Source organism: Aquibaculum sediminis (assembly GCF_040712085.1).
In the GTDB taxonomy this organism is placed as follows: domain Bacteria; phylum Pseudomonadota; class Alphaproteobacteria; order Kiloniellales; family DSM-21159; genus Aquibaculum; species Aquibaculum sediminis.
This window is the reverse complement of the sequence record NZ_JBFCVK010000005.1, coordinates 169,097-224,750: the sequence shown is the minus strand read 5'-3', so window position 1 is coordinate 224,750 and position 55,654 is coordinate 169,097. Positions and strand designations below refer to the sequence as shown.

Annotated in this window: 53 protein-coding genes, 1 tRNA gene and 3 pseudogenes (2 of these 57 cut by a window edge); 22 read left to right on the top strand and 35 right to left on the bottom strand. The window is 62.4% G+C overall.

Features of this window, described 5'->3' with window-relative positions; translation table 11 throughout:
• Positions 1-237: the 3' end of a DNA topoisomerase IV subunit B gene (gene parE, locus ABZ720_RS09955; RefSeq protein WP_366555476.1), read on the top strand. Its footprint begins 1,767 nt before the window's first position; only the last 237 of its 2,004 coding nucleotides appear in the window; its start codon lies beyond the left edge, outside the window; its stop codon occupies positions 235-237.
• A 14-nt stretch (positions 238-251) separates the two neighbouring features.
• Here the strand turns inward: parE and ABZ720_RS09950 are convergent, their stop codons facing one another.
• The 5 genes from ABZ720_RS09950 to ABZ720_RS09930 are packed head-to-tail and all read right to left on the bottom strand — an operon-like array spanning position 252 to position 5,874.
• A complete protein-coding gene (locus ABZ720_RS09950) occupies positions 252-1,238 on the bottom strand; it encodes an MDR family oxidoreductase (RefSeq protein ID WP_366555365.1) in 987 nt (328 codons plus the stop codon).
• A 46-nt stretch (positions 1,239-1,284) separates the two neighbouring features.
• Entirely contained in the window at positions 1,285-1,857 is a 573-nt protein-coding gene (locus ABZ720_RS09945) for a peroxidase-related enzyme (RefSeq protein WP_366555364.1), read from the bottom strand.
• Between the two features lie 36 nt (positions 1,858-1,893).
• Positions 1,894-4,212, bottom strand: coding sequence for a molybdopterin-dependent oxidoreductase (locus tag ABZ720_RS09940; RefSeq protein WP_366555363.1), 2,319 nt, complete (start codon positions 4,210-4,212; stop codon positions 1,894-1,896).
• A gap of 58 nt (positions 4,213-4,270) precedes the next feature.
• Complete coding sequence (locus ABZ720_RS09935) at positions 4,271-5,032, bottom strand: CoA-transferase (protein ID WP_366555362.1); 762 nt, start codon at positions 5,030-5,032, stop codon at positions 4,271-4,273.
• Positions 5,029-5,874, bottom strand: a complete 846-nt coding sequence (locus tag ABZ720_RS09930; RefSeq protein WP_366555361.1) for a CoA transferase subunit A — start codon at positions 5,872-5,874, stop codon at positions 5,029-5,031. The genes ABZ720_RS09935 and ABZ720_RS09930 overlap by 4 nt, the downstream gene beginning before the upstream one ends.
• Positions 5,875-6,154: 280 nt before the next feature.
• Here ABZ720_RS09930 and ABZ720_RS09925 point away from each other — a divergent pair, with 280 nt between their 5' ends.
• From ABZ720_RS09925 to ABZ720_RS09915, 3 genes are all read left to right on the top strand, one after another.
• Positions 6,155-7,045: a peptidylprolyl isomerase gene (locus tag ABZ720_RS09925; RefSeq protein WP_366555360.1), complete on the top strand. Its 891-nt coding sequence runs from the start codon at positions 6,155-6,157 to the stop codon at positions 7,043-7,045.
• Positions 7,046-7,108: 63 nt separating this feature from the next.
• The gene (gene argJ, locus ABZ720_RS09920; protein ID WP_366555359.1) at positions 7,109-8,338 is read left to right on the top strand and encodes a bifunctional glutamate N-acetyltransferase/amino-acid acetyltransferase ArgJ; all 1,230 of its coding nucleotides are present in this window, start codon (positions 7,109-7,111) and stop codon (positions 8,336-8,338) included.
• Positions 8,339-8,439: 101 nt separating this feature from the next.
• Positions 8,440-8,829 carry a (deoxy)nucleoside triphosphate pyrophosphohydrolase gene (locus tag ABZ720_RS09915; protein ID WP_366555475.1) on the top strand — a complete coding sequence of 130 codons (390 nt, stop codon included), beginning with the start codon at positions 8,440-8,442 and terminating at the stop codon, positions 8,827-8,829.
• A 27-nt stretch (positions 8,830-8,856) separates the two neighbouring features.
• Here ABZ720_RS09915 and folD read toward each other — a convergent pair whose 3' ends face one another.
• The 3 genes from folD to ABZ720_RS09900 form a co-directional block, all read right to left on the bottom strand.
• Positions 8,857-9,768: a bifunctional methylenetetrahydrofolate dehydrogenase/methenyltetrahydrofolate cyclohydrolase FolD gene (folD, locus tag ABZ720_RS09910; protein WP_366555358.1), complete on the bottom strand. Its 912-nt coding sequence runs from the start codon at positions 9,766-9,768 to the stop codon at positions 8,857-8,859.
• Positions 9,769-9,886: 118 nt separating this feature from the next.
• On the bottom strand, positions 9,887-10,204 hold the full coding sequence (locus ABZ720_RS09905; RefSeq protein WP_366555357.1) for a DUF167 domain-containing protein: 318 nt from the start codon (positions 10,202-10,204) through the stop codon (positions 9,887-9,889).
• Complete coding sequence (locus tag ABZ720_RS09900; RefSeq protein ID WP_366555356.1) at positions 10,201-10,494, bottom strand: YggT family protein; 294 nt, start codon at positions 10,492-10,494, stop codon at positions 10,201-10,203. Before ABZ720_RS09900 ends, ABZ720_RS09905 begins: the two co-directional genes overlap by 4 nt.
• Before the next feature lie 309 nt (positions 10,495-10,803).
• On the opposite strand from ABZ720_RS09900, the gene ABZ720_RS09895 reads away from it, so the two are divergent.
• Positions 10,804-10,879, top strand: a tRNA-Ala gene (locus tag ABZ720_RS09895).
• A gap of 547 nt (positions 10,880-11,426) precedes the next feature.
• Here ABZ720_RS09895 and ABZ720_RS09890 read toward each other — a convergent pair.
• The 5 genes and pseudogenes from ABZ720_RS09890 to ABZ720_RS09870 all read right to left on the bottom strand — a co-directional run.
• Positions 11,427-12,416: pseudogene (locus tag ABZ720_RS09890) on the bottom strand (recombinase family protein); the annotation flags it as partial.
• Positions 12,417-12,439: 23 nt separating this feature from the next.
• Positions 12,440-12,766, bottom strand: coding sequence for a hypothetical protein (locus tag ABZ720_RS09885; RefSeq protein WP_366555355.1), 327 nt, complete (start codon positions 12,764-12,766; stop codon positions 12,440-12,442).
• A 170-nt stretch (positions 12,767-12,936) separates the two neighbouring features.
• Complete coding sequence (locus ABZ720_RS09880; RefSeq protein ID WP_366555354.1) at positions 12,937-13,065, bottom strand: hypothetical protein; 129 nt, start codon at positions 13,063-13,065, stop codon at positions 12,937-12,939.
• Positions 13,066-13,155: 90 nt separating this feature from the next.
• The gene (locus ABZ720_RS09875; protein ID WP_366555353.1) at positions 13,156-13,584 is read right to left on the bottom strand and encodes a hypothetical protein; all 429 of its coding nucleotides are present in this window, start codon (positions 13,582-13,584) and stop codon (positions 13,156-13,158) included.
• Between the two features lie 8 nt (positions 13,585-13,592).
• Positions 13,593-14,285, bottom strand: a complete 693-nt coding sequence (locus tag ABZ720_RS09870; protein WP_366555352.1) for a hypothetical protein — start codon at positions 14,283-14,285, stop codon at positions 13,593-13,595.
• A gap of 105 nt (positions 14,286-14,390) precedes the next feature.
• Here ABZ720_RS09870 and ABZ720_RS09865 point away from each other — a divergent pair, with 105 nt between their 5' ends.
• Together ABZ720_RS09865 and ABZ720_RS09860 are read left to right on the top strand one after the other, a co-directional pair.
• Positions 14,391-15,275 carry a hypothetical protein gene (locus tag ABZ720_RS09865; protein WP_366555351.1) on the top strand — a complete coding sequence of 295 codons (885 nt, stop codon included), beginning with the start codon at positions 14,391-14,393 and terminating at the stop codon, positions 15,273-15,275.
• Positions 15,265-15,681 (top strand): ankyrin repeat domain-containing protein, encoded by a 417-nt coding sequence (locus ABZ720_RS09860; protein ID WP_366555350.1) that lies wholly within the window; start codon positions 15,265-15,267, stop codon positions 15,679-15,681. The genes ABZ720_RS09865 and ABZ720_RS09860 overlap by 11 nt, the downstream gene beginning before the upstream one ends.
• Here the strand turns inward: ABZ720_RS09860 and ABZ720_RS09855 are convergent.
• Positions 15,668-17,218, bottom strand: a complete 1,551-nt coding sequence (locus tag ABZ720_RS09855; RefSeq protein WP_366555349.1) for a type IV secretory system conjugative DNA transfer family protein — start codon at positions 17,216-17,218, stop codon at positions 15,668-15,670. The genes ABZ720_RS09860 and ABZ720_RS09855 overlap by 14 nt on opposite strands.
• Before the next feature lie 135 nt (positions 17,219-17,353).
• On the opposite strand from ABZ720_RS09855, the gene ABZ720_RS09850 reads away from it, so the two are divergent.
• Positions 17,354-17,794: an ankyrin repeat domain-containing protein gene (locus ABZ720_RS09850; RefSeq protein ID WP_366555348.1), complete on the top strand. Its 441-nt coding sequence runs from the start codon at positions 17,354-17,356 to the stop codon at positions 17,792-17,794.
• Between the two features lie 465 nt (positions 17,795-18,259).
• On the opposite strand, the gene ABZ720_RS09845 is transcribed toward ABZ720_RS09850, so the two are convergent.
• The 6 genes from ABZ720_RS09845 to ABZ720_RS09820 are packed head-to-tail and all read right to left on the bottom strand — an operon-like array spanning position 18,260 to position 29,538.
• On the bottom strand, positions 18,260-20,437 hold the full coding sequence (locus tag ABZ720_RS09845; protein ID WP_366555347.1) for a hypothetical protein: 2,178 nt from the start codon (positions 20,435-20,437) through the stop codon (positions 18,260-18,262).
• 23 nt (positions 20,438-20,460) lie between these two features.
• On the bottom strand, positions 20,461-23,448 hold the full coding sequence (locus ABZ720_RS09840) for a type III restriction-modification system endonuclease (protein ID WP_366555346.1): 2,988 nt from the start codon (positions 23,446-23,448) through the stop codon (positions 20,461-20,463).
• A 15-nt stretch (positions 23,449-23,463) separates the two neighbouring features.
• Positions 23,464-25,356 carry a site-specific DNA-methyltransferase gene (locus ABZ720_RS09835; RefSeq protein ID WP_366555345.1) on the bottom strand — a complete coding sequence of 631 codons (1,893 nt, stop codon included), beginning with the start codon at positions 25,354-25,356 and terminating at the stop codon, positions 23,464-23,466.
• Positions 25,357-25,367: 11 nt separating this feature from the next.
• Entirely contained in the window at positions 25,368-26,150 is a 783-nt protein-coding gene (locus ABZ720_RS09830) for a DUF4391 domain-containing protein (protein WP_366555344.1), read from the bottom strand.
• Positions 26,147-29,365 carry a helicase-related protein gene (locus tag ABZ720_RS09825; RefSeq protein WP_366555343.1) on the bottom strand — a complete coding sequence of 1,073 codons (3,219 nt, stop codon included), beginning with the start codon at positions 29,363-29,365 and terminating at the stop codon, positions 26,147-26,149. Before ABZ720_RS09825 ends, ABZ720_RS09830 begins: the two co-directional genes overlap by 4 nt.
• Positions 29,365-29,538 (bottom strand): helix-turn-helix domain-containing protein, encoded by a 174-nt coding sequence (locus ABZ720_RS09820; protein WP_366555342.1) that lies wholly within the window; start codon positions 29,536-29,538, stop codon positions 29,365-29,367. Before ABZ720_RS09820 ends, ABZ720_RS09825 begins: the two co-directional genes overlap by 1 nt.
• 424 nt (positions 29,539-29,962) lie before the next feature.
• Here ABZ720_RS09820 and ABZ720_RS09815 point away from each other — a divergent pair, with 424 nt between their 5' ends.
• The 4 genes from ABZ720_RS09815 (at position 29,963) to ABZ720_RS09800 (ending at position 32,430) form a co-directional block, all read left to right on the top strand.
• Positions 29,963-30,865, top strand: coding sequence for an ArdC family protein (locus ABZ720_RS09815; protein WP_366555341.1), 903 nt, complete (start codon positions 29,963-29,965; stop codon positions 30,863-30,865).
• A 32-nt stretch (positions 30,866-30,897) separates the two neighbouring features.
• Complete coding sequence (locus ABZ720_RS09810) at positions 30,898-31,158, top strand: hypothetical protein (protein ID WP_366555340.1); 261 nt, start codon at positions 30,898-30,900, stop codon at positions 31,156-31,158.
• Positions 31,159-31,354: 196 nt separating this feature from the next.
• Positions 31,355-31,819, top strand: coding sequence for a mobile mystery protein A (locus tag ABZ720_RS09805; RefSeq protein WP_366555339.1), 465 nt, complete (start codon positions 31,355-31,357; stop codon positions 31,817-31,819).
• Positions 31,816-32,430, top strand: a complete 615-nt coding sequence (locus ABZ720_RS09800; protein WP_366555338.1) for a mobile mystery protein B — start codon at positions 31,816-31,818, stop codon at positions 32,428-32,430. Before ABZ720_RS09805 ends, ABZ720_RS09800 begins: the two co-directional genes overlap by 4 nt.
• Here ABZ720_RS09800 and ABZ720_RS09795 read toward each other — a convergent pair.
• Complete coding sequence (locus ABZ720_RS09795) at positions 32,427-32,624, bottom strand: hypothetical protein (protein ID WP_366555337.1); 198 nt, start codon at positions 32,622-32,624, stop codon at positions 32,427-32,429. The genes ABZ720_RS09800 and ABZ720_RS09795 overlap by 4 nt on opposite strands.
• A 465-nt stretch (positions 32,625-33,089) precedes the next feature.
• Between ABZ720_RS09795 and ABZ720_RS09790 the strand changes: the two genes are divergently transcribed.
• Complete coding sequence (locus ABZ720_RS09790; RefSeq protein WP_366555336.1) at positions 33,090-33,320, top strand: hypothetical protein; 231 nt, start codon at positions 33,090-33,092, stop codon at positions 33,318-33,320.
• A 162-nt stretch (positions 33,321-33,482) separates the two neighbouring features.
• Positions 33,483-33,821, top strand: coding sequence for a low molecular weight protein tyrosine phosphatase family protein (locus ABZ720_RS09785; RefSeq protein WP_366555335.1), 339 nt, complete (start codon positions 33,483-33,485; stop codon positions 33,819-33,821).
• Between the two features lie 22 nt (positions 33,822-33,843).
• Here the strand turns inward: ABZ720_RS09785 and ABZ720_RS09780 are convergent, their stop codons facing one another.
• Positions 33,844-34,386: a recombinase family protein gene (locus tag ABZ720_RS09780; RefSeq protein ID WP_366555474.1), complete on the bottom strand. Its 543-nt coding sequence runs from the start codon at positions 34,384-34,386 to the stop codon at positions 33,844-33,846.
• 192 nt (positions 34,387-34,578) lie between these two features.
• Here ABZ720_RS09780 and ABZ720_RS09775 point away from each other — a divergent pair, with 192 nt between their 5' ends.
• From ABZ720_RS09775 to ABZ720_RS09765, 3 genes are all read left to right on the top strand, one after another.
• The gene (locus ABZ720_RS09775) at positions 34,579-34,902 is read left to right on the top strand and encodes a hypothetical protein (RefSeq protein ID WP_366555334.1); all 324 of its coding nucleotides are present in this window, start codon (positions 34,579-34,581) and stop codon (positions 34,900-34,902) included.
• A 7-nt stretch (positions 34,903-34,909) separates the two neighbouring features.
• Positions 34,910-35,659, top strand: coding sequence for an Lcl C-terminal domain-containing protein (locus ABZ720_RS09770; RefSeq protein ID WP_366555333.1), 750 nt, complete (start codon positions 34,910-34,912; stop codon positions 35,657-35,659).
• Positions 35,660-35,781: 122 nt separating this feature from the next.
• Positions 35,782-36,507: an Lcl C-terminal domain-containing protein gene (locus tag ABZ720_RS09765; protein ID WP_366555332.1), complete on the top strand. Its 726-nt coding sequence runs from the start codon at positions 35,782-35,784 to the stop codon at positions 36,505-36,507.
• Between the two features lie 75 nt (positions 36,508-36,582).
• Here the strand turns inward: ABZ720_RS09765 and ABZ720_RS09760 are convergent, their stop codons facing one another.
• From ABZ720_RS09760 to ABZ720_RS09720, 9 genes and pseudogenes are all read right to left on the bottom strand, one after another.
• Complete coding sequence (locus ABZ720_RS09760) at positions 36,583-36,954, bottom strand: hypothetical protein (RefSeq protein ID WP_366555331.1); 372 nt, start codon at positions 36,952-36,954, stop codon at positions 36,583-36,585.
• Between the two features lie 22 nt (positions 36,955-36,976).
• Positions 36,977-38,284, bottom strand: coding sequence for a relaxase/mobilization nuclease domain-containing protein (locus ABZ720_RS09755; protein WP_366555330.1), 1,308 nt, complete (start codon positions 38,282-38,284; stop codon positions 36,977-36,979).
• A complete protein-coding gene (gene mobC / locus ABZ720_RS09750) occupies positions 38,281-38,793 on the bottom strand; it encodes a plasmid mobilization relaxosome protein MobC (protein WP_366555329.1) in 513 nt (170 codons plus the stop codon). Before mobC ends, ABZ720_RS09755 begins: the two co-directional genes overlap by 4 nt.
• A 589-nt stretch (positions 38,794-39,382) precedes the next feature.
• Positions 39,383-39,508, bottom strand: coding sequence for a hypothetical protein (locus ABZ720_RS09745; RefSeq protein WP_366555473.1), 126 nt, complete (start codon positions 39,506-39,508; stop codon positions 39,383-39,385).
• 158 nt (positions 39,509-39,666) lie between these two features.
• Positions 39,667-39,855: pseudogene (locus tag ABZ720_RS09740) on the bottom strand (IS5/IS1182 family transposase); the annotation flags it as partial.
• Entirely contained in the window at positions 39,831-40,409 is a 579-nt protein-coding gene (locus ABZ720_RS09735; RefSeq protein ID WP_366555328.1) for an IS5 family transposase, read from the bottom strand. The gene ABZ720_RS09735 and the pseudogene ABZ720_RS09740, both read right to left, overlap by 25 nt.
• Before the next feature lie 153 nt (positions 40,410-40,562).
• On the bottom strand, positions 40,563-43,853 hold the full coding sequence (locus ABZ720_RS09730; RefSeq protein WP_366555327.1) for a DEAD/DEAH box helicase: 3,291 nt from the start codon (positions 43,851-43,853) through the stop codon (positions 40,563-40,565).
• On the bottom strand, positions 43,846-44,589 hold the full coding sequence (locus tag ABZ720_RS09725) for a hypothetical protein (protein ID WP_366555326.1): 744 nt from the start codon (positions 44,587-44,589) through the stop codon (positions 43,846-43,848). Before ABZ720_RS09725 ends, ABZ720_RS09730 begins: the two co-directional genes overlap by 8 nt.
• Positions 44,590-44,883: 294 nt before the next feature.
• A pseudogene (locus ABZ720_RS09720) lies at positions 44,884-45,558 on the bottom strand (integrase core domain-containing protein).
• Positions 45,559-45,561: 3 nt separating this feature from the next.
• Here ABZ720_RS09720 and ABZ720_RS09715 point away from each other — a divergent pair.
• Complete coding sequence (locus ABZ720_RS09715) at positions 45,562-45,876, top strand: zincin-like metallopeptidase domain-containing protein (protein ID WP_366555325.1); 315 nt, start codon at positions 45,562-45,564, stop codon at positions 45,874-45,876.
• Here ABZ720_RS09715 and ABZ720_RS09710 read toward each other — a convergent pair.
• A complete protein-coding gene (locus tag ABZ720_RS09710; protein ID WP_366555324.1) occupies positions 45,783-47,627 on the bottom strand; it encodes an aminopeptidase P family protein in 1,845 nt (614 codons plus the stop codon). The genes ABZ720_RS09715 and ABZ720_RS09710 overlap by 94 nt on opposite strands.
• Positions 47,628-47,856: 229 nt before the next feature.
• Here ABZ720_RS09710 and ABZ720_RS09705 point away from each other — a divergent pair, with 229 nt between their 5' ends.
• The 3 genes from ABZ720_RS09705 to rarD (ABZ720_RS09695) all read left to right on the top strand — a co-directional run bounded on the left by ABZ720_RS09705 (position 47,857) and on the right by rarD (ABZ720_RS09695) (position 50,533).
• Positions 47,857-48,510: an RSP_7527 family protein gene (locus ABZ720_RS09705; RefSeq protein WP_366555323.1), complete on the top strand. Its 654-nt coding sequence runs from the start codon at positions 47,857-47,859 to the stop codon at positions 48,508-48,510.
• Between the two features lie 206 nt (positions 48,511-48,716).
• The gene (gene rarD / locus ABZ720_RS09700) at positions 48,717-49,613 is read left to right on the top strand and encodes an EamA family transporter RarD (protein WP_366555322.1); all 897 of its coding nucleotides are present in this window, start codon (positions 48,717-48,719) and stop codon (positions 49,611-49,613) included.
• A complete protein-coding gene (rarD, locus tag ABZ720_RS09695) occupies positions 49,610-50,533 on the top strand; it encodes an EamA family transporter RarD (RefSeq protein WP_366555321.1) in 924 nt (307 codons plus the stop codon). The genes rarD (ABZ720_RS09700) and rarD (ABZ720_RS09695) overlap by 4 nt, the downstream gene beginning before the upstream one ends.
• A gap of 17 nt (positions 50,534-50,550) precedes the next feature.
• On the opposite strand, the gene pyk is transcribed toward rarD (ABZ720_RS09695), so the two are convergent.
• The 3 genes from pyk to ABZ720_RS09680 are packed head-to-tail and all read right to left on the bottom strand — an operon-like array spanning position 50,551 to position 54,568.
• Positions 50,551-51,966: a pyruvate kinase gene (gene pyk / locus ABZ720_RS09690; RefSeq protein ID WP_366555320.1), complete on the bottom strand. Its 1,416-nt coding sequence runs from the start codon at positions 51,964-51,966 to the stop codon at positions 50,551-50,553.
• 29 nt (positions 51,967-51,995) lie between these two features.
• Positions 51,996-53,288 carry a glycerate kinase type-2 family protein gene (locus tag ABZ720_RS09685; protein ID WP_366555319.1) on the bottom strand — a complete coding sequence of 431 codons (1,293 nt, stop codon included), beginning with the start codon at positions 53,286-53,288 and terminating at the stop codon, positions 51,996-51,998.
• Entirely contained in the window at positions 53,285-54,568 is a 1,284-nt protein-coding gene (locus tag ABZ720_RS09680) for an MFS transporter (RefSeq protein ID WP_366555318.1), read from the bottom strand. Before ABZ720_RS09680 ends, ABZ720_RS09685 begins: the two co-directional genes overlap by 4 nt.
• A 243-nt stretch (positions 54,569-54,811) precedes the next feature.
• Between ABZ720_RS09680 and ABZ720_RS09675 the strand changes: the two genes are divergently transcribed.
• Positions 54,812-55,654 carry the 5' portion of an NAD(P)/FAD-dependent oxidoreductase gene (locus tag ABZ720_RS09675; protein WP_366555317.1) on the top strand. Its footprint extends 441 nt past the window's final position, so 843 of the gene's 1,284 nt are visible here — the first part of the coding sequence; its start codon is at positions 54,812-54,814; its stop codon lies off the right edge, out of view.

Genomic DNA, 55,654 nt, shown 5'->3' with positions numbered 1-55,654 from the left:
TTCAAGGGCCTGGGGGAGATGCCACCGGGCCAACTCAAGGAAACCACCATGGATCCCGACAAGCGCACGCTGCTGCGCGTGGTGATCCAGGAGGCCACCGATCTGGACGAGGACGGCACGGAACGCCGCCTGGCCGAGGAGCGGGTGGAGCAGCTCATGGGCCGCAAGGCCGAACTGCGCTTCGCCTTCATCCAGGAGCACGCCCGCTTCGTAACGGCCGATAGCCTGGACGTTTAGGCAGCGTTGCTCGCTTAACCGATCTCGATAACCACGCGGCCGCGGACTTGGCCGGCCAGGATCTCGTCGGCCAGCTCGGGCAGCCGTGACAGCGGCTCGACCCGGGTCATGCTGTCCAGGGCCTTGGGATCAAGGCTTTCGGCCAGCAGGCCCCAGGCCTCCTCGCGCCGGGCCGGCGGCGCCATCACCGAGTCGACGCCGATGAGAGCGACACTGCGCAGGATGTGCGGGAGCACGGTGGCCGGCAGGTCCGGGCCGCCGGCCAGACCGCAGGCCGCCACCGCGCTGCCGTAGCAGGTCTGGGCCAGCGCGTTGGCCAAGGTCGTCGAGCCCACCGTGTCCACGGCGCCGCCCCAGCGCTCCTTCTGCAGCGGCTTGCCCTTCTCCGATAGCTCCTCGCGAGCCACGAAGGCACTGGCGCCCAGCGCCGTCAGGTAGTCGTGAGTTTCGGGCCGTCCGGTGGCGGCGGTCACCTGATGGTCGCGGGCGGACAGCAGGGCGATGGCAACGGAGCCGACGCCGCCGGCCGCACCGGTCACCAGCACCTCGCGCCCGGCCGGCAAACCCCACTTCTCCAGGGCGTGGACGCAGAGCGCCGCCGTGTAGCCCGCGGTGCCGATGGCCATGGCCTGCTCCAGGCTGAAGGCCTTGGGCAGCCGGGTGAGCCACTGCGGTTTCAGGCGCTGATAGCGGCTGTAGCCGCCCCATTCGCTTTCTGAGAGACCCCAGCCGTTGACCAGCACTTTGTCCCCGGGCTGCCAGTCGGGTGAACGGGACTCGATCACGGTGCCGGCAAGGTCGATGCCGGCCACCATGGGCAGGCGCCGGGCGATGCGTCCCTTGCCGCTGACCGCCAGGCCGTCCTTGTAGTTCAGCGTCGAGTAGGCGACCTCCACCAGCACCTCATGGTCCGGCAGGTCGTCGAGACCCAGCTCGGCAAAGCGCGCCTTGGGCTTGCCCTCGACCTCTTCGATCAGCAGTGCTTGGAAGCGTTCGGCCATGGTGTTCTGCCCCTCGTGCTGTGGGTATCGCTGTGCGCTTGTGCTGTCAGCCGCGGCCCAGCGTGTAGAACTCGTCGTTCGGACGCATGCCCATCACGTTCGCCAGGCGGTTGGACAGGGCGAAGAAGGCGGAGATGGCGGCGATGTCCCAGATGTCGTCGTCGGTGAAACCGTGCTCCTGCAGCGCGGCGAAATCCGCGTCCTCCACGCTCTCGGCCTGCTTCGAGACCTTGAGCGCGAAGTCGAGCATGGCGCGCTGGCGCGGCGCGATGTCCGCCTTGCGATAGTTGATCGCCACCTGGTCGGCGATCAGCGGGTTCTTCATGCGGATGCGCAGGATCGCGCCGTGGGCGATGACGCAGTACTGGCACTGGTTGGCCGCGCTGGTCGCCACCACGATCATTTCCCGCTCGGCCTTGCTGAGGTTGCCCGGCCGCTCCATCAGGGCGTCATGATAGGCGAAGAAGGCGCGGAACTCATCCGGCCGGTACGCCAGCGCCAGAAAGACATTGGGCACGAAGCCCGACTTCTCCTGCACCGCCAGGATGCGCTCGGCGATGTCCTGGGGCAGGTCGGCCATGCGGGGAACCGGGAAGCGGCTGATTGCCATGTCGCTCATTGTCGTGCCGTCCTTTTCTGGCTCACTAGCAATGACCTAAACCCGCACACCGGCCTGGCGCAAGCTGCGGTCATAATAGTCGGTGGGGTCCGGTGCCGGGCCGTCATAGGCCTCGATCTGCACCATGCAGGTGTGGGCCGCGCAGCCCTGGCCGAAGCTGGAGGTCGGCACGTCGGGGGTGAGGACGTTGGGGTTGCCGGAAAGCTCCAGGCTGCGATCCTGAGAATAGGTGAGCCAGGAGCCGGTGGGCAGCACGACCACGCCGGGCGCCATCGCATCGCTCAGGCTGGCGGTGGCGAGGCAGCTGCCGCGCTCGTTCCAGACGCGCACCGTCGCGCCGTCGGCGATGGCGAGCTTCTCGGCATCGGCCGGGTTGAGGCGTAGCTGCTCGCGGCCGTTGCGCTTTTCTGCCAGGCTGGTCGGTCCCTGGTGCAGCTGGCTGTGCAGGCGCCCCGTGGGCTGGTTGGACAGCAGGTGGAAGCCCGCGCGTTTGCCGTCGAGCCACTCCTGCGGCGGCAGCCAGGCCGGATGCGCCAGGCAATCCTCGTAACAGCGTTCCGCCAGAAGCTGGCTGCCCAGCACGATGCGCCCGCTTTCCGTGGTGAGGGGGCTGGCGTCCGGGTCGGCGCGGAAGGCCTCCAGATAGGTGTGATTCTCCTTCGTGGGCACCGGCACGTAGCCCGCTTCCCAGAAGCCCTCGAAGTCCGGCATCGCGTGGCCGAAACGCTCCTGGCTGTTGTGCCGGACCTTCTCGTACATGTGGCGCAACCAGCCCATCTCGTCGCGGCCTTCGGTGAAGTCCTCCAGCACGCCCAGCTCCTTGGCCAGGCCGCAGAAGATGTCGAAATCGTTGCGGGCCTCGCCCAGAGGCTCCACCGCCTTCTGCATGGCGACGATCAGGTCGCAGCGGCGGTTGCCGGCGATGTCGTTGCGCTCCAGCGAGGTGGTGGCCGGCAGGACGATGTCGGCGCGCAGCGCCGTTGCCGTCCAGCAGGGATCTTGCACCACGATGGTCTCCGGCCGCGCCCAGGCCCGTTCCAGGCGGTTCAGGTCCTGGTGGTGATGGTAGGGATTGCCGCCGGCCCAGTAGACCATGCGGGTCTCCGGGTAGCGGTAGCTTTTGCCCTCGTAGTCGAACGCCCCACCGGGGTTGAGCAATAGGTCAGTGATCCGCGCCACGGGAATGAAGGCCCGGTTCGGCTTGGTCAGCTGCGGCAGCGAGGGGGAGCGGGACAGCGGAATGGCGGCGCCCATGCCGCCCAGCGAGCCGTAGCCGTATCCCACGCCGCCGCCGGGAAGGCCGATCTGGCCGATCACGGAGGCCAGACCCAGCGCCGCCCAGTAGGGCTGCTCGCCATGCTGGGCGCGCTGCAGGCTCCAGCTCACGGTGATCATGCTGCGCGTGGCGGGCAGCCGCGCCGCCAGGTCGCGGATCGCCTGGGCATCCAGGCCGGTGAGCGAAGCGGCCCACTCGGCGGTCTTTTCCACGCCGTCGCTGTGGCCGGCGAGGTAGTCGAGGAAGAGGTCGGTGCCGCTGGTATAGCGCTCCAGGAAGGCCAGGTCGTGGTTGCCGGCACGGCGGATTTCCTGCGCCAGGGCGAGCATCAGGGCGGTGTCGCTGTTGGGGCGGATCGGCCACCACTCGGCGCCGACCCACTCCGGCAGGTCGTCCTTCACCGGCGAAATGTGGATCACCCGCACGCCGCGCTCGGCGATGCGCTTCAGGTTCTCTTCCAGAGTGTGGGCGCCGATGCCGCCGGCCTCGTTCTGCGCGGTCCGGGGCGCCAGCGCGCCGAAGACGAGCAGTGTCTGCGTGTGTTCGGCGATGGCGTCAAAGGTCGAGGCCTTGCCAACGCAGGCCTCGTCGTTGCCCAGCGTATGCCGCAGGATCGCGGGGCCGGCGGCGATGCTGTAGGTGTCCACATGGCCGGTGTAGCCGCCCACCAGATTGAGCATGCGCTTCAACTGCGATGGCGCATGGTGAAAGCGCCCGCAGCTCGTCCAGCCGTAGGAGCCGGCGAAGATGGCGTCGTTGCCGTGGTCCTGGCGCACGCGGTCGATCTCCGAGGCCACGAGCCGAAAGGCCTCCTCCCAGGACAGCGGCACGAAACGCTCCTGCCCGCGGCCGCTGCCGTCGGTGGGACGGCCGGCGCGTTTGGCCTCGAGCCAGCTCTCCCGCGCCATGGGCTGGGCGATACGCCGCGCCCGATCGACCCAGTCGGTGATCGAGCCGATGATGGGGGAGGGGGCCGGATCCTCGGGGATCGGCTCGGTGCCGACGATCCTGCCGTCCTGGACCAGGACGCGATAGGCGCCCCAGTGGCTGGCGTGTTGTACGGCTTTAACGTCACTCATCGCACATGCTTCCTCTGATCGGCTGCAAGGCCGATACGGTTCATTTCTGTTCTTGCCGTCAGGCGCCGCCAGTCGTGGCGACCTCTGCGGCCAGTTCGGCAGCGAAGCCGGGGTAGGTCTCCGCAAGTTCATCCAGCACGCGTCCGCGCAGCAGGGCGAGTGTCTCGGGTGGGGGCGCTTGCGTTAGCGGCGGCTGTGGATCGTGCGCGAAGCTGAAGCCGGTTGCCGCGCGGATCTCTTCCAGGCTGTGGCCCGGATGCACCGAGCGCAGCGTGAAGCCGGGGCGGCTGGCCTGGAAATCGAACAGCCCCAGGCCGGTCAGCAACGCGCTGGGTCCGCCGGGTCGGTAGACCCCCTCGGGCGAGGCGCCGGGGGCGGAAATGAAGTCCACCTTCTCCACGAAGATGCGCGGGCTATGCTCCTCACGGAAGAGGATAACGCGCGGCACCACGAAATAGAGGTAGGAGGAGCCGAAGGACCCCGGCCAGCGCACCTTGCCGCTGGGATAGTCGCCCACGCCCACGAGATTGACGTTGCCCAGGCCGTCGATCTGCCCACCGCTCAGGAAGAAGGCGTCGATCCGCCCCTGGCCGGCGCAGTCGAAGAGCTCGACCGAGCCGTTGGTGAAGAAGTTGTGCGCCACCGAGCCGAGAATGGACAGGCGCACCGGCGGCGCTGCCTCCTCCTGGGCGAGCGCGCGGCGCAGCATGGCGCCGGCGGCCGGGATCGGCGAGGCCGCACCGACGGCCACATGCCGGACGCCGCGCAGCAACTCGGCGATGGTGGCGATCATGATCTCGCGCTTGCTGGCGGCGGTCATGGCGCGCCGTCCCTCGTGCCCCTGGCTTCCGCCTGAGCCTCTTCCAGCCAGGCCGCGAAGCCTTCGGGTGAGCGCGCCGTGGCGGCATAGCGCTTGAGCGCCGGCAGGTCGCCGCCGTAGACACCCCAGAGGCCGTAGGGCTTGGCCCCCTGCGGCGCCTCGATCACCTGGTCCACATAGAGCGCGGGCAGGGTGCCGGCGGCGGTTTCTTCCGAGGCGAAGAGGTCGTCCACCAGCCGCTCCACCGTGACCAGGGAGCGCCGGGCGGCATAGGCCATGGAGGCCAGCTCGCGCCGCCGCCCGATCCAGACATTGCCCTGCCGGTCACCCAGGGGGCAGTGAAAGAGGGCGAGGTCCGGGCAGATGGCCGGGATGAGCACCACCGGGTCCGACGCGTCGGAAAAGGGATTGTCGATCACGCGCCAGTCGCTTCGCTGGGCCAGCACGTCGGTGCCGATCAGGCCGCGCATCGCCGTGAAGGGGGCGCCGCGCTGGGCTGCCTGCAGGCCGGCATGGATGGCCGGGCAGGTGGCGTCGCGGATCGCGATGCTGCTCTCTCGCACCGCCCGGTTGAAGCAGGGCGCGCCGCCGGCTTCGCCCAGCGTCATGGCGCTGGTCTCGATCGATCGCACCCGGCCGGCGCCGATCAGGATGTCCGCCTGCAAGCCGCCGGTCGGCACGCAGACCAGGTCGAGGTCCTTGGCCCCACTTGCCAGCAGCGGCCAGGTCAGCGCCATGGAGACTCCGGCATAGTCCACCGGCAGGGCCAGGCTCATGCCGGACTGGAAGAACTCGGCCGCTTGGGCCAGTTGGTCGCGTGTGGACGGGGGTGGCCGGGACAAGGGGTGTCGTGTTCCTGATCGCATGGGGCTGGAGCCTGCATCGCGGGCCCAGCCTGGGAGCCGGGGAACGCTAGGACCGGCTCCAGGGGCTGTCAACGCACCGCCCGACGCAAGGCCGCGGTACTCTCGCGTCCAAGGGCCGGATCGAGCCCTGGGCTGCTCTCCGCTACGCAGGCGCAACTTGTACTTTGCGCAGTCTTCTGCATAGTGCGAAGCCCGGAAAGTGAGGTCGTCGATCGGCCGGCACTCGACACAGAATTTCCCCGAAAGGGAGTCCTTCATGCGCTTTGAGCTACTGTCATCCGTCCGTCCCCTCTGTCACGCCGTCGTGCTGGCGACCGGTCTGGCCATCGGCTTTGCCGGTGCTGCCGCCGCGCAGCAGGAAGGCATGGGGGAAGACCCCGTGGTCGCCACGGTCAACGGCAGCGAAATCCGCTACTCCGACGTGATCCGCTCGGCCCAGGACCTGCCGGCGCAGTATCAGCAGAACCTGATGCAGGTCTTCCCGGCGCTGGTTCAGCGCCTGGTGGACATGCGCCTGATGGAGCAGCAGGGCCGGGAAGACGGCCTGGAAGAGAACGAGCGGGTGCAGGCCCGCGTGGCCCAGGCGGAGAGCGAGGCCATCAGCCAGATCTGGCTGCAGCAGCGGCTGGAATCGGCCATGACCGAGGAAGCCCTCGACGAGGCCTACGACGCCTGGGTGGCGGAGAACCCGCCGCAGGACGAGGTCAAGGCACGCCACATCCTGGTCGAGGAGGAGCAGGCAGCCCGTGACTTGATCGCGCAGCTTGAAGAGGGCGCTGACTTTGCCGAGCTGGCCGAGGAGCACTCCACCGATCCCAGCGCCGAGGGGCGTGGCGGCGATCTTGGCTACTTCACCCGTGATCGCATGGTCGGGCCCTTCGCCGAAGCTGCCTTCGACATGGAGCCGGGCAGCCACAGCGCGGAGCCGGTGGAAACGCAGTTCGGCTGGCACGTCATCATGGTCGAAGACCGCCGCGAAGCCGAGCAGCCCTCACGCGACGAGGTGCGTGGCGAGTTGCAGGAAATGATTGCAACGGCGGCCATCGAGGAGGTCCGTGCGCAGCTGCGTGAGGGTGCCGAAATCGAGATTCAGGACTTCAGCGGCGGCGCTGCGCAGCCGGAAGCCGTGCAGCCGGAAGCCGAATAATCTGGGTTTCAACCCGGCGAGGCCCTGCGGGCCGGCAGCGAGACTGTAAGGATCCCTTTAGCGATGCTTTCGAAATCTCCTCTGGCGCCGGAGGCCTTTCCGGTCCTCCCGGCCATTCCCGGTGTCGAGCTGGCAACCGCCGCCACCGGCGTCCGCTACCGCGGGCGCGATGACGTCCTGCTGATGCGTTTTGCCGAGGGCACCGCGGTCGCCGGCGTGCTCACCCGCTCCCTGACCGCCGGGGCGCCGGTGGTCTGGTGCCGGGAGGCCCTGGCCGGGGGGCGGGCGCGGGCCGTCCTGGTCAACGCCGGCAACGCCAATGCCTTCACCGGCAGCAAGGGCATGGAGTCGGTGCGGCGCACGGTGAAGGCCAGTGCCGCGCAGATCGGCTGCTGGGAAAGCGAAGTCTTCATCGCCTCGACCGGCGTCATCGGCGAGGTGCTGCCCGACGAGAAGATCACCGCGCACCTGGGCGATCTGGCCCAGCGCCTGGCGCCCGAGGGCTGGGAAGCGGCGGCGCGGGCGATCATGACCACCGACACCTTCCACAAGGGCGCCAGCCGCAAGGCCCGCATCGACGGTGTCGAGGTCACGCTGAACGGCATCGCCAAGGGCTCCGGCATGATCGCGCCGGACATGGCCACCATGCTGGCCTTCGTCGCCACCGATGCTGCGCTGCCACAGGCGGTGCTACAGCCCCTGCTGGCCCGGGCCAACGACCGCTCCTTCAACTCGATCACCGTGGACGGCGACACCTCCACCAGCGACACGCTGCTGCTGGCCGCGACCGGCGCCGCGGGCAACGCGGCGATCGAGGATGCAGCCGACCCGCGGCTGCGGGATTTCTATAAGGCGCTGGAATCGCTGCTGATCGATCTGGCGCAGCAGGTGGTGCGCGACGGCGAGGGCGCCCAGAAGTTCGTCACCATCGAGGTCAAGGGCGCCGCCAGCGCGCGCGCGGCGCGGCGCATCGGCCTGTCGATCGCCAACTCCCCCTTGGTCAAGACCGCGATCGCCGGCGAGGACGCCAACTGGGGCCGCGTGGTCATGGCCGTGGGCAAGGCCGGCGAGAAGGCCGACCGCGATCGCCTTTCGGTGGCCATCGGCGGCGTGACCATCGCCGAAAAGGGGCAACCGGTCGAAGGCTATGACGAGGCCCCGGTGGCCGAGCACATGCGCGGCCGCGACATCCTGATCCAGGTCGACATCGGCATCGGCCGCGGCAAGGCCCGGGTCTGGACCTGCGATCTGACCCACGGCTACATCGACATCAACGCCGACTATCGGAGCTGAGCGTGGCCGGGCAAGTGGGTCCGCAAGACGTGGCCGAGCCCGAGGCGCCCCAGGGCTGCTGGGAGGCCGGTGCCCGAGCCGCGGCCGACGGCAAGCCGCTCCTGCTGGTGGCGGCGGCGGCCCTGGTGGACGCCGACGGCCGGGTGCTGATCGCCCGCCGCCCGGAAGGCAAGCCGCTCGCCGGCCTGTGGGAGTTTCCCGGCGGCAAGGTGGCCCCCGGCGAGACGCCTGAGCAGGCCCTGGTGCGCGAACTGCATGAAGAACTGGGGCTGGACACTCGGACGAGCTGCCTGGCGCCCATCGCCTTTGCCAGCCACGCCTATGAGGACTTCCACCTCCTGATGCCGCTTTTTGCCTGCCGTGTCTGGCAGGGCAATCCCACGGCCCGGGAGGGGCAGGAGCTCGCCTGGGTCAAGCCGGTGCGGCTTGCCGACTACCCCATGCCCCCGGCCGACGAGCCTCTGGTGGCGCTGCTGCGCGACCTACTTTAAGGCAGCGGCGCGGACTCCCCTCCGCGCTCACAGCTCCGGCGCGGGCAGTCCCTTGGCGCGGCAGGCGGCGGTCAGCGTGTTCGCCAGCAGGCAGGCGATGGTCATGGGGCCCACGCCGCCGGGCACCGGGGTGATGGCGCCGGCCACCTTGACGGCCTCGTCGAAGGCCACGTCGCCCACCAGGCGGTTCTTGCCGTCCTCGCCCTCGATGCGGTTGATGCCCACGTCGATCACCGTTGCCCCCGGCGCGATCCAGTCGCCGCGCACCATTTCCGGCCGGCCGACGGCGGCCACGAGAATGTCGGCCCGGCGGCACTCCGCGGGCAGGTCCTTGGTGCGGCTGTGGGCAATGGTGACGGTGCAGTTGGCGCCCAGGAGAAGCTGCGCCATGGGCTTGCCGACGATGTTGGAGCGGCCCAGCACCACGGCGTGCTTGCCGGAGAGGTCGCCCAGACGGTCCTTCAGCAGCATCAGGCAGCCCAGCGGCGTGCAGGGCACCAGGGCATCCTGACCGGTGGCCAGGCGGCCGGCGTTGATGACGTGGAAGCCGTCCACGTCCTTGGCCGGGTCGATGGTGTCCAGCACCGCGGCCGAATCGATCTGCTTGGGCAGGGGAAGCTGCACCAGGATGCCGTGGACGCTCGGGTCCTCGTTGAGCTGCTTCACCAGGGCCAGCAGCTCCTCCTGGCCGGTGGTGTCGGGCAGGCGGTGCTCGAAGGAGGCCATGCCGGCCTCCTTGGTCTGCTTGGCCTTGTTGCGCACGTAGACATGGCTTGCCGGATCTTCGCCCACCAGCACCACGGCCAGCCCCGGCGTCAGGCCGTGAGCGGCGTTCAGCTTCGCCACCGCGGCGCCGACCCGCGCCCGCAGTCCGGCCGCAAAGGCCTTGCCGTCGATAATCTTCTCGGCGATCTTCTCGGCCTGTGCGCTGTCACTCATGCCTGCATCCTCTGTGCTTTGTGTCGGGTCGGCTGCGACCCTGCCTGTTGCTCGCCATCATGCAGCGGGAGACAAATGCGGCCTGCCGGAAAGCGTCGACTTTGCTCCCGCATCCGACTCACCCAGTCGACGGGTAGCGTTCCGCCAGCATCTCTTGCACCTCGGCCCCGGCATCGCGCAGCAGCAGGGTCTTGTTGCGCGCCTTGTGCCCGGCGATGAGCTCCAGGTCGCTCTTGCGCAGCTTCCATTCCTTGGCGAGCAGGGCGATCAGCGCGCTGTTGGCCTTGCCGCTTTCCGGTGCGGCCGTGACCTTCACCTTCAGAACCGCGCGGCCATCGGCGAGGCGCTCAACCCCCTCGATGCCGGCGGTTCGTGCGCCGGGCTGCAGCCGGACCGAGAGGCGCAGGCCCTCGGGTGCCTGCTGCCAGGCGGTCATCGCAGCATGGCGGGCGCCACGTCGTAGAGCAGCAGGTTGCGCAGGAAGATCAGCAGCAGGATCAGGATCATCGGCGAGATGTCGATGCCGCCGAGGTTGGGCATGATGCGGCGAATCGGCCGCAGCGCCGGCTCGGTGATCCGGTTGAGGAAATCCCCGACCAGATAGACGAGGCGGTTGCTCGTGTTCACCACATTGAAGGCCACCAGCCAACTGAGCACCGCCCAGATGATCAGCAGCCAGATGTAGATGTTGATCACGGTGTCGATCAGGTAGAAGAGAGCAACCATCGGGCTTCGGCTCCATGGCAGGGACGATGCGGGGGCAGGGACGATACGGCGCACAACCTAAAGACCCGCCCGCCGCCCCGCAAGCCGGGCGAGTGCGCCGGGGCCGAAGCCCTGGATGCGGCCGATCGCGGTGCAGAGGAAATCAGCGATCCTGGAGGCGCTTTCAAGCACACGGCACCCACCCTTCGCGCGGCCGCTGGCGTATCGCGAAACGCCCCGGCAACGCGCTTGACAAGCGCTGCCCGCCCGAACACTATCCGCCCGCTTCGCAAGGGCGCCTTCGGGCACCGGGCGAGCCTACCCAAGGTTGGGGCCGTAGCTCAGTTGGGAGAGCGCAGCAATCGCACTGCTGAGGTCAGGGGTTCGACTCCCCTCGGCTCCACCATCTCGCTTTTAGGGTTGTACAAATCTGCTAACACCTTGAAAGGAAAGGTGGTTTTCGCGGTTCGATAACCATTTTCCCGTGAGTATCGCAGAGGCTCTTCAAAGGCCAGTCTGAGGACTGCTTTCTTGAGAGTAAGACTGCCTTTTTCGTAAAGATTCCAAGGGTTTGTCAAAAACCGCAATGCCGGTTCGATAAACTCCTCTCGCCTGTCCTTTGGTGGCACGATTGCCGCCGCCTTTTCGCTCAGGCGAAACTTCTCGTTCTCCAGCTTGGTGATACGCGCTTCGTAAGCGTTGATCACGGACGGGCTGGACGCATCAACGATCCTGTCGAGCAGCGACTCGATCTGTTTCTCCGTGTCGGCGATCTTCGCGGCAAGCGATTCCTTCTCCCGCTCCGCTTCTGACAAGCGCAGGTTCCAGGCATCGCGGAACATGGCCTTGGCGAGCTTGAGCATCTGCCCTGTCGGTTGCAGCCTGCGCAGGATATCCGCAAAACCTTCTTCGATCTGCGCGCGCGGAACAGACTTGCGGTTGCTGTCACAGCCGCGCGTGTCGCACAGATAATACGGATAGAGCTTGTTGCGACCCTTGGACCAGCAAGCCGTCATCGGCTCGCCACAGTCATCACAGAGCACGAAACCGCGCAGCGGGAAGTCCTCGCTGATATCCTTGCGTGCCGGTGCTTTCGCCTGGCCTTTCATGCGCTCCTGGATGCGCTCGAACGTTTCGAAGCTGATCAGCGGTTCGTGATGCCCTTTGCGCAAGGAAACGTTCCACTTCGGAGCCTCGACATAACCGGCGTAGGTCACGCGGTTCAAAATATCATCGATCTTTTGCCACCGGATTTCGCCATTCTCCTTGGGAAAATCGCACTTCGATTCCAGATAGCGTTTCACTTCGCTCTGGGTTTGAAGATGGCCCGACGCGTAGCCTTCGAGCGCGTCGGCGAGGATCGAGGCCACAGGCTCATCCCTGACCAGAAGCTTGCCGTGAACGCGATCCGTAGCATAACGATAGCCAATCGGCGCGGCGAACACCCAATAGCCTTTTTCGACGCGGGCCTTCATCTTCTGGATGACCTGGCGGCGGTTTTGTTCGCGCTCCAGTTCGCCCTGCGCGGCAAAGATCGTTTCGACGAATTTGCCTTCCGGTGATTCATCGAGCTTGAAATTCAGGCATTCAATCCGCGCGCGGCGGGATTCGAACTCACGCCGCAGCTTGATATGAAACTCCGTATCGCGCGCGAAGCGTTTGAGATCGTCGAAAACAACAACATATTGCCGGTCCGGCTGCGCATCCAGAAAGCTGAGCAGAGCGACCATGCCGGGGCGGTTGATAAAATCACCGCCGCCCGAAGCATCATCGGGGAACACGGCTTCGACCTTATAGCCGCGCGCCTCTGCATACTGGCGGCAGCGAAACTCCTGGCTGTCCAGCCCGCCACCTTCGGTCTTCTGCCGCGTGCTGGACACCCGGCAATAGATTATTGCCGGTGTGCCGGACGCTGGCTCTATCTGTTGTTGTGCATCGTTCATTTGATCCTCGTCTTGCGCTTGTCTTACGGTTCGCGCGGTTGCATTTGTTCTTGCTTTGATCCTATACGATCTTGCCCGCCATGGGTAGAATATTCGGAATTTTCGTCATTCTGTCCGCAGATTTCCGGCCCCGCCTCTTGCAGGGGGTGAACGCCAAAGCCAAGTTCGACGAAGTTCCAGATGATGCTCCAGACCGCTTCCAGAAATTCCTGCTTCTCCGCATCCGACATGCCGGAACCGGCGAGATATTCCTCGTAGCGCGCAACATCGACGGCGAGGGTTGGCTTGGCCGAGGTTTCGAAGGGCGCAGTGATTGAAGGCGGCCTTTCGAAATGTTTGTCGTCTTTCATCACCTTTTCCTTTCCCAAAACGCGAATACAGGCATATTCTTTTAGTATACAACATTTAGTTGTATTACGTAAAAATTGCGCCTGATAACGCCGATAACTCAAAGTGTTATAGTTGATTGCAATTTTGGGCTGGTAACGCGGGCCGGTCCTAAAACCGGCCCGCACGACACTCACTTCTTGCCGCTCTTGTAGCCCGCGTTGTAGCTGTTGGCGGCCTGATGGTTCATGCCGCTGGTGTTCTTCGGGCCGTTGCCCTTCTGGGCGTCGTTCTGGCCCTGCTGATGCTGATGGTTGGACATTTTCGGTTCCTTTTGCAGTTGCGTTACCCCTTGCGGGTATTCTGAATATGGTCTGCGGCTCCGGTGCCGTGCCTCGCGGATTCCTCGCCGTCACCGGCCCCGATCATTGCCGCGTTGACGTGTCGAGCGGCTGAATGCCTTCACCACCGAGGGCGCGGCATTGTCGCGGGCTTCTTCACGCCCGTTGGACCAGTCCAGCAGGCGGTCCTTCAGCCGTTGAACGTCTTTCAGCCGGTCATCGAATTCCTGCTTGATCAGGCGGCGGCGTTCCGCGAATTCGTGCTCCTTCTGCCGGTATTCCCGGAGAACAGAGCGCGGGCGGGTGAAGCCGTAGTCGAACGGCTTGTGGTTCTTCCGGTCGAAGCCGAGTTTGCGGCGTTCCGCATCCCATTCCAGATCGTGCTTGAACAGGGCCAGAGCACGCTCTTCCTCGATTACATCGCGGTAGTCTTTCAATCCGTTCAGCGCGGCCTGCATGCCCTTGCTGACCTTTGAAAAGTCCTGTGTCGGTTTCGTCATTGCTAACCTCATTCGGGAAGTTGGCCAGGCACGGCGGCGACGGCCTGCTCGCGCAGGGCAAGTTCACGCCGTTCGATCTGGCGGTCCATTTGGTGGAGTGCGCGGTTTCCGCGTCCGGCGAAGGCGTGCGCGTCCTTGCCGCGCGCCGTGCTGGCGACATCGACGCGTTCACCGCCGACGACGAGAACGAGATGCGCGGCATCCTGGAAATAGGTTGTCCGCCGCCGCGCCCGCCGCTTCATCTGATCGCGGCGCGCCTCGAACTCCAGACGCCGCTTCTCGGCGTGCGCCCGTTCGTGCTGGTCGATCACCGCGAAGCCCTGCACATCCGCGCGGGCGAAGCGGCGCGTCCGGAAGAGATGCGTGATCCGGATTTCATCCGCCATCACGTCGATGGACAGATGAGGCCGCGCCATGTGCCGGAAGCCGAATTTGAGCGGCAGGTAGGCCAGCAGCGCCGCAAGCGGCTGTTCGAAAGCGGGCTGCGGCATGTCCGCGACCGCTATCATGTTCTGGACAACCAGCCAGGCGGTCCCCGCGATAGCGGCAACATCGGCAACCCTGTTGCTGGCCGGTGTTTTGAAGTGACCTTCGATACGGATGCCGTGCGTTGCACTGCGATGGTCGGTCAGGTACACGGCCCTTGGCCGTCCCTTGAAGGCTTTGACCTTCGATTCCTTGATTCCACGTAGAAAGTCCATTTAACCTGTTCTCCAGATTGTGCGGCGATGCCGCGTTTCTGGAGAAAATTTAGCTGTGCTGCGGCGGCGGGTGCCTCGCGGATTCCTCGCGGAGGGACAGCCCGAATGAACAGAAGCATTGATCCGGAGCCGGACTACACGCACTGGCAGGTCTTGCTGCTACGCGACGCCCTCGAAGCCTACCGGCGCTTTACCGCCGATCACGAAACCGGCAAGCGCCCTCTGAGCTGGAACGCGCTACGGGAGAAAGTGTGGGCTTATACCGACGTTGATTTCGGTAAAGACGATCTCCGGCAATTCGTCGAAGGCAAGAAGCAGGGACACGGCAATTTCCGCGTGCCGCAACTGCACAGACTGCATGCGGTGTTCCGCTTCCTGACCGACGAGCATATTGCGATGCTGACACCCGACGAATTCGACAATGCCGAATTGGTTGGTGTGCAAGCGCCGCTTCACCTGTCGCGCTACCTGGTCTCGCTGTCCGAACCGGTCCCGATAGAATTTCCGCGCGCACTCGTCGGGCAGTACGAATCCATTGGCTGCACAGATGACAGGGTGCTTCAAAAGCATCTCCAGATTCTGTTTGAAGGCCCAGGCTTTGCCTCGGTAAGCGAAACCCACGAGGTCTATAATGTCGTACTGCCGTCCATCACACCCGACAGCAGGCGGCTACGCCGGATGATTTCAAGGCGCGCGAGTCCCGATGCCAGGATCAGACATGGCGGGTGGGCGATCATGACGCCGGAAGACAATATGCTGGTCTTCGTGAAGAACATCGACACCCGTGAAAACCACTACTGGAAATTCGCGGTTGAACATCCGGTCTGGGAAGAAGGGATCGTGAGTGACCTGTTGCTGAACAGGTTCGACTGGCCCTTGTTTCTGGATGAGGAAGCTACAACGGGTGAAGCGGTGAGCCTTTCGGCACAGCAGGCGGCCACCGATACCTGGCATTTCACAAGACGCGGGACGGCGGACAATGGCGAATAACCCGCGCCGATACCGGTCGCGCGCCGCGCCGCACGAAGAGGCCGCTGTTGACGAGGCAACGCTGGCCGAATTCTTCCTTGCCGCGCGGTACGGCGATTACAGAAAGATCAAGACCCTGCTCGATAGCGGCGTGCCGCCCACGCTGGCCGAACCGAGCACGGGATTCACATTGCTGCACTATATCGCGGCCAGAGGAATCGGTGCGCCGGTGCATGGTCTGCTGCGCCGGTACGACTTCGATTTTCTCTTGCGGGACCATCTGGGCCGCCTGCCGTCGGAGTTGGCGGCCACGGTCGCCGAGGATTTCACCCTGGCCGGTCGTCTGCGCAGCCGTGAACTCGAACAGGCTGACAGCCAGGGCATCACACTGACCTATCGTCCGCGCCCGCCTGCTACGGAGAGCTGAACTTGCCCGCGAACGCCCCGTAAACGGGGCTGGCCCGGTCGTAATATTCGACCCGTTGCAGGATCATCGGCTGGAAACCGGACCAGATGACGAGCTGGCGCTTGAGCCGGTCGCTGCGCGCGAAATACCGCGCAATCTCTTCCGGCGCGAGCAGGTCGAACATCTGCACCGATGCCTGCCGCCCCGAAATCCCTTCGGCGCGCTGCTTTGTTCCGATTTCCGCTTCCGTCGCGACTTCCACCGGCGCTTTGCCGAGCTTGCGCGCGACATACTCGGTCGTGGTCACGTCGTTGACGCCGAAGACCTGGAAAATTCCCGCATTCGCCGTGAAGCTTTCCCACCGCTCCTTATATAGAGCGCGGCCCTGGCCCCAATCCTGCACGATCACCCAGAGCTTGAGGCCAAATCCCGCAACCTGCGCAACGGCATCTTCGAGCGCCCGCATCCGGCCAAGCGCGGCGAATTCGTCGAGGATCATGAGCGCGGGCGGTGCGCCGGGCCGCGCGGGTGTGCGCTCGACCGCATCGAGAATCTGGTAGATGAACATGCGCAGCCAGCGCGCACAGCTTGCCAGCCGCCCCGCTGGCAGGCACAGGAAAATGCTCAGCCCGCCGTCGCGGGTCTTGAGTTCGGACAGGTCCAGATCATGACCGGCCAGCACGCGGTGCATGGCCTTATAGTCCAGAAACTTCGTATGGCGGCGCACGGTCGAGAGGACGCTGGAGCGTTCGTTGTCGCCCTTGTCGTAGAAATCCCGCGCCGCGCCTTCGATGGCCAGCGCCACCGGATCGAATTCGTCATCCGCCTTGAGCCGTCCGGCATTCTCCAGCATGGCGTATTCGACCTTGCATATGCCTTCCAGCGCGGGGTCGAGCGCGGCGCGCGGATCGGCGAGCAGCGCATCCCGAATGAGCGTGCGCACCGTGATCAGGTTCCGCACGCCGGAGAATTCCCGCGCGGTGACGACATGCAGAATCAGCCCTTCGATGAAATTCCGCGCGCTTTCGTCCCAATGCGGCTCTTTCTGGTCGGGGCTGGCGATCACGAGCGCATCGGCGATCAACCCCGCATCCTCGATGATCGTGTCCGAGTCCGGATCGAGCACCGAGAGCGGATTGTAGCTGACGCGGTACTTCGCAACGTCTGGCGCGCACCGCTCAAACGGATCGAGGATGCCGACCTTCTGCCCCAGCCGCGCCCGTTGCGCCGCCGTGATGCTGGCCAGTTCCGCTTTCGGGTCGGTACACATGACCGAGCCGCGATAGCAGAGCAGGTTGGCGATGATCGCCACCGACTTGCCGCCGCGCGATCCGGCCACCGTCATAAGGTGCCGGTCGTCGGCAATGCCGATCAGCCTCTCGCCGACCGCGCCGACCAGTATCTTGCCGCCCGGATTTTCCGGATCATAGGCGAGCGCGCGGCTTTTCAGGACGGCATCCGTACTCGCCCACAGGGCTTGCGGTGCCGCCTGATACCGTTGCGCGAGGCCCATCACCCCGCGCGGCAGATCGTTCTGTAGTGCGTCCTGGTCCGGCATGGCTCATCCTGCGTTGAACAATGCCGCAAAGATACGCCCGCCCGCACGGGCCGCCCCTCGCGCTTTCCTCGCGCGCGTAAAGTTTGACGGCGGAAATATAAATCATGTATAAGTTTTGATTTTTGGAGAATTATTATGAATTTTTGGAGCAGTATCATAAATATAGATAAGGAAAATATTGCGGAACGTAGGCTTATTGCGGAATACAGACGTGATAAGGAATGGAAGCCGCTCCGCGATTATTTCTCAGCAGTCAAAACCGGTGATGCGGAAGCGGCAGAAAAACTGTTGGAGGCCGGTGTCTCGATTAACGCCGTTGAACCCACATCAACCCTTACCGCACTGCACTATGCAGCGGCCAGACAAGCTGATGCCGTGACGGAAATGTTGCTGGCCAGAGGCGGGATTGACCACCTGAAACGCGACGGATTCGGACGGCTGGCCTCGGAGCATGCGGGACGGTTCGGTGAAAATCCCGAACTTGCCGACCGGTTGCGAACACTGGAGGCGGCACAGGCGCAAGAGCAAGGCATCACGCTGACCTACCGCCCACGTCCGGCAGGATCGACGCTTTAGCAGGTAGTGCTGGAAAACCGGTTACCGCTGTAGTACAAAACCGCGCCTGTACTACACGCCTGCGAACCATCAGTATTACGGCGAAAACGGACCCGTTAGAGCCGTCGCAAGATGTGTGTTGTACTACAACACCATCTTGGCAAAGGGGGCCGCTGCGCGCCCCCTGTTGCATACCCCCGCGCCGTGGCCCTCCACCCGCATCGAGCAGGTTACAGGCCAGAAGACCGTATCGCCGGTCAATCACTCGCAGGGCTTGGAGACGTGCCTCTCCACCTGCACCGAACCATGCACGAACGTCTGGCCGTCCGATCACCAATCAGGGGAGCGTTCCTGCTACCCCCGATACCCCCATGACCATTTCATGGAGACGCCTTCATCGAGACCATGGAAGGGAGCTTTCGCGCTACCCTTGCCCTGGACCCATCCCATCGACCAAAGGGCGTGCCGCGCCCCTCGGAGCCCCGATCAAGCACCCCCGCAAGCCTTGATGTCCTCGAACAAGGACTTCAGATGATGCCCCGACATGTCGAGGATCGGTTCGAACATGAACGAGTTCATATGGATGTTTTCCGGCGTCATCAGGGCAACTCGCTTGACAGCCCGCAGGATCTTCGCATCACATTGGCCCGATTTCTCGTACTTACGGATCAGCTTGCCTGTCTGGCTTGTCTGGATCGAGCCAACATAATCCGGATCATTGATCTCGCCGATTAGAACCTGCTCTGCCACGAGCCGAATGCCAACAGATAGCGCGATCTTCTGTTCCAGCATCAGGTTGTCATCGTCCAGGTCGCAAATCTCGGCGCAAGCGGTCATCACAAGGTCGAACACACTGCCGTTTATGCCGCTGAAATCCGAAAATGACCCTTCTGCGAGCACCGACTGATACACCTCATGAAGGTCCTTTACGGTCAGCGTCTGCGTCTGGTCTTTGATGTGCAACAACGAGGTCAGGGTGCCGAAAGCAGCCTCGTTTCCGACATACTCGGCGAGATTTCGTACAAACGGTATGGACGCTACGAGAATGACAGAATTTTCAAGATTGTTCTTCCAGCCTTCAAACGGATTATCGCTGATGCTGTCCGGTATCAACTGGAGCGCGCCATTCAGCCGGTTGCACAAAAGCTTGTTCTCACCGTAGATGCCGAGGCGCCCCCTCACTGTACGGTAGAAATCATAATTGTGGGTGAGAATAACGAGGTGGAAGCCTTGCTCGGCTCTCATGTCGTTCAGATATTCAATAATCGCGTACTTGTTCTTATAATCAAAAGAATCCGCGATATCGTCGAGAACAACCAATGTTTCGATACCATCCTTACGTCGCGCCTCGACCTCGAAAATTATATTCAGGATATAGAGAGCGCGCCTCTCTCCGTTGCTCAGCCCTTTGTCGAGAACAGCTCTGTCCGTCTTTCGGGCCTGTCCGCCGTCGCGGTCTTCCATGTAGAATGCAATCTGCGGGGCGGACACATTCAGGACGGCATCGCCCTTGTTCTCTACATGTACGGTGAACGGGACAGAGAAGCGATCATTGAAGAGACTAATCACGGATTCCCATCGTGTCTGCTCTTTCTCGGCCTCGCCGATGATCGCCTTGATCTTCTCCTTGCTGGAATCGTATTCCTGTATCAGGTCGAAGTACTCGCTGCTGTTCTCGACGAGATAGGAAATCCAGACCCTCTGCTTGAACGCGTCAATGTCGGACAGTTCCGCAACCACAAACGGATTCTCGATTAGGTAGTCCCGAAAGCTCCTAAGTTCGGCGGTCGTCAGCGTGCTATCGACCTTCTGGAACATCTCGGCCAGTTTGGGATCGGTCAGGATTTTCTGCTTCTCCGCCTCGATCGCCTCGATCAGTTCCTCGTCGGTCGTTATCTCGCTTCGCTCGCCTTCGTGATTGAGATTCACCGTATGTCCGCCCTCGAACCAACCGTTGGCTTTCAGGTTTTTCGCAATCGTCTCGGCGTTACTGTGGTTGAATACGCCCTTCTTGAAATACAGGGAGTTGTCGAGAATCTTTTCGTAGATCGTCGTATAATCGTCGATAAGTGCCTTGATGTCCGATTTCTGCAGAAACTCCAGAACCTTGTCGCTGAACAATATCTTGTATTTGAGGCCGGAGAACTGCGAATGGGCACCTTCTGTCACTTCGCGCTCCAGCCGCGCTAGAGCGACGAGAACATCCTCTCTCCGCACCTTGAACGCACCGGCAATAGCGAGGTCGATATCCTTAGTCAGGCCCGACGGCTTTCGCAGCGCCTTAAACAGCTTCTCCTTTTTCTCGGCGATAGAACCGAAAATCTCATCGTAGCGGGCCTTTAGCTCTTCGCTTGCTAGCAGTGTCGATATTCGCGAAGATTGATACTTCTCGTCTATCGAGTCGATGACGAATATGGACTCACGCTCCAGTGCGCCGCTGGATTCATCACAGACCGTAAATTCGCTTTCCCGCTCTGGAAAGAAAATATCTTCGGGTTTGCTGTTCTCCGCATACTTGCGCATCGACTTCGCCAGCGATGTCTTCATTACACCGTTCGGCGCATAAATGAGTACTGGCATATTATTATTCGAGAAATCAAACGTATGCTTGAGCGCGTCGATGCCATAGCAGTTCGTTAGATCGATTGTGACTTGTTCTACCATGTATATTTCACTCCTCGCCGCACTCAGTCATGTTTAAGCATCTCCTCGACGGAAGTCGATTTGATGTAGCGGGCAGGGTTGTCGCCTATGGCGAGCACGGCAAAGTGTCGCTCGCCGCACTTGATCTTCGCCCCTTCTTTGTGGCGCAAATCATCCCACCAACCACTGCCTTTCGTCTCTACGACGAAGTACAGCTTTTCTTGCCCGTCGTCCTCAACCAGCACCGCCCAATCGGGGTTATACGTTCCCAGCGGAGTCGGCACCTTGAACCACGGTGGGAGCTTGGCGTAGACCTTTACCGCCTCATTGGCTTCCAAGTCTTCGGCGAACCGCTTTTCGACGCCCGCCGAATCGTACACGACATGCCGATACACTGATTTCTGGGTTTCCAGAGTGTTCTTCAGATAGCCTGTCAGTTCTTCTTGCTCAAACAGCTCTTGGGCGTAGAAATGATCATCGCCGATGCGCTGATAGCGAATGCCGTCCACCAGCGCGAGGCGCTTGGTGCGATTGATGGCTTCTTCGGCGATGTCGATGAATTCCTGCGGGTTCTTCTTGAAATCGTGCAGGCGGCGACTGTTCGTCAGGATTTCGACCAAGCTCTTGCGCGTTAGATGTGTTTTATCCTGAAGGTCAGTCAGCAAATCGGGCAATTCGATATCACTCTCACTAATTGACGTGAAAACGGACGTATCACCCTCGTTTATCTGAACCCCACCTTTGCCGATGGCGATATCTGCCTTTCGGAAGCGAGCGCGTGTTTTGGTGATCGGCGGGGCGTCCCGAATAGCAGTTGCGCAATCCTCGATGAGCTTCGGATTGTCAAAGTCCACGCGGTAGGTGGTCTTATGCTTTATCCTATCCCAAAGCTGCTTGAATTCCTCGCTTTCCAGAACCGCTTCACGGGTGCGGATTGTCACGCGCTCATCGGCATTCTTGATATCCAGCTTACCCGCGAGCTTGCGCAGGATGTCTTTGATTTCCGCCTCTTGCCCCGCAAATTCGTCGGGCAGCGTCAGCGTGTCTTCCTTCAAAGCTGTGCGCAGCGCATCCAGCACCTTGCCGCGACTATCCAGGAAGCCTTCGTCCTTGAGGAAGTCCCATACCGCCTCTGACTTATCCACACCGAGCGGCGCAGTCGTCCCATCGTCGGCGGTCACAGCAATATTGGCGAACTGGTGTTTCTCCACCACGCCGAAGCGGATGCCCGTATCGTCTTCGATTTCCTTTTGAAGGTTTTCGGCGAATTGCTCGTAGCTCTCCGTCGCAATGACGGTCAGCGTGTTCACATCGAAGCCGCGCAGGCGATTACCTTCTTGATTGACGCAAAGGCGCAGACCCCGACCGAGGGTTTGCCGCCGCTCACGCTCCGAGCCCATGTCGCGCAGGGTGCAAATCTGAAAGACGTTCGGGTTGTCCCAGCCTTCTTTCAGCGCCGAGTGGGAGAAGATGAATTTGAGCTTCGAGTCAAAGCTCAGCAGCTTCTCCTTGTCCTTCATAATCAGGTTGTAAGCGCGTTCAGCGTTGTCGCGGTTCGTCTGGTTGTTCTCTGCCGTCTCCGTCCAGCCGCCTTTCTTGTCGATGGAGAAGTAGCCGTTATGAACTTCATCCGCCTGGATATTGAGATCGACCTTCTCGAAGAGCGTCTGGTACGCCTCGCTCATGGCGAGTTTGCGGTACTCTTCCTCGAACATCAGGGCATACTTGCCCTTCACGATGTTTCCGTCCTCATCGTACTGGCGGTAGAATTCCACGCTGTCGATGAAGAACAGGCTCAGCACCTTCACGTCGCGTTTTTGCGCGGCGAAGCGCATTTCCTTGTCCAGATGCTCCTTGATCGTGCGGCGTATCATCAGGCGCTTGAGATCGTCAGGATTGACCCCGCCGACTTCCTCGCCAGGATGAAGCGTGACTTCGCCGCCTGGCATACTCAGCTCGACGGACTCATTGTCCTTGCCGCAGTTGATCGTGCCGATGCGGAAGTTCTCGTAGATCGGACGGCCTGTCTCTTGCTCCAGATCGTCGCCGTCTTCGACGGTCAAGATGTCCCGCCGCACATTGCCCCCGCGCAGGAAGTCAGCCTCGATCTTCGCGGTGATGGAGCCCCCTCGGTTGTGCGTGGAGAGCAGCTTGACGTAGGGCTTGTTATGACCACCCTCGACTTCGAGCGAGGCGACCTCGATCTGCTTCACCAGCTCCCGCTCATAAGCATCCACGGCATCTAGACGGTAGACCATGTGGTGTTTCTCCACATGGGTCGCCGAGTATCGCAGTGTACAGAGCGGGTTCATGTCGTTCAGGGCTTCTTTGCCTTTGCCCTTCAAACCGCCGTCCACGCTCTGCGGTTCGTCCACAATGATGATCGGGTGGGTTGCACGAACAAGATCGATGGGTTTTTCGCCGCCCGTCTTCTCGCTGTCCTTATAAAGGTTGTTCACATCCTTCTTGTTGATCGCCCCGACCGTAGCGACCATGATCTGAATGTTCGGGCTCGTCGCGAAATTCCGCACCTGACCAAGTTTGTTGGAGTCGTACAGGAAATACTCGTAGCCCTTGGCGATAGGGTAGAGGTTTTCGAAGTGCTCGCGGGTGATCTGGAGCGTCTTGTAAACACCTTCCTTGATCGCGACGGACGGCACGACAATCACGAATTTAGTGAAGCCGTAGCGTTTGTTCAGCTCGAAGATGGTGCGGACATAGACGTATGTCTTCCCCGTGCCGGTCTCCATCTCGACTGTGAAGTCGCCGCTCGTCAGCGATTCCGAAGGGCGCAGACCGTTGCGAAGCTGGATAGTGCGCAGGTTCTCCAAGATTTCATCGTCCAGCAACTCCAGACGGTTGCCGATCCCCAGCTCGCTCTCGGTGATCCCGAACGAGCCTTGCCCCGTATCATCAGGGCGATAGGTGACGGTAAATTCCGTGCGGTTGATGTCCTGGCCTTGGAACAAGTCCACGACCGAGCCAATGGCCGCGTGCTGATAGTCCAAATCGTCTTCAAAATGCAGTTTCATGTGCGCCCTCCGATTCTACAAGCTGCGCACATGAGCAACGCCATTCTGCTCCAGAATGGCGGTCATGTTCGTCTTGGCGATGTCATCGGCAAAGGCGCTATCGCGGAAGACAACTTGCGTGTCCGAGGCGGGGTCAAGCTCCTTGTGCCATTCCGTGATACCTTGCGCCAAAGGCTCGATCTCGTCCTTCTCGATCTTGTCGTCGAGACAAGCGAACAGCACGCCGAAGCCGATGCTATAGACCGCCTTCCCCGCAATCTCCTTTTCCTCAATCGGCACGGTCAAATCGACGCCGCGCTTGAGCAGAAGCTCATAAAGCACATCCTGCTCGCTCCGCCCTTCGACCAGATGCTCGGCATGATCGAGCAGGCTCTTTTCGAGATCGGCAGTATCGGGGTTCCATGCGCGGATATTGCTACTGTCCAGCTTGAAGACCTTGAAGCCAAAATCTCCTTCGTAACCGGGGCTGTCCTGTAGAATGTCATCGGCAGCAGCTCGCAAGCGAGCTTTTGTGACTTCTGCAATATTGGAGAATTTTTCATTCTTCTCAATAGGTTCAGGAAGCTGAACAAGAATGAAGCGCCGGTTCCCACCATCATCTTTGTTTAGCTGCATTACTGAGTGTGCTGTCGTTCCACTGCCTGCGAAGAAATCAAGCACAATGGCATCCTTGTCGTCTGCCGTGGCGGCTAATATGCTATCGTAAACGGCCCAAAGACTTTTCGGGAATGTAAATGGAGAGCCAGGAACAAGGTCGTTCACGACACCTGTGCCATAGTCATTGGCATCGTATCGCGGGTCACTCCATATGGTCTTATACAGTCCAAAATCTTTGCCCAGTTCGATCTCGTAACCATATCTTCTCTTCTTGGCACGAAGAAGATGCTTAATCGCTTCCACCGATTGCTTTGCATATCGCCACTTGCGCTCAACACCGGATCGGTCAATCGGGTAAACGTAGGCTGTATCACCGTCCCATTCGGTCTGATCGGGATGAAACTCGTCAGGGCATACATCACCGAACCCGACAATCTGATCGTTCTGAACAATGATTGGGTAAAAGCAATTTTTAGCATCTGACCGTTCAGATTCGGTTCCCCAGTTTCGGAACTGCGACCAGTCAATATCTGTGTCCTCAATCTTAGTGTTGGCGATTGCTTTGGTTCCGCTGGGGTATACGAAGAAAGCGTACTCATGCACGTAGGAGAAATTCTTTCCCTGAACTCCCCTAGGATTGTGGACTATCGGTACGCAAACGTGGTCGTATGAACCTTCTTCAAATATTTCTCTTAAAATGACTCCCAACGTGCTTTGTTCGTTATCATCAATGGTAACTACTAGTATCCCATCTGGACTTAGCAATCTCCGAGCCAGCTTGAGGCGAGGATAGATCATTGAAAGCCAGTTCGTATGAAATCGACCGCTGCCGTCCGGGTTGCTAGTAAGCTTTGTCCCCCCTTCTTTCTGACCCGTAACTTCCAAATAAGCACGAACTCCATCTTGAAAGTCGTTCGGATAGATCAAATTCCGGCCCGTGTTATACGGCGGGTCGATGTAGATCATCTTGACCTTGTTGCCGTAGCTTCGCGTCAGCAATTTCAAGACTTCGAGATTATCGCCCTCAATGAAGAGGTTCTGGGTCGTGTCCCAATCAATGCTTTCCTCCGGGCAGGGACGCAGCGTGCCTGTGGACGGCGTGAGGGCGATCTGGCGGGCCTTCTTTTTGCCGTGCCATGTGAGGCCGTATTTCTCGTCGCCGTCCGCAACAGTGTCGCCGAGAAGTTGGCGCAGCGTATCGAAATCGATCCCGTCCTCGGTGAAGGCATCGGGCAGGATATTTTTCAGCGCCTCGATGTTTTCGTCGATGATGTTCAGGCTCTCACCGTCTTCTTTTTTCAGTGCGTCCATAGCTCGCCCCCTCAGAGTTTGTTGCGCGCCGCCTCGATGCGGTCACTCAGTTGCTTGATCCTGGTGTTCAGGCTGACCTGAGTCCCAAGGTTCTTCTCTTTCTTCAGTTTGTTGCGGAGTTCGCTCCGCTCCTGGTGAAACTTCTCGATCTGACGCAGCGCCTCCAGGCGCTCCGTCTTGCCCTTGGGTGTTTTGTCCGCTTCGGCTTGCAGCGCATAGCGTCCCGTGTGGACGGCGCAGTTCAGGGCGATGATCCGTGCGACCGCATCCTGATAGAAGTCGTAGAGGTTGCGGTAGCTGAATTTCGTGACGCGGAAATCGTTCAGGAAGGCAGTTTGCGCGGCATCAGGTGCGGTCAGGTCGATCCAGCCCGTATCATAGCTGCCCTCTGCAACGATCTTGTTCGCGTCGGCACGGTTAATCCGTTTGTCGGTGGCGGTGATCGCCAGCCGCGAACCGCAAACGAAGACGATCAGCAGGGGATAGGGGATTGCCTTCTGGATGACCGCAGCGATGCGGAGGTGACGTTCGGCGGCGGTGAGAACCACCTGCAAAATGGCGATCTCCAGATACTCAAGCGTGTCGTTTTCGTGCTTGGGGATGTTGATCGTCGAGGGTTTGATCGTGTAGCGCCATTCAATCCCGTCGATATCTTCGACAAAGGCTTTCTTGTCAGCTGCGCCGAGCTGGCCATGCTGGTAAAACTGCTTTTTGAACAGGCGTTTGCTGAGGACGCAGGCGTCCGGTAGGGACAAGTTGTCATAGAATTGGTCAAGGTTGCGAATATCAGTCATGGCGCATTCACCACCATGAAGCTGACAACCTCGAAATCCTCCATGCCCTGAAAGCTGTCCTTGGTAAGGTTCGTGCCGCCGCGCGAGAAGAGACTTTCCACGCCTTTTTCCTCGGACTTGCCGACCACGCTCGCGACGGCAGCTTCGAGCAAGGCGCGGTAGTGGCCCATGTCACGCCCGCTCTTCGTCTTCGCGTTCATGCGGGCGACGGCCTCCGTGTCCACGGAACGCTTGCCGTGGCCGTGCTTTTTCAGGACATCGAGGACTTTCTTCGACTGCGTGAAGGTCAGGCTGACCTGGCCGTCATCGCTGACATAGGTGAGATAGTAAGGCGCAAGCGCGTAGCCGTCATCGTTGCTGACGGGCTTGCCGACATTTCTTAGGCAGAAAACCACGCCCGAAGGCAGGCCATCCAGCCTGAGCGCGTGATCGAGCGTCGCGGCGGCGAACAAGCCCGTGGGGGCGCTTTCCAGCTCATGCAGGTGTTCCTTCATGAAGGCCGACAAATCCATGCGGAAGTCGTTGAGCGTCAGGTCGGTGATCGACACACCGCCCGACATATCCTCCAGATCGACGACAGTCTTCTGGAGCTGTTCAAGCTGCTTACGCCGATATTCCAGATCGTTCATCTGACCTGCACTGTCCTGCTCAATGACGTTCTCTTCGCCCGTCGCAGAGATATCGAGCAGCACCATGCGCCCGCTGACCCGAGCCTCCAGGTTGATGTACTCGTCCAGCTCCATGTTTGGCCAGAAGTTCACAAGCTGAATCACGGCGTTTTTCGAGCCAAGGCGGTCGATGCGCCCAAATCGCTGGATGATGCGAACAGGATTCCAGTGGATGTCGTAGTTGATAAGGTAATCGCAATCCTGAAGGTTTTGCCCCTCAGAGATGCAGTCGGTCGCGATGAGCAAGTCGATCTCGTCGGTCGCGCCTTCGTCGATTTTTGCCCGCTCCTTCGAAACAGGGGAGAAGGCGGCTAGCAGGTTATCGAAGTTGCTGCTCTGGCCGGGCATGTTTGTCTTGTTTGTCCCGCTGCCCGTGATCTGTGCGGCGTTGATGCCTAGCGTGTCCTTGGCCCATCCCGCGATATTCTCGTAGAGATAGTTCGCCGTATCGGTGAAAGCCGTGAAGACGATGATCTTGCGGTTGCCCGCGTTGATCGGATTGTTGCATTTCTCGGCGATCAAGTCCCGCAATCGGTGGAGCTTGGCGTCGCGGCTTGCCTCGATCTTGCGAGCTTCGTCCAGCAACTCTGCAAGCTTGGTGCGGTCGTCCTGCAAATCCTGCCGCCAGCGATGCTCATCCATATCCTTGATGAGCACCTTCACCTTGCGCCCGATCAGATAGGCATCGAATTCAGGGGCATCGGTTTCGACATCCTCGATTCCGATCTCTTCGATATCCTCGGAGCTATGGCTTTCCAGCTTTTCGAGCAGGCTTTCTACCTCTCCGAGCAGCTTTTCCAGTGTCAGGGCGAAGGAGTTGATCGAGCTTTCCATGCGCTTGAGAAGGTTCACGCGCATCAGGTGGATAAGACTCTCTTCACGGTCGATCTGCCGGAACACCGACTGACCGCCTTTTACCTTCACGTCGTATTTGCGGCTGTATTCCTCGCGCTTGTCTGTCCGCACATATTTCAGCGGCGAGTAGGCGCTCAGGTTCAACTTGCGGATTGTCCGGTTGATTTCACGCAGAGGCGGAAACTGCCCCAACGTGTCGATATCCGCCTTGATGTTGACCGGCTGGAGCCGTTCGGGAAATGAGCCGATCTCCGTCACATCGTAATATTTCTCGATATGCTTGCGCGACCGTGCAATCGTCAAAAGGTCGAGCAACTTGAAATAATCGAAGTTCATACCGTCGAGAAGGGCTTCGACCGTTCTTTCGTCCTCGCCCTGGCGCAGCCAGTTATTGAAGCGCGTCTGCGCCTTGCGCAACGTCTCTTCGATGCTGCCGATGCCCTGTTCACTGTAGGCACTGTCTATGCCTTCCGTGATAAAGGCGACCTGGTTCTTCAGGTCGTTCATGCGGTTGTTCACGGGGGTCGCTGAAAGCATCAGCACCTTGGTCTTCACGCCCGAACGAATGATCTCATCCATCAGCCGCGAGTAGCGCGTCAGCCCTTCCTTGGCGGAGCTTGCGTTCCGGAAATTGTGGGACTCGTCGATGACGACCAGATCATAATTTCCCCAATTCAGCGTTTCGAGATTGATCTCGCCTGATCGGCCTTGGAGGCGGGTCAGGTCGGTGTGATTTAAAACATCATAATTGAAGCGATCCGTCGCTAGCAGATTGCGCTTGTCGTTTACCGTGAAGACCGTCCAGTTATCCCGAAGTTTCTTAGGGCAGAGAACCAGAACGCGGTCATTGCGCAGCTCGTAGTATTTGATGACGGCGAGGGCCTCGAACGTCTTACCCAAGCCCACGCTATCTGCGATTATGCAGCCATTATATTTTTCAAGTTTGTCGATAGCACCCAGAACGCCGTCTTGCTGGAACTTGTAGAGCTTGTTCCATACTGTCGTGTCCTTGAATCCCGTCTTCGATTTGATGATGTTTTCCTCATCAATATCTTCCAGGAAATCTTTGAAGATATTATAGAGCGTCAGGAAATAAATGAATTCGGGCGTTTGGTCGGCGACGAGCTTTTCAAGCCTTTCGAGTAGGATGGACTTTGCATCTTCGACCGCAGACGGGTCGTTCCAGATCGTCTCGAACCACTCCAGCATCGCCTCGGTACTCGGCGCGTCCTTGGCGCACATATTCATGTGGAAGCGATTGGACTCAGAGTAGCCGAAGCCCGTAGACGTAAAGGTGGAACTGCCCTGAATGCCGATGGCATCACCGTCCTTGCCCTGGGCGAACAGAAGATTCTGCCCAAAGGCACGGGGGTTTTTCGCAATTTTAATGTCGGCCTTTTCCGACAGCCATTTCGCGCATTCTTTCGCTATGCGGCTCTGGTCGAGGCGGTTCCGAAAGCGCAGCTCGAACTCGTCGCCCGCCAACGCGGCTGCATTTCCGTCTGACAAATCGTTCGCGGGCTCTTGAGCCAGGATGAGACGAAATGCGTCGAGTCCCTTCAACTCGTTCTTCAGGGATTCAAAGCCGTAGATCGAGAACAGGCCCGAAATCACAGACAGCCGTGACCCCGTGTTTAAATGCTCACGCAGGGCGTCTCCGACTTTGCCGTTCTTTTTGTTGTCCAGCAGCATTATTTGTGCGTCTCGCTGTCTTTCATTTGCTCTTCAATCCAGGCATCAATCTCCTGCTTCCTAAATCGCCACGCACCCCCGACCTTGAAGCCAGGAATTTTCCCTTCCGCTGTGAGGCGGTAGGCGGTCTTTTCCGTGATCTTCAGATAGGCCGAAACGTCCTTGATCGTCATTATGTCCGTATCCATGTCCGCCTCGGAACAATCAGCACTAATCGGGAAAATACGGGAAAAATAGGAATATCTCAACCCTTTAGTACGCTATCGGCGCACCCTGCGGGCCGGGCTGTCGTGAACCGAGCCTGCGCCGTTGGCTTGTCTCGGCCATCCGGCTTCCATCCCTTGCGCATTATCGGCCAGCCCTGACGGGCTGACACCTTCTTTGCTTTGGGGCCTGCGGCCCCGTCCTCCGTCAAGACCAAGCCCTCCGCATGTGCTGCGGGCGCAGCCAGCGGTTTCCCCGTCCTTCCGCACCTGCGGCTTGTGCAGGACGGGTGATCCCCCTCCGCTGTCTGCGGTCCTGACGGTCTCCCCCCGCTCATTGGCGCGGGCCTAGTCCGGTTGCATGTGCAACCGGCTTTATAAGGAGGAAAAGCCAATGAAAACCGATATCTATCAAAAAGTGACCGACAAGATTATTGCCGATCTGGAGCAAGGCGAACTGACATGGCTCAAGCCATGGAGCGCCGGCAACATGGACGGGCGGATCGTCAAGCCGCTGCGCCACAACGGCATGCCCTATAGCGGGATCAACGTCCTGATGCTTTGGGGCGCGGCGATGGAGGGCGGCTATCTTTCGCCGTTCTGGATGACCTTCAAACAGGCCAAGGAATTCGGGGCGCATGTCCGCAAGGGCGAGCGCGGCAATCTGGTCGTTTACGCCAACACGATCACCAAGACCGAAGAGACCGAGGACGGCAGCGAGGAAGAGCGGCAAATCCCGTTCATGAAGGGCTACAGCGTTTTCAACGTCGAGCAGATCGAAGGGCTGCCGGAACACTTCTATGCCAAGCCGGAGCCGGTCATTGATCCGGCGCAGCGGATCGACCATGCCGAGGAATTCTTTGCCGCCACGGGCGCGGATATCCGCCATGGCGGGAACAGCGCCCATTACAGCGGCGGGACGGACCATGTGCAGATGCCGGTGTTCGAGAGCTTCCGCAGTCCTGAAGCCTACTATGCCACGCTGGCGCATGAGCTGACCCACTGGACGAAGCACGAAAAGCGGCTGGACCGGAGTTTCGGGCGCAAACGGTGGGGCGATGAAGGCTATGCCCGCGAAGAGCTGGTCGCCGAACTTGGCGCGGCGTTCCTTTGCGCCGATCTGGCCCTGACGCCGGAACCTGGCACCGATCATGCCGCCTATATTCAGAGCTGGCTAAAGGTTCTGCGCGACGACAAGCGGGCGATATTCAGCGCCGCCGCCCATGCGCAGCGCGCGGCGGATTACCTGCACAAATTCCAGAAGCAACCCGAACAGCAGGAAGGAGTCGCCGCGTAAGCGGCGGCTTCGCCCGCAAGGAGGGCTGAGCGATGGAAAAGCACATCATCATATGGCGCGGCATTGAAATCGAGATCACTTTCACGCCGGACAAATTCGGCATCACCGAGCACCTTGAGTTAAGGACGCAGACGGGCGCGCGCCTTCCTGTCACGGAGACAGGTTATCGCTCATGCTTTCTTGTCCCCGGTAGCGTGGCCGAATATGGCGGTGCCGCCGTTTTCGCCACAGCATGGCTCGATCATGAAGCCGAACAAACCGGCTGGCGGGGCGCGCAACTATCGCTGTTTTAAGGGGCGGAAGATTTTCGCGGCTGGCCGCTGGGCCAGCCGCGTTCTGCCTATCTTCTGATAGGCATACAAGGTATAAACGCCTATCAATAGATGGGCGTTTTACTGGTGTTTGCACATCAATACATTGACATCATGAAGCATTTCGCCTATCATATAATATGCAAGCAGGGCTTCCATGCCCATGAGGTGATAGGCAATGAGCGTCAAGGACACAGCAAGAAAGCAATATGTGCGGATCATGGATCGCGCTGCGCAGCAGCTTGATTCCATCCAAAAACCATCCGAAGGATGGCTTGCCACGCTGCGCAAGGCGCTTGGCATGTCCGGCGCGGAAGTCGCCGCCCGCATGGATGTTAGCCGCAACGCCGTCTATCAGGCCGAGCGCAACGAGCGCGACGGCGCGATCACGATCAACCAGATGCAAAAACTTGCCGAAGCCATGGGCGGGCGCTTTGTTTATGCCATTGTCCCCGAAGGCAGTGTCGATGACGTGATCCGCGCGCAGGCACGGCGCAAGGCCGAAGCCCGTATACGCCGCGCGAGCGCCCACATGGCCCTTGAAAAGCAATCCCTGCCGAGCGCGGAGACCAAGCGGCGGATCGAGGAACTGGCCGACGAGCTTGTGCGCGACGTGCCGCCCGACTTCTGGGAGGTCAAATGACCTTCGAGGAACCCGAAGGCGCAACGCCGCTCGATCCCGACGAGAAGCAGGGGCTTAAATTCCCGCATATCACAACGCGCGGTGAACTCGACGAGCTGGAGCAGGCCAATATCGAGCAGGGTCTTGCCTGGGTATCGCGGCGGCGCAGTGGTGATATCTTCGACGACGCCTTTATCCGCACGCTGCACAAGCGGCTCTTCGGCGATGTATGGAGCTGGGCGGGCGAATACCGCCTCACCGAGAAAAATATCGGCATCGACCCGTTCCAGATCGGGGCGCAGCTACGCATGTTACTCGGCGATGCGCGCTACTGGGCGGAGAACGGTGTTTTTCCGCCCCTCGAAGCCGCCGCGCGCTTTCATCACCGCATGGTGCAGATACACCCGTTCCCGAACGGCAATGGCCGTCATGCCCGTATCGCCGCCGATATCCTGCTCGAAGAAGTTTACGATCATCCGCCTGTCGCATGGGCCAGCGGGTTTGACCTGCAAGCCGACAACGAGCGCCGCAATGCCTATATCGCCGCCCTGCGCGCCGCTGACGGCGGGGAATTCGGCCCGTTGCTGGAATTCGTCGGCGCGACCGGGGCCGCGCCAGACGGGACCGGCTAAGGCTTGATACCGCTTGCCGGTGCGGCGGCAAGCCCCATGGTGCGCTCGATATTTTCGAGCGTCGCCAGGATGGCGCGGCGCTCCGGCGTATGCGGCGCGGTTTCGGACAGCAGGATCGTGAAGAGCTGGTGCAGCTCGCCAAGCTCCTGATCCGTCAAACCTTGCAGTTCGTGGATGGTGATTAACGTGGTCATGGGCTTTCTCCTTTCCCGTTTCGAGACCCGACCAATTCAGGTCTTCGCGGGATCGGGAGGCGCAGGAAGCGGCCTATCGGACACCTTCGGGCGCAACGCAGTGGAGCAGGCACAGATCAAGCCCTTGATCGCCTTGTCCGTTTACACGGCCCTTTCTGCCATCACTGATTTCCGGAAGAGCTGCACGGTCGGGGCGCAGCGGGAAAGAGACGCGCGGTGACGCGGTGAGCGCCGGTCACGCGATGCACGGGCGACGGATCAACCCTTGGCGTGGTGCCGCCTCGTTCTGAAACGCCTGACTTCCTGACCGCACGCGGTCCGCCGTCAATATCCTGCCCGCACCACCCCTGCCGCCTGCGGCCCGAAGCCTTGGCGCAGGACCGTGTGGGATATGACGCCGGACCTTCTCCGTCCGGTCTTGCGGAATGGCGTAACGAGCCAACCCCAAACCAAAGGAGAACCATCATGGCCCGCACAAACACGAAACCGAACGCCCCGCAGTATAACGCGCCGGACTTCCTCGCCTGGCACGTCATCGACAAGGGCGAGAAATCGTTCTGGAACAAGGTCGGGGCCGCGTGGCGGCACAAGGACGACAAGGGCTACACGCTCCAGCTCGAAGTCGTCCCCATCAATGGCCGCATCGTCCTGCGCCAGCCGCCGGAAGACCCCGCCGACCGGCAGGCCGGTGCCTGAAACGGCGAGGGGCGCGCTTAGCGCCCCCGCCATCACCCGCCGCCTGCGACATATACTCATGCCGTATCGTATCGCGTGGCTGCGCCCGGATTGACATCGGACGCAGCACGAGGTTTGCCGGTTGGCACTGCACAGGCGCGGTGGACCTGCTACAGTGCCGCCATGCGTATCCTGTTCGTCTGCACCGTCAATAGGCTCAGAAGTCCGACCGCCGAAGATGTGTTCCGGGACCGGCCCGGCATTGAAGTGATATCGGCAGGGACGGATTCAGACTCACAGCGCCCGCTGACGAAGGCGCTGGTGGCCTCCGCCGACATGATCTTTGCGATGGAAAGCCATCACCGTGAACGCATCCGCAAGAAGTTCAAACAGCGCCCGCCGGACAACCGGATCATCACGCTGAATATCCCGGACGAATACGAGCGCGGCGATCCGGAATTGGTCACACTGCTGAAAGAAAAGATCGAGCCGCGCTTGCGGTATTTTACAGGTGACGAATAGTCAAAGGCGTGTGCGCCCGGTTTCACCCCGCCAGCGCCCGCCGCAGCGTCAGGCTGCTGACGCCGAAATCGGGGGCCATGTCATCGAAGCTGCGCCCCTGCGCGCGCAGCTTGCGCGCTTTCTCGACCTGCTCCGGCAAGAGCTTCGGCGGGCGTCCCAGCCGCACGCCGCGCGCGCGGGCGGCATTCATGCCCGCCTTCGTGCGGTCGCGGATCAACTCCCGCTCGAATTCCGCCAGCGCGCCGAGCATGTGCAGGTAGAACCGCCCGGCGGCGCTTGTGGTGTCAATCTGCTCTTGCAGCGAGTGAAAGCCGATCCCGCGATCCTGCAACTTTCCCATCAGTTCGATCAGATATTTGAGCGAGCGCCCCAGCCGGTCTAGCCGCCAGACGACCAGCACCTCGCCGGGCTTGAGCCCGCGCATAGCCCGCCGCAAGCCGGGACGGCTGACAACATTGCCGGAGATTCCGCGATCCTCGTAGATGATCTCGCACCCGGCGGCATGCAGCGCCGCACGCTGCATGTCGAGGTTCTGTTCGTCTGTCGAGACGCGGGCATAGCCTATCCTGCGGGGGCCGATGACGGATATCCTCTGGTTTTCTTCGGGAAGGGACGGAATTCGGAAAGGTTCCATTATGAAATAATACCATATCAAAAATTACAAACATGTTAAAGTCGATTAGATTATTGTTTTTCACCAACTTTTCTAACCCTACATTATCGCTATTCCCCATGATCAAAAACCAAGGTTTTTATCATGTGGAAATGTAATAAAGGTATTGTCCGAAGATTATTTATATTTGTAGCATTGTTTTTTGTCTCTGGTACCACTTCCGCCCAGAACGCGAATACACAAGACCCCGAACCGACGCGGATTGTGGCCGATTCCGAGGCCGATGAAATCCGGTTCTATGTCGATGATGCCCTTGCCGCCGTTCTGAAAGAGGACGGGCTACATGTCCGCGAAAGCATCGGCCTTGGCAGCACCGTGACTGTTTACGGGACAGAGCATTTTGATGACGTGACAGGCAACGCGGACACTGCGCCGGACACCGAAAAGGATGGTGCCGATGCGGAGTAGGTTGCTATTGATCGCTGTTCTTGCAATCGCCCTGCCGGTCTTCACCGCGCAGGCGCAAGAACCGGAGCCGTGCGATAGCTGCGCCGGATATCCCGCAGGTGCTTACATGCGCTCTGGCGGACCCGAACTGAGCGGCGAAACATACCGCCTGTCTTGTGAGAGCGGACTCTGGGAGGACTTGGAGATAAGCGACCCCTGCGCATCTTGTAACCCTGATCCCTGCGAATGTGGAACGCCCTCTCCGGGCGATACGTGCGGTGACGGCTCGATTTATGCGGGCGACACGCCGGACGGCGGCGACCCGATGTACACGACGGACGCGGATGCGCCTTCGACCCACACCTGGAATGACGGCACGACTAATTACCAAGATACGGCGATGGAGAATTGTACGGACGATACGCCCGGCGCGGCATCATCCTGTCAAACCGGTGAAGCGAATACGGCTTTCCTGATCGGGGCGACAGGCGAACCCGATTATCCCTTCGCGGCGGCAGAACATTGTGACGGGCTATCGGCGCACGGTCATGACGACTGGTATCTTCCGGCGCAGGACGAACTGAACGTACTCTACACCAACAAGAATGCGGGCGATCTGGACGGCACGTTTGACGAAAGCGGTTCGTTGCCCGCCGGGTACTACTGGTCTTCCTCGGAGTACAATTACAGCTATGCGCGGTACCAGAGATTCAGTGACGGCGGCCAGAGCGGCTTCAATAAGACCAATGGGCTTGCCGTCCGCTGCGTCCGGAGATGAATTATTTGGTTATTTAATTATTTAAAGACCCCGCGAAGCGGGGTCTAAAATTCTCAGATTTTATTCTGGCGCATTGTGAACATGCGCCGTTTTAGACAAGGAAGGAATTATAAGGTTATTACATGCGTTTGATTGTTTTTGTTTTTATTTTCATCATTACGGGGATTGGCCCCGCTGCGGCGCAGAATTGCATTGGGCCGGACAGCGATATCGGCAATGCAATCTTCAATACGAATTATGACGTCATCCAGGGCTGCACCGCCGTCCATGGCTGGACGACGGCCTTTCACGAACCCGGCTGTCCTGACGGCAGCGGTTGCCATCCTTGCACCGGTGGCTCACCGCCATCGCTCGGCCAGACCTGCGATGACGGTACGATTTATGCGGGCGACACGCCCGACGGCGACGACCCGATGTACACGACGGATGCCGATCAAAGCAGCGGTGCATTCTGGGGAGCCTACGGCTTCGAAACAGAATCAACGTCCAGCGTGACCGGCGCAGCGAATACCGCAAATGTGTACGCCCATGTGCGGGCGGGCGACGGCGATTATAACCCCGATGACGGCTATACGCCCAACGCGTTTGTTTTGTGCGAAGAACTGAGCGCGCACGGGCATGATGACTGGTACCTGCCCGCGCGGGACGAGCTTGATGTCCTCTATACGAACAAGAATGCGGGCGACCTGGACGGCACTTTCAATGAAAGCGGTTCGTTTCCCGCAGGGTATTATTGGTCTTCCTCGGAGGACATAAACTACGGTGCGTGCTACCAGAGATTCAGCGATGGCAACCAGTTCAACGTCATGAAGGGTAATAAAATTGCCGTCCGCTGTGTCCGGAAGTAGGGCGCTCTTCTTGCCGCTACAGCCCGCGCCCGCCGCGCAGTGGCGGCTTGCCGGTGACACGGCAGGGCGAAGAGCCTATTTCACGCCGGGTTTCACGTCCGCATTCAGCGTGGCCAATGCGACATTCATCCTTATGGTTACTTCATCTTCGAGATAGCGCCGCATGGCACTGTTCAGGTGACGCTGGAGCGCCGGAACGTCCTTGCCGTCTTCCTCGGCATATTGCCACAGGCGCAGCGAGGCGGGCATTTCTTCCTTTTCCAGGATCGCCAGGAACCGCGCCAGATACACGATTTCTTTCGGCAGGCTCAGCACAACCCGCTGCATACCGTCGTCTTCGGCATGAGCGTTCCGGATGCTGTCATGCCTTTTCAGAACGCGCTTGATTTCGTTTCTGATGGACTCCCGATATTCCGGGACCGTCAGCACATGCTCTTCATCACGCATTTCGTATTCCTTTCTGCTTTCGTCATGGTTTCGGGGAACGCGGCTGCGTTCTGGATCGGTCACGATTGCGCTGGCGGCGGCGGCCCGTTTCGCGGGACGGCGATGCGTCCTGTTCCCGCTCCTGCATGGCCGCGTAGCGCGCCACGTCCGCGCGGAGCTGCAACAGCTCTTCCTGTTCCTGCTGGCGGCGCTCACCGATTTCGCGCTGGAGCGCGCGGCGTTCGTCGCGCTGTTCGAGGATCACGGCGTCGCGTTTGGCCTGATCGCGCAGATGGGCCTGCCAGGCTTCACGCTCGTTCTGCCGCCTGATCTGCGCATATTGCCCCGTGATGCGGTGCCAGATGCCTTTCATGCCTTTCGGCAGGCGTGCCGCGCGGGCGTTGGTTTCGGCGACGCGGCGCTTTTCCAGCCCGTCAGCCAGCTCCTTGCGTTCGGCGCGGTGCCGCGCGGCCATTTCCGTCCGGCGAAACTCCAGGCTGGCGGCATACTTGCGGGCGTCCGCCTCGAATTCTTTGACAAAGCGGGACATCGCGCCGGTCATGCGCTCCGCGATGCGAGCCTTCGCCTGATCGACGGACGGCAGCGCAGCCGGATCGCCGAGCCGTGCCTTCACATCCTTGGTGCGGACACCGCACCATTTCGAAATGCTGTAAACTTCACCGCGATAATCGACGGCGACAAAGCCGCGCCGGTCCCCACGGGCGAGCCGGAAGCCACGTTCATGCAGGGCGTTTTGCAGGGCCGCCTGCGAGTCCGAGGTTTCCCAGCACGTCTTGAACAGCGATTTCAGTTCGCGCGGATCGAGCTTCGCCCGTCTGGCCTGTTGCCATTCGGGAAGCGTGAAGCGCAGCGGATCGCGGCAGGTCCGGTCCCGCAGGCCGTCCGGCAGTTCCCAGCCATGCTCCAGGAACAGCTCTTTCGAAACATCGCGCAGCTTGGTCTTGTAATGCGCCATGTTGAGCGCGGTCATCGAGTCCGTATCGACCCGCGACCAGACGCAATGGGCGTGCCGCCGCCCGTCCTTCTCGTGAAACACGATAGCGCGCGGCTGACCTTCAAGGCCGAGCTTGCGCTCGATGCCGGAGATCGCGGTTTCGAAATCGGCGATCTTCGGATTCGCGTGTTCCGGCGGATTGAGGCTCATCGAGAACAAATGGTTCTTGCAGCGTGTGCCTTTGGCGATGGCATCGGCCTCGATAAAGGCGTCCAGCAGGTCGTCGCTCGCAAAGCCGCGCACGTCATGCAGCTCGACATGATCGTTGTCGCGGAGCGCGAGCAGGTAACGCGCCAGTTGCGGCGCGTCCCCGCGTTCTGACGCCTTGAGGATCACGGTTTCAGCTCCGGTCCGGAACCGGACCCCGCGCCGGACGTATTGAGGCCAAGCGCGATCAGCAGGTCGCGCCGCATGGCCCCCACATCAGCGCAAGCCTGTCGGATCGCCTCTTCGGTTTCCGGCGTGACCGGCAGCGAGCCGGTGTTCACGGCCCTGGCCATCTGGTTCAGGTTGTTCGAAAGCCGCGACTGGCCGAGCGCGCCGAGAACGCGCCCCAGCGCGGCATGGTCTTTGACCGGATGCTTGCCGCGTGTCCGGCGCGGCATTTCCTTGCCGTGGAACAGGCGCTGGCGGATATAGGCACCGACCGGCACACCGGCGGCTTCCTTCTCCAGTTGCGCGCGCTCTTCAAAGCTCAGCCGCAGTGAAAACGGCACCGGAAAGGTCGGTTCCCGCTTTTCAGGCTCCGGCTGCGGTTCCTGCTTTGGGCGTGGTGTTGGTTCCGGCGTGGGCTGTTCATGCTCAACGCCGGTTAAATTGTTGAAATCATTCGTTGGATTCGTCATCTTCGCACCTCCGACCGTCAAGGTCGAGTTGTGCGAGATGGCGCGCCCAGTCCTCCAGCGCCTCAATCAGGTGGTTCGAGGTTTCTCCCGTTAGGCCCACCAATTCCCTAAAAATTTGGGCTCTTCCCCATTATCGGGGGATGAGCATTCATCAGACCCGATTGATAACGCCGTTCCAGCCGCAGAGGGCACGGACCGTCATACGGTAATTCTGGAAATTCCTGGCTCTTCCCCATAATGCCGCGTTCTGGATTATGCCGCGCGGACAGCGCAATACCCTGATCCGTCAGGGCTGTCCACGCGAAGGCGGCATAGTCAGATGCCAGAGCCGCCATTCGTGGACCGCGCCGCGAAGGCCCGCAGAGAGCCCTGTTCAGCCGATGCTAGAGCGAGGACGAATGGCCGGTTTCGCGTGGTTGAGGCGTACCGGATAGCTCTAGCAGGCTGCTGAAAAAATTGCCGGAGAGAGATCCGACGCTCGGTTTCCATGCTCAAGCGGTGTTGCGCGGGCTTTGTTCGTGCGTTCGGAGCGCCTGTTTTCGGCTTTTGAGCGCCCAATCCAATGGTTTGTGAGCGTTTCTGCACAGACTCATCCTGTTGCCAACAGTTTTGGCAGCCGAACCAGGTTGTAGGCGGCAGCCGTCAGGGTGAAGGACCAGCCGACACGATGAAGGCCGCGGTGGCGAGTCTTGGTGAGGTATCCGGTCGTCTTGATCCAGCCAAAGCCCTCTTCAATGCGTTTGCGCAGGCGCTGCTGCTGGCATAGCCGGGTTGGCGGGTGATGCGCCTGTCAATCGCGGTCGCACGCGGCCGGCCGGAGACCCGGATGTTACCGTCGATGGCAACGTGAGGGGTGATATTGCGGGCGTGCAGATCGGTGACGAAGGCCCGCACGTCGTAGGCCTTGTCAGCGCCGAGCGTGATGCGCTGCCGACCCTTCCTGGTTCGGTCGATCATGGTCAGCGCGGCCTCTCGTTCGGCGGTGCCGCTGGCCCGGGTCAGCAAGGCATCGACGATCAAGGCGCTGCGGTTCTCCATCAGCAGGTGCCCCATGAAACACAGGCGGCTGCTCTGGCCATTGGCCTTGCGGTAGAGCTTGGCGTCCGGACCGGTCCTGGACGCATGGGTTTCATTCGAGCGCTTCTCGCCCCTGAAATTGCGCTCTGCGTTCCGCCCAGCCGGAGGCTCGCTGGAGTCATCCGGCCCATCTTGGGCCGGAACGACTTCATCGATGCCCACGCCTCGATCAGCGTACCATCGACCGAGAAGTGCTCGTCCGAGAGCAGCGCCTTGACCCGGGGCTGACTGAGTACGGCGGTCAGAAACTGGTCTGCAATCTCACCTTCGATCAGCCGGTCCCGGTTCTTGCAGAAGACCGTCGCATTCCACACCGGCGCATCCACAGAAAGGCCGACGAACCAGCGGAACAGCAGATTATAGTCCAGCTGCTCCATCAACTGGCGCTCCGAGCGGATCGAGTAAAAGGCCTGCAACAGAAGCGCGCGCAACAGCTTCTCCGGTGCAACCGAAGGCCGACCCAGTCGCGAGTAGAGCCGCTCGAAAGAAGGCGAGAGCACCTCCAGTGCCTCGTCCACAATCGCCCGGATCGCCCGCAACGGATGCTCCGTCGGAACCCGTGCCTCACAGCTCACGTACGAAAACAAAACGCCGCTCGTACGATCATCTCCGCGCATCGCTACCCCCTGTTCTTCCGCCAAAAACAGGGAATCACCATCCGGGCAGCGATGCGAGACTTTTTCAGCAGCCTGCTAAAGCAAATCATCGAGATCATCGAAATCCTGAAGTAGTCGCGCACGACTGATGTCGCCTTGAACGGCTTCGATCGGATCTTGAGAGCCTGCCGAGAAATGCTGTCGCAGGTCGTTGCACGCCTGTAATGAGCGTACCCTGGACGGATTCTTGGTCTCGGTGCGGAGGACGGCGTGATGTCGATCATGGTCGCCTGCCTTCACCATACGCTGCAGCATGGAAACGATCGGCGGCACTTCAACGCCGGCGTCATTCGCCCGGTGGGCGGCAATCTGGGCAAACAGGCCGCAGATGAAGCCAATATCCGGAAGGATACGGATAGCGAACCGCCGTGCGCGATGTGCGGTTGCGGATCGGGAAGCTTTCTGTTTCACCTGCCCCTCGTTCGCGTGGATCACGGCTAGAACGTGGGCCTCGATCTCGACGACCGTTTTGCCCTCACACCACATGCGCGTCATAGCCTTTAGGGCCTTAAGGACCTCAGCAACGGCAGCATCGCGATCTGTGGTATTGGTCCAGGCGCGTCCGAACACGGCTTCAAGTGAGCTCGCTCTGAAGAATAGCGCCAGGTCACCGGCGGACTTGATGGAGGTATCCAAAAGCCAATCGATCCAGTCTGCGGTCGTCACGGCCTTATTGGGCGCGGCATCGTATTCAGCGTTCAACCGGGCGACGATCTCCGGCGGTACGCCGCTGCGGACGGCGATGGCCTGCTGCCAATCGAGAACGGGTGGGTCGATTATCGCCGCGGCAGCGGTTTCAAGTGCCGACCGGCGGGCATCCAACCACCTGTCGGCCGCGCCTTCATTGGCGACGCGACGCATGTGGTAGCCGAAGGATCCTCTCGCGATCTCGTCGAAGCCGATCGTCCCGTCCTCCGCAACCGCGGAGAGCCGTCGGATCATCCCCTGCATTCGGGGATCGTCGGACGAAGCACTCTCGATTTGATCGAGGAGCTGCTCGATCGGATCGATGACGGGGCTGCAGGCGTCTTGATTGGAGAAAACGATTGGAAGAGGACTGTTTGGAGAGAAATCATTCAGCGCATCCGGATCGACTTGGATCGGATTTGCTGGAACGACGATCGCCACCCCTGTCGCAGCATAGGCGGCACGCCCAGCCCTGCCGAGGGCATTCAGGATCTCGTGCGGCCGCAGGTCCGTTCTTGGATTTCCTCCCGGATCGTCTTTAGCGCTGCGATCGGTGCCGGCCAGGACGACTACATCGCATGGCAGGTTCAGCCCCTGGGCGATCGTGGAGGTCGCCGCGATGACTTCCAGACCAAGCGACGGCCCACCTGTAGGGCGCTTGGATCGGAAAACGCCCTCGGTCAGGCGACGTTCGACTGGCAGCAGATCTCCGTGGTGGACCGCCGCCCGCAGACCGGATGGGTCGAACGTAGCCTCTTGGGTCCCGACATCCGCAAGCGCGGCGGCGCGCAGTGCCTCGTGGGCTTCACCTAAGGGAATGTCGGCGGGTTCGAGCAGCTCACCGATGCGCTTCTGAACGCTACCACACCCCTTCGTGTCTGCACAAAAGACGATCACGCGCTTTCCGGCAGCCGCATACTCAGCCGCGATTTCGGCTGCGACGATGTTTCTATTGGAGGTGAGTTGACCGTACTGATTTCGCGTCAACGGCGGACGGTACTTCGTCAGGGGGCGAACGAGGAGCTTCTCATGAGCCTTCGGATGCCAGCCGGCGATGAGTGAAAAGAGACCGAGCGGACGCACTGGAACCAAACTGCGTTGCTTCTTTGTCGGCTGGCTCTGTGCTTTCGCGTGCGCCTCTTGAACCTTCCTACTATCGTAGATCACGCAAGATCGAAGCTGCCGCGTCGGCTTCCAAGGGTCGTCGAAGGCGAGCACCTTTCGCCGCAACAGCTGAGACAACCAGTTCGCGATCTCTCTCCCATTGGACACCATAGCCGAGAGAAGCAGCAGATCGGCATCCCGGCGGACTGCTGAGAACGATAACAGGGCGAGCATCGCGTCGATCGCGCGGCTGTCGCCGGGCCCTATCTGCCCGACGGCATCGGCGCCGATCAGGTGGAACTCATCGAAGACGAGGAGGCCGACATTATCAAAAAGGGTCGGTTCGGAGTTGAGCAGCGCCAGGCAACGCTCGGGCGTCATCACGGCGAGATCGGGAAGGCGCTCTCCGAGGTCGTCGATCGCCAAGTCTTCAACGCTCGTGGGTTCCAGATGCCCGACTTCACCCGACAGATCCTCTTCGACTTGATCAACAAGTGCATGTGTGGGCGCGAGATAGACGACACCTTTCCCAGCACAGCGGGTCGCGGCAATCTTCAGAACGGACAAGGTGGTCTTCCCCGAGCCCGTAGGCGACGTCATCACCATCGATTTCCCGCGATCGAGGTAGCCGGTGCGGACTGCCGCTAGATGGTTGGTCCAGAGAAATGGTCGCGTCGCCGCTTGCGTCGCCAGCCATGAGGTCCAGGGCGCGACACTGGTCCCGCCGGGCACCGGGAGTTTGACGAGCATTGTCTCGCGCACACCACCGATGAGCCCCGCGAGAAGCGCAGCCAGGTGGTGGGGTCCGGCGAACTGGAGATACACGGGGCCTTCGAGTTCGCCGGGGAGGCCGCTATCGGTCGCCCGCGACAGAGCCATGACCCGGTCGAGACGCGATGCGGAATCGGCTCGAGCAGCTTCGTCGTCGGCGAGGCCGAGCGCTTCCCTTGCCAGGCTTTGCACCACGCGAGCGCATTCCCGAAACAAGAAGTCAGTGGCCGCCTCTCGACTGTCGCCGTTCGGGATGCGGTCTTCCTCGAGATCGCGCTCGTTGATGCTATGTAGCTCGCTGCGAGCGAACTCTCGGATGGACAGGATAAGTGTGCGTCTCGCCGCTCGCGGTTCACCTCGGGCGCGAAGCTGCATCGCCGCCTCTTGGGCGTCAGCCGTACGTTCGGCGAGGAGGAAGAGCAGCGTACTGGCCAAGGCGGCATCGACTGCATCGCTCGATAGAAGCGTAGGGCCTTCGCTACGCATTTGCAGCGTTCGAGCGATGATCTGATGCGCGCTCGCTGCGACGAAAGCTGCCGCACGTCGCTGCTCCGGCCTGAGCCCGAGCGCGACATAAGCTTCGAAGGTTCCCGCTAAGCGCCTCACACGATCTAGAGTGGCGTCAACCTCTTCGTCGATCGTTTCTGCACGCACCGTCGCCAGGACAACGTGAGCCTCCGTCAGGAGTTCGTCCATCGTCTCTGCGTCAAGGCCGTCCAAGTCAGGTGCGCTTCGCAACAGCCGCCGTGAGCTTTCGTCAAACATCAGCACCCTCGTCAGAGATCAGCCGCACGCGGTCGGCAACGGCTCGTGCGAGCGCGTCGAGGCCATTTCGAACGTCATCGAAGGCCAGTATTCCACCCATCCGCGTGGCAGCGGCACCGGGCGCTACGGTCTCGAACCCTTTCAGGAGATGGGCATACCCGCCATCCTTCTTGCGGCGGTTCACACCTGTTGCGACGGAGACGCGGAACTGGCGAACGTCTTGCCAAATCATCGTGTCTATTGCGTCCTCGGCACCATCGTGATCCAAGCCCTCGATACCTGCGAGCAGCGTCGTGATGTCCGCGAGAATCTGGTCGTCGCGCTCGCCGCGGACGATGCCTCTGACCTCATTCCACACGCTTTGGCGGATCAGCGTCCTTGGCTTCTCCGACGCCTTGTCCTCACAGAGGATGACGCGCTCAACCTTTCCCTTCGCAGCGTCGAACTCGATAATGAACCCGTCGAACCCTTTGTCCGCCTTCCGAACATGCGGTGCGTTCAGATGACCGTTTGGCAGCGCGATGCGGGCGGCGATCCAAGAGACATGCTGGAACAACAGCCCGTCCCGCTGCGCGATATGGTTGGTCACGCGGTCTTTGGCAGCCTTTTGTGCGGAACCCGTCCCATTCGTCATCTCATCGACATCCGCAGGATCTGGACCCGCGAGCTTTGCCAAGACATTGTCGCGTACATTGCCATGGCGCGGGCGCTTGACTGGATCGAGATCTGCAATCACTCGGAGAGCATTTCGCTCTTGCCGGAGATAGAGGTAGGCGAGAGCCCCGACAAACGCGCCGTGCTCCGCGTCCTCAATGGACCATTCGGTCAGCTCGCAGCTGGACGACGGGCGGGGGGTAAGTAGGACGGGCATTCGAGCGTGTTAAGGGCCTAACGGACTGAGGTTGACGGGATGTTCCGCATACCACCTCAAGGATTGATTCATAAGGCGCTTTCGGCAAGGGCAGTGTCCAGGGCTATCGCATTTGAGGATTTGCGAACTGCAGGAGCATTGAGCGCAGGAAGTGTCCACTTAACCTTCTTGACTAACGAATGACTTGACGGTTTCGATGGGGCGTCTACCCATGTTGCGATAGCCGAGATGGGGTCTTTCGGTGTTGTAGTGGAGGAGCCAGGCGTCGAGATCGGCCTGCAGCGCTTCGACGGTCTCGTAGAAGGTCTCGCGCATTTTCACCGGAAGAACTCGTCGAGGACAGTGCCGTTGAATCGCTCGACAAAGCCTTTGGTCTTCGGCGTGCGGACCTTGGTTCGGCGATGCTCGATGCCGTTCAGATCGAGGTAGAGTTCGTAGGGGTGGCGGTCGGTCTCGCAGAACTCGCGGCCGTTGTCGGTGAGCGCGGCTTTCACCGGCAGGTCGAGGGTGCGGTAGAAGGGCAGTACCTCGTTGTGCGGCATCGCGACGGCGGCCTCGGGCTGCTTTGAGACTGCCGACGAAGAAGGTGTCGGCCGAGAGCAGCTCGCCCGGGGCGGAGCTCTCGACATGACGCTCCCTCAGGCCGTCGAAGCCCTGCGTCTGGAACCGCCGTTTCCACTCGTAGAAACTGGTTCGGTCAATGCCCCGCTGTCGGCAGGCCTCGGCGACGTTGCCGAGTTCGTTGGCCAGTTCCAGCACGCTCATCCGCTGCTGCGCCACCTTGCTCGCCGCGTCGCGCGGCGCTGCTTTCTTCGCTGTCGTTGACTGTTTCATTGGATGTTCCTCCCTTCCAAAAAGAGCATGGAAAGAAGGTTAAGGGGACACCCCGAAGCCTGTTATGCGACCTTGGCGCACGAGTTGACCCACTGGACGAAGCACAAGAGCCGGCTCGACCGTGAATTCGGGCGCAAACGGTGGGGTGATGAAGGTTACACCCGCGAAGACCTTGTCGCCGAACTGGGCGCAACGTTTCTTTGCGCCGATCTGTCCCTGGCACCTCACCCCACCAACGGCGCCGTCGCCCCTTCCAGCCACCCGGCCGTCTCCGCGTCCAGCAGCGGCGTCAGGCTTTCGCGCACGCGGGCGTGGTAGGTGTCGATCCAGGTGCGCTCTTCCGAGGTCAGCAGGGCCGGGTCGATGAGGTGGCGGTCGAAGGGGGCGAGGGTGAGGGTTTCGAAGCCGTGCATGGGGCGCTCGCCGTCCGAGAGCGGGCTGGCCTCGGTGACGGCCACCAGGTTCTCGATGCGGATGCCGTAGGCGCCGGTCTTGTAGTAGCCGGGCTCGTTGGAAACGATCATGCCCGGGCGCAGCGCCACGTTGTTCGGCAGCTTGGAGATGCGCTGCGGCCCCTCGTGGACCGAGAGGTAGCTGCCGACGCCGTGGCCGGTGCCGTGGTCGTAGTCCAGCCCCGCCTCCCAGAGCGGGCGGCGCGCCAGGCTGTCGAGCTGGCTGCCGCTGGTGCCGGCGGGGAAGCGGGCCAGGGCGAGCGCCACATGGCCTTTCAGCACCCGAGTGTAGCGCTCGCGCATCTCGGCCGAGGGCGCGCCGATGGCGATGGTGCGGGTCACGTCCGTGGTGCCGTCGAGGTACTGCCCGCCGCTGTCCACCAGGTAGAGCTCGCCCTGGCTCAGGCTGCGGTCGCTCTCCTCCGTGACGCGGTAGTGGACGATGGCGCCGTTGGGGCCGGAGCCGGAAATGGTGTCGAAGGAGAGGTCGCGGAAGAGCTCCTGCTCGGCGCGCAGGGCCGCCAGCCGCTCCGTCGCCTGCATCTCGGTGACGGCGCCGCGCGCGGTCTCCGTCTCCAGCCAGGCCAGAAAGCGGGTCACGGCCACGCCGTCGCGGCGGTGGGCGGCGCGGGTGCCCTCCAGCTCCACGGGGTTCTTGCAGGCCTTGGGCAGGGCGCAGGGGTCGGCCCCCTCGACGATCTGGGCCTCGCCGCCGCGCAGCCGGTCGAAGACCCAGGCGGCGGCGCTGTCGGGATCCACCAGGATGCGGCGCGCGCTCAGGCCGCCCAGGGCTTCGCCCAGCTCGCCCTGCCAGCGCAGGACCACCCGCGGGTCGAGGTCCGCCTGCAGCACCTCGGGCAGCTTGCGTTGATCGAGGAACCACTCGATGCGGCCTTCCCGGTTACCGGCAGGGGCTGAGGTGCCTTCCTCCTGCGGCGCCGCCTCGGGGATGTAGACGATGGCGAAGGAGAGCGGCAGGGGCGTACGCGGCACGTCGCTGCCGCGCACGTTCAGCAGCCAGGCCAGGGAGTCGGGCTGGGTCAGCACGGCCGCCTCGGCACCGGCCTCGCGCAGGTTGGCCACGACATCGGCGTACTTCTCCACCGTGCTGCGCCCGGCGAAGGCCAGCGGGTGGAGCGATATCTCCCCCAGCGGCGGCTCCGGCCGGTCGCTCCAGACCGCATCCAGCGGGTTGTCCGGGCTGGCGACCAGCAAGCCGCCGGCGCGCTCACAGGCCGTGGTCAGGCGGCGGACCTGGCTTTCGGTATGAAGCCAGGGGTCGTAGCCCAGCTGCCGGCCCTCCAGGTGTTCGCGCAGCCAGGTTGCGAGGGGTTGCTGCGAGACGTGGCGCATCTCGTAGAGCTCGGGATTGCACTGCTGCGCCGCCTGGAGCGTGTAGCGCCCGTCGACGAAGAGCGCGGCCTGATCCATCAGCACCGCGGCAAAGCCGGCCGAACCGGTGAAGCCGGTCAGCCAGGAGAGGCGTTCAGCCGAAGGCGGCACGTACTCCCCCTGAAACTCGTCCGCGCGCGGAACGAGAAAACCGTCGAGGCCGCGGTTGCGCAGTTCGCCGCGCAGGGCCGTCAGTCGGATCGCCTGTGTCGTGTGATCTGTCATGGGGCAAAAGCTAGTGCAGATGGCGGTGCGATGGAAGCATCGCGGGGGCCGGTCCGGCAGGAAAAACGCGCGTGTGCATGCCATGCTGCACCCGCAATGCTGCGGTGCAATAAAGCCGCTCGAACGCATGGCAAAAGAGGCCTAGATCATGGGCGAACCCCAACGGCGACAAAAGATACCGCCCATTAGCCGGCGCCTCCGCCGGATGTTTGACGAAAGGCACGACACGATGACCCGGATGACCGAAAAGGAATTGGCGGCGTTGGAAACCGCCAAACAGACTCCATACCAATTTTCCAACCTGACCACGCGGCAGATCGAAGACGTGATGCGCGAGGCCGAAGTCCTGCGCGCGAAGGCTGTCTCGGCCATGATCACCAGCGCAGCGAGCTGGGTCGGGCGGCAGCTCGGCCTTGCCGGCCGCCCCGAGGAGGCCAACAAGCAGAAGCTCTATCGCGAGACGGTCAAGGAGCTCTCCAAGCTGGACACCCGCGAGCTGGCTGACATCGGCATCGGCGTCGGTGAAGTCCAGGCGGCCGCGCGCAAGGCCGTGGGCCTGCCGGAATCGGCCGAGCCCGGCCCCATGACCCGTCTGCGTCAGCGCTTCGCCGAGATGGGCGTTCGTCGCCGCACCGCACGCGATCTGGCGACGCTGGACCGGCGCATGCTGGCCGACATCGGCATCGAGCCGGGCGATATCCAGGCCTACCTGCGCGGCGAGATGTCCGCCGAGGTCACGAAGCGCCAGCCGCAGCCGCTCAACGCCCCGGCGGTGGCTGCCGACATCGTGTTCCAGCCCCGCGCCGCCAAGCGCAGCCAGGTGACCTGGACCGGCGCCCCGGAAGCGGCGAACACAGTCTCGGAACCCGCCCGCGCCGCCTAGACCGTCTCTCCCTGCGGCCCGCCTTAGTGCCGGCGGGCCGCTCGGCTTTTCACCCACTTTCCGCCTGAGCCCTTTCTGCAAGGGCTCTCTGTGCTGCGCCTCTCGCTGCATGGCTGGCATGTGGCCCGACAGGGCTGAGGTTTGGCACTTCGCACGCTAAAGTCGCGCCGCGGCAGCAGTGCCGTGCAGGGGACAAGAGGCGGCGGGTGACGGCAGCGGAAATCGAACGGCAAAGAACGATCGGGGTCGGCTTCGGGCTGGCCACGTTCATTTTCTGGGGCCTGGCACCGATCTATTTCCGCCAGGTCGCCTGGGTCGACCCCTACGAGCTTCTGGCCCATCGCGTCGTCTGGTCGGCCCTGGTGCTTGCGCCGCTGGTCATCCTGGCCAACGAGATGGGCAAGGTGCGCCAGGCCCTGCGCGACCGGCGCACGCTGCTGGCCCTGGCCGGCTCGACCGTCCTCATCTCCCTCAACTGGCTGATCTTCATCATCGCGATCGTCAGCGATCGGCTGCTGGAAGTCAGCCTGGGCTACTACCTCAACCCCCTGATCAACGTGCTCCTGGGGCTGGTCTTTCTCCGGGAACGAATGGGTCGCCTTCGCTGGCTCGGCGTGGCCCTGGGCGCGATCGGCGTGGCCAATCTCGCCCTGCGGCACGAGGGCTTTCCCTGGATTTCCATCAGCCTGGCGCTCTGTTTTGGCTTCTACGGTCTGATCCGCAAGCAGACGGCGCTGGGCGCGCGTGACGGGCTCTTCCTGGAAACCATCCTGCTGCTGCCCTTAGCTTTGGCCTTCCTGCTCTGGCTGAACGTCCAGGGTACCGGCGCCTTCCTGTCCGCGGCGGTGCCGGGCAGCGATCTCATGCTCATGGCGTCAGGTGTGGTGACCGCCGTGCCGCTGCTCTGGTTCGCGGCGGCGGCGCGCCGCCTGGAACTGGCGACCATCGGCGTGATGCAGTATATCGCGCCGACACTGCAGTTCTTCCTGGCCATCCTGGTCTTTGGCGAGGCTTTCACCTCCGTGCATGCCGTCACTTTCGTTTTCATCTGGGTTGGGGTTGTCTGCTTCATCGTCGGTTCGCTGATGGAGCGGAGGGCGTGACCGCCGCAGAAATTTCCGCCCAGCGCAACCGCAGCATCGGCCTCGCCCTCGGGCTGGCAGCCTTCCTCTCTTGGGGTCTCTTTCCGCTCTATTTCCGCGCCGTGGAGGCGGTGGAGGTCCTCGAACTGCTGGCGCACCGCATCGTCTGGGCGGCGGTGTTCCTGGCGCCGCTCGTGATCTACGCCAAGGGCTACGGTCCGATCCGCGATGCCCTGCGGCAGCGGCGCACGGTGCTCCTGCTGACCGGCTCGACGATCCTGATCACGCTCAACTGGCTGATCTTCATCATCGCCATCGTCACCGAGCGCCTGCTGGAGGCCAGCCTGGGGTACTATCTCAACCCGCTGGTCAGTGTGCTGCTCGGCATGGTCTTTCTCGGCGAGCGCCTGGGGCGCCTGCGCTGGATCGGCATCGCCGTTGCGGCGGTGGGCGTGGTGAACCTCGCGGCGCAGAACGACGGCTTCCCCTGGATATCTCTCGGTCTGGCGCTGTGCTTCGGCTTCTACGGCCTGCTGCGCAAGCAGATGGCCCTGGGCGCGCGCGACGGCCTCTTCCTGGAGACGCTGCTGCTCTTCCTGCCCGCGCTGCTCTACCTGATCTGGGTGCAGGTGCAGGGCCAGAGCCTCTTCCTCTCCGGCTATTCCCTGCGGCTCGACCTGCTGCTGCTGGCGGCGGGTGCGGTGACGGCCCTGCCGCTGATGTGGTTTGCCGGTGCGGCCCGGCGCCTGGAGTTGGGCACGGTCGGGGTGATGCAGTACATTACGCCGAGCCTGCAGTTCCTGCTCGCCGTCCTGGCCTTCGGCGAGGCCTTCACCACGGCGCATGCCATCACCTTCGCCTGCATCTGGCTGGGCGTCGGCTTCTTCACCACGGGATCACTGCTGGAGGGCCGCCGAGCGGCTCCGGCAAAGGCCGGATAGACCGATCTGCACTAGCCTCACTCCACCCAGGCGATACGCAGCACGTTGGTGGCGCCGGGGGTGCCGAAGGGCACGCCGGCGGTGATCACCAGCTTGGAGCCCGCCTGGGCGAAGCCTTCGCGCCGGGCGATGTCGGCCGCCTTCTCCACCATCTCCGGGAAGGAGGAGACGTCGGCGGTATGCACCGCATGGGCGCCCCAGAGCAGCACCAGGCGCCGGGCCGTCTTGCGCTGGGACGTCAGAAGCAGGATGGGCGCCGTGGGACGGCGTCGGGCGGCGCGCAGGGCGGTGGAGCCGCTGGTGGTGTAGGTGACGATTGCCGCTGCCGAGATGGTCGTCGCCACCTGGGCCGCGGCCTCGGAAATGGCATCGGCGGCGTTGGGCTCCGGCTCGGGGTGCAGGGCTTCCACGATGGCGCGATAGGAGCGGTCGCGTTCGGTGCGCTCGATAATGCGGCACATCATGGCCACCGCTTCCACCGGATAATCGCCTGCGGCCGACTCGGCAGAGAGCATCACGGCGTCGGCGCCGTCGTAGATGGCCGTGGCGACGTCCGAGGCTTCGGCGCGGGTCGGTGCCGGGGCATGGACCATCGAGTCCAACATCTGGGTCGCCACCACCACCGGCTTGCCGGCCAGGCGGCAGGCGCGGATGATGTCCTTCTGGATGCCGGGAACCTCTTCGGGGGCCATCTCGACCCCCAGGTCGCCGCGCGCGACCATGGCGCCGTCCGCCAGCTCCAGCAGCTGCTCGAGGCAATCCACGGCGGCGGGCTTTTCCACCTTGATCATGATGGCGGCGCGGCCGGCTACCAGCTTGCGCAGCTCGGCCACGTCTTCGGGGCGCTGCACGAAAGAGAGCGCCACCCAGTCGACGCCCATCTCCAGCCCGAAGGCGAGGTCGTCGCGGTCCTTGGGGGTGAGCGGCGAGATGGGCAGCACCACCGAGGGGACGTTGACGCCCTTGCGCTCGCCCAAAGTGCCCCCCACGACGACCCGGGTCTTGGCGTGATCCGCTGCGGCCTCGATCACTTCCAGATAGAGGCGGCCATCGTCGAGCAGGATGGTGGCGCCTTCCTGCAGGGCGGCGAAGATCTCCGGATGCGGCAGCGGCGCCCGTGCGGCGGTGCCGGGCGTCTCATCCAGATCGAGCCGGAAGTGGCTGCCCTTTTCGAGCGTGACCTTTCCGCCTTCGAGGCGACCGACGCGCAGCTTGGGGCCTTGCAGGTCCTGCAGGATGGAAATCGGTCGCCCGCTGTCGCGCTCGAGCGCGCGCAGCGTGTCGAAGTTTCGCCGGTGGTCTTCCTGGGTGCCGTGGCTGAAGTTGAGCCGGAAGACATCGGCACCGGCCTCGAAGAGGCGGCGAATGGCTTCGGGATCGCTGCTCGCCGGCCCAAGGGTGGCGACGATCTTGGCGTTACGTGCGCGTCTCATGCAGGAGCCCCGGAATGTTGTGTTGAAGGCTATAACACTAGAATAGCCCTGAAATCATTGACATTGGTTAGTGTCGGTCCGGTGACAAGCAGGTCGTCGAGCGCGGCGAAGAGGCTGTAAGCGTCATTGCCGGCCAGTGCCTGCTTGGCCGAGAGGCCCTTTGCCTCGGCCCGGGCAAGGCTGTCGGGCGTGACGAAGGCGCCCGCATTGTCCTCGCTGCCGTCGATGCCGTCGGTGTCGCAGGCCAGGGCATAGATGCCCGGCAGGCCCTCCAGCGCCAGGGCGAGGCTGAGTTGGAACTCGCTGTTGCGGCCACCCCGCCCCTGGCCGCGTCCCTGGCCGCGTCCCTTGCCGCTCAGGGTCACCGTGGTCTCTCCCCCGGACAGCAGCAGGCAGGGCGGCGGCGCGGGCTGGCGGTGCAGGCGCACCTGTCGGGCGATGCCGGCGAAGACCTTGGCCACATCGCGGGCCTCGCCCTCGATGGCGTCGCCAAAGATAAGCGGTGCGATGCCCGCCTCCCACGCTGCAGCCGCCGCGGCTTCCAGCATGTCCTGCGGCCGGGCGATCAGCCGGAAGTCGCTGTTGGCCAGCCGTGGGTCGCCCGGTTTGGGCGTTTCTTCCTTCTCTTCGGCGAGATGGCGCGCGACCGAGGGCGGTGGTTCGATGCCGTACTTCTCCAGCACCGCCCGCGCATCGGCAAAGCTGGTGGGGTCGGGCACCGTGGGGCCGGAGGCAATGACTTCGGGGCCGTCGCCGGGCACGTCCGAGATCGCCAGCGTGACCACCCGCGCCGGCGCCGCGGCCGCGGCCAGCCGCCCGCCCTTGATGGCCGAGAGGTGCTTGCGCAGGCAGTTCATCTCGCCAATGGCGGCGCCGGAGGCCAGGAGCGCGCGATTGACCGCCTGCTTGTCCTCGAGCGTCAGCCCCTCGGCCGGCAGCGCCAGCAGCGCGGAGCCGCCGCCGCTGATGAGGCAGAGCAGCAGATCGTCGGGGCCGAGACTGCGGGCCAGGTCGAGCATGCGCTGCGCCGCTTCCCGGCCGGCGGCGTCGGGCACGGGGTGGGAGGCTTCCACCACCTCGATTCGTTCCGTGGGCGCGGCATGGCCGTAGCGCGTGACCACCAGGCCCTCCAGCGGCCCGTCCCAGGCCTGTTCCACCGCGCGGGCCATCGAGCCAGCCGCCTTGCCGGCGCCGACCACCACACAGCGCCCGCGTGGCCGCTCCGGCAAAGCCGGGCCCACGATCTGCGCCGGGTCCACGGCCGCCAGACCGGCTTCATAGATCCGGCGAAGGAAGGCCGGTGCGTTCTCAGCGTCTATCATCGCTTCCCTCGCGTTTCGCTCAGCAGCAGACTTGCCAACAAGGCCAGCAGGAGGAACACCGCAAGCGACAGGAATGCAAGATCGAAGGCCCGGGCGCTGTAGATCGGCGCCCCCTCGACCATGCGGCCGTCCCACTGCAGGTCGAGCAGCAGGCCCAGCAGCGGCTGAAAGAGCGCCCCACCGCCCACCACCGCACCGTTGAGCAGACCATAGGCCGCGCCAACCGCGTGCGTGGGCGTGATCTCCCGTGCCACCGCGAAGGTCACCGCCGTCGCGCTCAAGCCAATGCCCGCGATCAGGAATAGCGCCAGGAAGATCGGACTGGGCAGGCCCGGGACGTAGAGCAGGAGCATCAGGCAGCAGAGGCCGATCAGGGCTCCCGCGCGCAGGATCGGCAGCCGGCGTCCGATGCGGTCGGCCAGCGCCCCGGCCAAGGGAGAGCCAATGGCCCATCCGATCAGCAGCAGGGAGGTGTGGCTTGCGGCCTCCGGGCGGGTCATGCCGTGGATCTGCATCAGCCAGGCCACGCCCCAGAGCCCGGCGAAGGCGAGCATGGGCGCGGTCATGGCCCCGCCCAGGAAGGCAAGCAGCCACTGCTGCGGCATCCGCAAGACCAGGCGCAGCCCGCCGCGCGGCGCCGCACCGCCGGTAAAGCGCGGCGCCGGTGCATCGGGCTTGCGGTCGCGCACGATCGTCCAAAGCAGGACGGCCAGGATCAACCCGCCGGCTGCGGCTGCAGCCAAGGTGCTGCGCCAGCCGAACCACTCCACGGCTGCCGCCAGCGGTACCTGGCCGCCGACACCGCCGAGCATGCCCGCCGCCATGGTCATGCCGGTGAGCTGCGCGAAGCGGGAGGCGGGAAACCAGTTGGTCGCCAGCTTGAGCGTGCCCACGAAGCTGGCCGCCGCGCCCACGCCGACCAGCAGGCGGCCGAGATAGGCGATGTTCAGATCAGGGGCCAGCGCGAAGAGCAGGCTGCCGGCGCCGCAGCACAGTGCGCCAGCGGTCAGCAGCCGCCGCGGCCCCCAGGCATCCGCCAGCAGGCCCACAGGTATCTGCAGCCCGGCATAGGCGTAGAAGTAGATGGCCGAGAGGTTGCCGAGCACGGCCGCCCCCACGGCGAAATCGCGCATCAGCGGATCAATGATCACGCTGGGCGCCATGCGCTGGAAGAAGCCGTAGCAGAAAAAGAGCGCGCCTAGAGACCAGATCAGCCAGGGCAGCCAGGACGGTACGCTTGGGCGGTGTGCGGGCCTCTGGCCCACCTCTTCGGACGTCATGCCGCGTCGGGCCGCGCAGGACGGCCACCGGGGATCAGATTGGAAGCGAGGGGAGTGGTTGACACGCTGTCACCGGGACAATGGATAGGCCTCGAGACTGCCGCCCCCAGAGGTACAGGGTCAAGCCACCTCCTCGCGCGATGGCCCCGCGTAATGGCTATTTCACGGAGCCGGTCGACGGCGGCAGGCCGGGGCCGCTATGGTTGCGGCGCCCACCTCTTCGTCCAAGGACATTCCCGCCTCATGTCGACTGCCGCGCCTTCCTTGCCGCCCGAGCCTCATTGTCTGCTGATCGGCGCCGGGATCGTCGGCGCGGCGACCGCGCTGCAACTGCAGCAGCGGGGCTTTCGCGTCACGCTGGTGGATCCGCGTCCGCCGGGCACCGCCACCTCCTTCGGCAACGCCGGCGGCATCGTCACCGGTGCCGCCGTTCCCACCGCCACGCCCGGACTCTGGCGCAGCGTTCCGCGCATGCTGCTCGATCCCATGAGTCCGCTGAAGATCCGCTGCTCCTATTTGCCGCGCTTTGCCCCCTGGATGCTGCGCTTTCTCGAGGCCAGCAGGCCCAATCGGGTGCAGCGGATCGCGCGCGATCTCTCGGCCCTGTCGAACCCAGCCTATCGCGCCCATCGGCCCTTGCTGAAGCTGGCCGATGCGGAAGACCTCGTGCGCCCGGTGGGCTGGCTCAAGCTCTACCGCAGCCAGGCGAGCTTCGACGCCACCGCAGCCGACCAGGCGTTGATGCGGGCGAACGACAGTGCCTTCGAACTGCTTTCGCCGGAGGAAGTCCGGCAACTGGAGCCCGGGATCGCTCCAAACTTTGCCGGCGGCATCCTCTCCAGCGAGGCCGCCTCCTGCCGCGATCCCGGCGGTCTTGCCCAGGCCTATGCCGGGGCCGTGCTGCGCAACGGCGGACGCATACTGCAGGAGCGGGTGAAGTCCATCGAGCGGCCCGACGGCGAACGGCGCATCGTGGTCACGGATCAGGGCCGCCACGAGGCCGACCTGGTGGTCCTGGCCGCCGGGGCCTGGTCGGCCCGGCTGGCGCGCGGCTGGGGAGAGCGCATTCCGCTCGATACCGAGCGC

What these genes read in the sequence shown, in the direction of transcription:
- ABZ720_RS09945 (WP_366555364.1), bottom strand. Translation starts at nt 1,857, where the DNA reads ATGAGCGACATGGCAATCAGCCGCTTCCCGGTTCCCCGCATGGCCGAC.
- ABZ720_RS09860 (WP_366555350.1), top strand. Translation starts at nt 15,265, where the DNA reads ATGGCGAATAACCCGCGCCGATACCGGTCGCGCGCCGCGCCGCACGAA.
- ABZ720_RS09715 (WP_366555325.1), top strand. Translation starts at nt 45,562, where the DNA reads ATGTTCCTCCCTTCCAAAAAGAGCATGGAAAGAAGGTTAAGGGGACAC.
- ABZ720_RS09925 (WP_366555360.1), top strand. Translation starts at nt 6,155, where the DNA reads ATGCGCTTTGAGCTACTGTCATCCGTCCGTCCCCTCTGTCACGCCGTC.
- ABZ720_RS09835 (WP_366555345.1), bottom strand. Translation starts at nt 25,356, where the DNA reads ATGGACGCACTGAAAAAAGAAGACGGTGAGAGCCTGAACATCATCGAC.
- ABZ720_RS09870 (WP_366555352.1), bottom strand. Translation starts at nt 14,285, where the DNA reads ATGGACTTTCTACGTGGAATCAAGGAATCGAAGGTCAAAGCCTTCAAG.
- ABZ720_RS09805 (WP_366555339.1), top strand. Translation starts at nt 31,355, where the DNA reads ATGAGCGTCAAGGACACAGCAAGAAAGCAATATGTGCGGATCATGGAT.
- ABZ720_RS09680 (WP_366555318.1), bottom strand. Translation starts at nt 54,568, where the DNA reads ATGACGTCCGAAGAGGTGGGCCAGAGGCCCGCACACCGCCCAAGCGTA.
- ABZ720_RS09710 (WP_366555324.1), bottom strand. Translation starts at nt 47,627, where the DNA reads ATGACAGATCACACGACACAGGCGATCCGACTGACGGCCCTGCGCGGC.
- ABZ720_RS09845 (WP_366555347.1), bottom strand. Translation starts at nt 20,437, where the DNA reads ATGGTAGAACAAGTCACAATCGATCTAACGAACTGCTATGGCATCGAC.
- ABZ720_RS09825 (WP_366555343.1), bottom strand. Translation starts at nt 29,365, where the DNA reads ATGCTGCTGGACAACAAAAAGAACGGCAAAGTCGGAGACGCCCTGCGT.
- ABZ720_RS09940 (WP_366555363.1), bottom strand. Translation starts at nt 4,212, where the DNA reads ATGAGTGACGTTAAAGCCGTACAACACGCCAGCCACTGGGGCGCCTAT.
- argJ (WP_366555359.1), top strand. Translation starts at nt 7,109, where the DNA reads ATGCTTTCGAAATCTCCTCTGGCGCCGGAGGCCTTTCCGGTCCTCCCG.
- ABZ720_RS09935 (WP_366555362.1), bottom strand. Translation starts at nt 5,032, where the DNA reads ATGACCGCCGCCAGCAAGCGCGAGATCATGATCGCCACCATCGCCGAG.
- ABZ720_RS09885 (WP_366555355.1), bottom strand. Translation starts at nt 12,766, where the DNA reads ATGAAAGACGACAAACATTTCGAAAGGCCGCCTTCAATCACTGCGCCC.
- ABZ720_RS09810 (WP_366555340.1), top strand. Translation starts at nt 30,898, where the DNA reads ATGGAAAAGCACATCATCATATGGCGCGGCATTGAAATCGAGATCACT.
- ABZ720_RS09730 (WP_366555327.1), bottom strand. Translation starts at nt 43,853, where the DNA reads ATGTTTGACGAAAGCTCACGGCGGCTGTTGCGAAGCGCACCTGACTTG.
- ABZ720_RS09815 (WP_366555341.1), top strand. Translation starts at nt 29,963, where the DNA reads ATGAAAACCGATATCTATCAAAAAGTGACCGACAAGATTATTGCCGAT.
- ABZ720_RS09775 (WP_366555334.1), top strand. Translation starts at nt 34,579, where the DNA reads ATGTGGAAATGTAATAAAGGTATTGTCCGAAGATTATTTATATTTGTA.
- ABZ720_RS09790 (WP_366555336.1), top strand. Translation starts at nt 33,090, where the DNA reads ATGGCCCGCACAAACACGAAACCGAACGCCCCGCAGTATAACGCGCCG.
- ABZ720_RS09880 (WP_366555354.1), bottom strand. Translation starts at nt 13,065, where the DNA reads ATGTCCAACCATCAGCATCAGCAGGGCCAGAACGACGCCCAGAAGGGC.
- ABZ720_RS09705 (WP_366555323.1), top strand. Translation starts at nt 47,857, where the DNA reads ATGACCCGGATGACCGAAAAGGAATTGGCGGCGTTGGAAACCGCCAAA.
- ABZ720_RS09760 (WP_366555331.1), bottom strand. Translation starts at nt 36,954, where the DNA reads ATGCGTGATGAAGAGCATGTGCTGACGGTCCCGGAATATCGGGAGTCC.
- ABZ720_RS09765 (WP_366555332.1), top strand. Translation starts at nt 35,782, where the DNA reads ATGCGTTTGATTGTTTTTGTTTTTATTTTCATCATTACGGGGATTGGC.
- ABZ720_RS09795 (WP_366555337.1), bottom strand. Translation starts at nt 32,624, where the DNA reads ATGACCACGTTAATCACCATCCACGAACTGCAAGGTTTGACGGATCAG.
- mobC (WP_366555329.1), bottom strand. Translation starts at nt 38,793, where the DNA reads ATGACGAATCCAACGAATGATTTCAACAATTTAACCGGCGTTGAGCAT.
- ABZ720_RS09905 (WP_366555357.1), bottom strand. Translation starts at nt 10,204, where the DNA reads ATGACCGCCTGGCAGCAGGCACCCGAGGGCCTGCGCCTCTCGGTCCGG.
- ABZ720_RS09840 (WP_366555346.1), bottom strand. Translation starts at nt 23,448, where the DNA reads ATGAAACTGCATTTTGAAGACGATTTGGACTATCAGCACGCGGCCATT.
- ABZ720_RS09850 (WP_366555348.1), top strand. Translation starts at nt 17,354, where the DNA reads ATGAATTTTTGGAGCAGTATCATAAATATAGATAAGGAAAATATTGCG.
- ABZ720_RS09900 (WP_366555356.1), bottom strand. Translation starts at nt 10,494, where the DNA reads ATGGTTGCTCTCTTCTACCTGATCGACACCGTGATCAACATCTACATC.
- folD (WP_366555358.1), bottom strand. Translation starts at nt 9,768, where the DNA reads ATGAGTGACAGCGCACAGGCCGAGAAGATCGCCGAGAAGATTATCGAC.
- ABZ720_RS09950 (WP_366555365.1), bottom strand. Translation starts at nt 1,238, where the DNA reads ATGGCCGAACGCTTCCAAGCACTGCTGATCGAAGAGGTCGAGGGCAAG.
- ABZ720_RS09820 (WP_366555342.1), bottom strand. Translation starts at nt 29,538, where the DNA reads ATGACGATCAAGGACGTTTCGGCCTATCTGAAGATCACGGAAAAGACC.
- ABZ720_RS09855 (WP_366555349.1), bottom strand. Translation starts at nt 17,218, where the DNA reads ATGCCGGACCAGGACGCACTACAGAACGATCTGCCGCGCGGGGTGATG.
- ABZ720_RS09875 (WP_366555353.1), bottom strand. Translation starts at nt 13,584, where the DNA reads ATGACGAAACCGACACAGGACTTTTCAAAGGTCAGCAAGGGCATGCAG.
- ABZ720_RS09830 (WP_366555344.1), bottom strand. Translation starts at nt 26,150, where the DNA reads ATGACTGATATTCGCAACCTTGACCAATTCTATGACAACTTGTCCCTA.
- ABZ720_RS09685 (WP_366555319.1), bottom strand. Translation starts at nt 53,288, where the DNA reads ATGATAGACGCTGAGAACGCACCGGCCTTCCTTCGCCGGATCTATGAA.
- ABZ720_RS09785 (WP_366555335.1), top strand. Translation starts at nt 33,483, where the DNA reads ATGCGTATCCTGTTCGTCTGCACCGTCAATAGGCTCAGAAGTCCGACC.
- ABZ720_RS09865 (WP_366555351.1), top strand. Translation starts at nt 14,391, where the DNA reads ATGAACAGAAGCATTGATCCGGAGCCGGACTACACGCACTGGCAGGTC.
- pyk (WP_366555320.1), bottom strand. Translation starts at nt 51,966, where the DNA reads ATGAGACGCGCACGTAACGCCAAGATCGTCGCCACCCTTGGGCCGGCG.
- ABZ720_RS09800 (WP_366555338.1), top strand. Translation starts at nt 31,816, where the DNA reads ATGACCTTCGAGGAACCCGAAGGCGCAACGCCGCTCGATCCCGACGAG.